The organism is Streptomyces sp. NPDC058470, assembly GCF_042721055.1.
Lineage (GTDB): Bacteria > Actinomycetota > Actinomycetes > Streptomycetales > Streptomycetaceae > Streptomyces.
On sequence record NZ_JBHXMF010000012.1, the window covers coordinates 41,556 to 98,330 of the forward strand.

A 56,775-nucleotide genomic window follows, 5' to 3' on the forward strand; every position below is an offset into this window, starting at 1 on the left:
CGGGTCCGGGCCGGGTGGGGATCCCGTGGTTACGACGGCTCCGGGCCGGGTGGGGATCTGGTGGTTTCGCCGGGTCCGGGCCGGGTGGGGATCCCGTGGTTACGACGGCTCCGGGCCGGGTGGGGGACCTGGTGGTTACGTCGGGTCCAGGCCGTGGCTGCGTAGCCATGGCAGAGGGTCGATCGCCGAGCCGCCTGCCGGGCGGACCTCGAAGTGCAGGTGCGGGCCGGTGGAGTTGCCGGAGTTCCCGGAGTTCGCGATCGGGTCGCCGGCCTTCACGGTCGTACCGGACGCGACCTGATAGCTGGAGAGGTGGCAGTACCACGTCTCCGTGCCGTCCATCGCGGTCACGATCATCATGTTGCCGTACGCGCTGTTCCACTGCGTCCGGACGGTGCCGTCGGTCGCGGCCATCACCGTCGTACCGTACGGCACCGGGAAGTCGATGCCGGTGTGGATCGACATCCAGTTGACGCCCGCCTGGCCGAAGTAGGCACTGAGCCCGTGCTGCGCCACCGGCAGCGCGAACTTCGGACGCAGCCGCTCCTTGGTCGCAGCCGCCTCCGCCGCCTTCTTCCGCTCGGCCTCCTGCTCGGCCTCGAGGTCGATACGTTCCTGCGTGCGGCTCGCCCGGTCGGCGAAGTCGTCCGCGCCCGCGGAGAGACTCTGAAGCTGAGTGTCCAGCTTGTTGTTCGCGGCGGACGGCTTCACCGCGGTCGCGTCGGACGCGCTGAGCGTCGTTTCTTTGGTCTCGTTCCCGTCGACGCTCACCACCGAAGCGGCGGCGATCCCCGCCACGCCCATCACACAGGCCGAGGGAACGGCCACGGTCAGCAGCGCGGAACGCTTCGCGGGGCTACGGCGACGGGAGCGGGCGGCGGACCGCGACACGGATCGCGGGGCCGGGGTCACTTCTTCCATGTCGTCGAGCAGTAGCGGCACCTCGGGCTCGTCACCCTCGTCGCGCCTGTCGGTCGGCCTCTCGAACTCGTCCTCCGTGGCGGCGGGTTGCTCGTACCGGACCTGCTCGAAGGTCGTGGTCGCCTGCTGGTCGAGGGGTTCGGGCTCGGGCTGACGCTCGTAGGGCTCGTGCTGAGCGTGTTCGTGTTCGTACGCGTCCTGGCCACCGGCGGAGTTCCACTGCGTGGCGTCGTACGCGCCCGTTTCCTGGGTGGGTGCGCTCCACTGCTGGGTCAGGTCGGCCGACTGCTCGGGGTGGAGCCAGGCGTTCGCGTCCCACTGGCCCGAGGTGTCCGGGTTGGGGTGCTGCGCGGGAACGTCGGCGAGCTGCTGGTAACCGGCCGCCCACGTCGTCGTTTCGTAGCTGCCGCTGTCGTAGGCGGCCTGGTGCTGCGCCGCGTACGGGTCGTAGTTCAGCGTCTGGTGGCTGCCGGTGCCCAGTGTCTGGTGGCCGTCGGTGCTCCACTGCGTGGCGTCGTACGAACCCGTGCCGTCGCCCGGCATGTTGCCGAAGAGGGGGTCGGTCGCGAAGCTCGTCGTCTCGAAGGCCGGCGTTTCGAAGTGCCCGGTCGCATAGGTGGCGTTGGAGCCCGTTTCACAACCGGTGGCGGGGTAACTGTCGTACGTGGTGAAGTCGCCGTACTGGGCTTCCTGCCCGCCGTACGACGCGTAAGGCGTCGAAGCGACATCGGAAGCCGGGGCCGGGGGAGTAGCAATCCCCGACGGAGGACGGTCGTTCACCAACTTCTCTTTCGCCGACAACAGGGGCTGGCAGAGCAGTGCGGTGACTGTACCCGGCAGTACGCGGGCGCGACAATCTTCCGCAGGTTTCCCCCTCGTAGGAAACGGGCATTCGGCGGTGTTTCGGGGAACTGTGGGCACGGCTTTGGCCTGGCGTTCGATCGACGTTCGATTGTGGACGGCTGTCTGGTTGCTGTCAGGCCGCTCTCGCCGACTGTCGGCGCCTCTTTGCTCGCGCGCGGCTCGCTCTGGTCTCGCGCTCGGCTCACTCTCGTCTCGCTCTACGGGGTGACTGTCACGCCCTCGTCAGGCGACTGTGAGACCGCCACCGCTCTGGACGGCGACCTGGGCTGTCGGTTCCTCGGTGTCCAACGCCTGCCGTATACCCGTCGCGACGGCGGGATGCACGGGCAGGGCGAGATGCCCGACACCGCTCACCCGTACGTTCTGCGCGAGCAGGTCCGGGTGATCGACGCAGGCCGTCTCCAAGGGGTCCATCAGCTGGTCGAGGTCGCTCCAGAAGCTCACGAAACGCGTACGGCAGCCCGGCGCGGGCCTGCGCAGTTCCTCGATCACCTCGGAGCCCGGGCGCATCTGACGGACGATCGGGTGTGCGTTCATCAACGGGGCCACGCGGGTGCCCGAGTGCGGTGTGCCGAGCGTGACGAGGGTGCGTACGTGCGTGTCACCGCCGAGGCGCTGCACGTAGTAACGCGCGATCAGTCCGCCGAGGCTGTGCCCGACGATGTCCACGCGGTCCTGGCCCGTGCGCTCGCAGATCTCCTCTATGTGCCGGCCGAGCAGCTCCGCGGCGGGGCGGATGTCGCATGTCAGCGGCGAGTAGTTGAGCGACTCGATGTGCTGCCTGCCGTGTTGGGCGAGGTTGCGGCGCAACAGGACGAAGACCGAGCGGTTGTCGATGAAGCCGTGCAGGAGGACGACCGGGGGCTTGGCCTCCGTGGGCAGTCTCGTGGTGTCCGGTGAGGGGAGCGCGGGAGTGGCGCGGCGCTCCTGGGCCATCCCCGACGGGTAGAGGAGGAGGTGTCCGGCGAGGATCGCGATCTCCAGGGCTGTCGCCTTCAGGAGAACCATCGAGAGTCCTGCCAGCTTGCTCGGAAAAAGGCGCTGGCAGAGGGGAAGAAAGGGCAACGCTGCCCTGGTGACCTTCATGGCCGACCTCCTGTCGGCACGCGGAGGACGGCTCTGTCCCCCGTGTGCACTCGTGGAGAGTCGCGTATGCCGGTGGTGGCTCGGTCGACGTCGGCTGCTTGCCGGGTCGAGCCGGACCGATCCCCGGTCGACGCCGGGCCGGGATCGGCCCGGCTCGGCGGTCGTTCGGCCGGTGTCGGTGGTGTCGCGACGGTACGTCTGTGGCGCGTGGGGCGCCGGTCGACGCGACGGGGTCCGTTCCGTCGGGGGTGACGCGGGTTCCTGTCGTCGCCGACTGTGCGACGGTGGGCTCCTCCGGTATGCGGCGGCCCCTCGGTCCTCGTCGTCCTCGTACGGGTCTGGCTCCCCGCTGTCGTGCCATCGCCGATGTGCCCCACCACTGCGGTGTCCCGCTGACGACGCCGTGGTGCGGCCACCTGATAGCGGCTCTCCTTGCGCAGGCTCCGGCTGTGGTCCATGCGCCGCGGGTCCATGCGGTGCCTGTGCCGCAGGAACCCGGAGCGGTGCGCGGCGAACTTGTCCCACCGTGTGATTTCCCCCTCGGTATCCACCGCGAAACTGCCGGTTGCGGGATGCTGGGGATAACGTTCGTTCACTTCGTCGGGCTGGGTGTGGTGCGGAGGCCTGTGCCGTAGGCGCGCGCGAGTGTGTGCGTGGCGCGTGTGTGGTGTGTGTCTGGTGGTGCGCGCATGGTGCGTCGAGCGACGGAATGTGCGATATCTGTCGGTGTGTGTTAGTGCAGGTTGGCGTAGTCGGTTCATGGAGGCAGTGATGGGTGTGGCAGCCGGTCCGATCCGCGTGGTGGTGGCCAAGCCGGGGCTCGACGGCCACGATCGAGGGGCCAAGGTGATCGCGCGTGCGCTGCGTGACGCCGGTATGGAGGTCATCTATACCGGGCTCCATCAGACTCCCGAGCAGATCGTCGACACCGCGATCCAGGAGGACGCCGACGCGATCGGTCTCTCGATCCTGTCCGGCGCCCACAACACGCTGTTCTCGGCCGTCATCGACCTCCTCAAGGAGCGCGACGCGGAGGACATCAAGGTCTTCGGCGGCGGGATCATTCCCGAGGCGGACATTGGTCCGCTCAAGGAGAAGGGGGTCGCGGAGATCTTCACTCCGGGGGCGACCACCGGGTCGATCGTGGACTGGGTGCGGGCGAATGTTCGGCAGCCGGCCGGGGCGTAGGGCTGGCGGGGGCGCCTTGTGCGGGTGGGTGCTGTTCGGTGCGTGTGCCGGTGGGTACGCGCTGTTCGGTGCCGGTGGGTGTGCCGTCCGGTGCGTTTGCCGTCTGGTGGGTGGGTCGGGGGCGTGCCGGTACGTCCCGCCCGTCGCCGACGGATCAGACGTTGGGCAACGGTGCGGGGGTCCGGTGACGCGGGCGTACGCGACGGGCATTTGGACGTACCGGCACGCCCCCTTCCGCCGTTGTTCGGCTGCGGGTCGTGGGGCGGCGGCAATGCTTTTCGGCTCCGGCCCGGCGGTCCTTGAGCTCTTCAGCCCTGGCGGGGCTGAAGAGATCTCTAGGCTGTCCGGCGTTTGAGGACGAGCCCTTGGGGCGAAGGGGGCCTGGGGCGGAGACCCAGGTACGGGGTGGGTAGGGGCGGAGGGGGCGAGGGAACTGCTTTACGTCGGGTCGGGTGGGGTGAGTTCCTTGGTCATCGTGGCGCGTAGGCGGAGGGTGGTGACGAGGCGTTGGAAAGCCTCGGACCAGTAGCTGCCGGCGCCGGGGGCGGCGTGTTCCGGCTCGTCGGGGACGCCCGTGAGTGCTTCGAGTCGTACGGCCTCCGCGGGGTCGAGGCACCGCTCGGCCAGCCCCATGACCCCACTGAAACTCCAGGGGTAACTCCCCGCGTCCCGCGCGATGTCGAGCGCGTCGACCACCGCCCTCCCCAACTGCCCCGCCCAGGGCACCGCACACATCCCGAGCAACTGAAACGCCTCGGACAACCCGTGCGTGCCGATGAACCCGGCCACCCACTCGGCCCGCTCGGCGGAGCCCAACGTACCGAGGAGTTTCGACCGCTCCGCCAGGGACACCGCTCCCGGTCCCCCGGCCTCGGGGGCGGAGGGCGCCCCGAGGAGCGCCCTGGACCACCCCGGATCCCGCTGCCGTACCGCCGCCCGGCACCACGCGGCATGCAGCTCTCCCTGCCAGTCGTCCGCCACGGGCAGGGCGACGATGTCCTCCGGCGTACGTCCGCCCAGTCGTCGCGGCCAGGTCGCGAGCGGCGCCGCCTCGACCAACTGGCCCAGCCACCAGGACCGTTCACCTCGCCCGGCGGGAGCCTTCGGCACCACACCGTCCCGCTCCATGCCCGGGTCGCACTCGTGCGGTGCCTCGACCACGATGGTGGGGGTGCCCCGGGTGCGGTCGACGGCCACGCAGGAACCCGCTCGGGCCGCCATCCGCGCGGCGAGCGCCGATTCCGGCAGTGCGGACAGCAACTCCGCCGCCGTCGCACGTACGTTGCGGCTCCGGTCGGCGAGTGCCTGTTCCAGGAAAGGCTCGTCGGCCGCGCCCAGCTTCGACCGCAGTGAGTCGAGGAACATCAGCCGGTCCTCGGCCCGCTCGGTTGCCCATGTCGTGGTGAGCAGCTCGCGGGCGGCCGCCGGCTGCCGGGTCCGTATCGCCGTGAGCAGCGCGACCCGCTCGGCGAACAGACCTTCCTGCCAGAGCAGTTGTATGCTCCCCCGCTCTTGGCTCCCTTCGAGCGGGGGGACACCCATGGGCTCAGCGGGGCCCGGGAGCGCCGTACCGCCGCCTGGCATGGAGCGCAGTGCGAAGCGCCAGTCCGGGTTCAGCCGTGCCAGCCACAGGGCGCGCGGCCCCGCGAAGGTCAGCGCGGCCGGGCGTAGATCCGTACGGCCCCGGGCCGCGTCCAGGAGAGCGGGCAGGGCTTGCGGGGGTGCCGCGAAGCCGCGCGCATTGGCCAGGGCGAGCCACTGCGGCAGCAGTTCCATGAGGTCCGGTGCCGTCCCTCTGCGGCCGCCGCCCCCGGTGCCGGGCCGGTCCGTCAGCAGCAGCGTGAGTCTGTGTGCGGCAGCGGGTGGCAGGGGCGGGCGTGGATCCGGCGCCGCCTGCTCGGGTCGGGCCGCTGCCCGCGCCGGCCGCACCCCGGCCCGCCGCCGCAAGGTCTCCACGGCGGCCGCGTCCAGCAAAGCCATCGGTGCGTCCTGTCCCGGCCCGCACCCTGGAGGCGTACGCCGATCGGTTCCGAGCAGCGCCACCGTGACGAGGTCCTCCCAGGAGCCCCCGACGGGCGCGCCCGCTGGAGCAGAGGTCGTGTTCATGAGCGTCGGCATCCTTTCCGTACGGAGGTGGTCAGCACAGCGACACCGCCTCTCCTGGGCCCTCCGGCCAGGCCGTCAGCGGAGTGAAGCCGTGGTGGCCGCACTCGCCGAAGACGGTGACGGGTGCGCCGCCGGAGAGAGCGGCGAGGCGCCACAGGCCGGGGAGGGAGTGGCGTGCCGGGGTGATGGGCAGGGCCAGGTCACCGTCGGCATCGGCCAGTTGCCAGCGGGGTGCGATCCCGGTTGTGTCGCCGTCCGGGGTCGGTATGACCCGGTTCAGGGTGACGGGGTAGGAGTCGAGCCAGGGATCGGCCCGCAGGGCATCGCCGTAGCGGGACGCTGCCTGGGGTGTGGAGACTCCCGGTGGCCGTGTGGTGGTGGGGGTCGGTGGTGTGAACTGTTCGCCGAGGGCTGCTCGTAGCTGCCCGGCGCCGGCATAGGCGGAAAGCTCCGCCTCGAAGGCCAGCCCGACGGGCAGAGCCAGTTCCGGTGCGCGGCCGGCGGCTCCGTAGGAGAGGAGCAGCGCAGTGCGGTCGGACTCCGATCCGTGCAGCCAGATCCTGCGTGTGGTGAGACGGCTGTCCGCCGTGTCGTACTGCGCCAGGACCAGCCAGTGGTCACGCACCGGCGGGCCGTCCGCCGAACCGGGCAGCCCGATCCGGGAACGGACCGTCATGGCAAGACCGTCCGGCAGACGCTCGCGCCGCAGCCAGCCCTGATCGAGGAGGTGCAGCAGCGCGCACTCCTCCAGGAGCCGCACCGGCCAGCCCGGCCCGGACGACGGGATCGCCCCCAACTCCCGCACGCGCGCGGCCAGTCCAGGTGCCTGCGCGTCGACCATCCGGGCCGCCGTCTCCTCCCACTGCCCGTACCCGGCCTGCTCGGCTCCGGCGAGGCCGCCCCGCAGCAGATCCGCCAGCCGCTGCTCCAACTCCGCCGCGCCCGCCGTGATCCGCTCGGCCCGCCGCTCCGCCCGGCGCCGCGCACCCTCCGGATCACCCGACGAGGCCGTCCCAGATTCCCCGCCCGTCGTCGTCGCCCTCCCCGCCGCGCGCTGTTGTCTCCCGGCTATCCACTGCTCCGCCCAGTCCGGCGCATGCCCCCGCGGCACCGTGCCCTCCTCGCCCGCCCAGAGCAGCAGCAGCCCGAGTGCGTGCTTGCACGGGAACTTGCGGCTGGGGCAACTGCACTTGTACGCGAGCCCGGTGGAGTCCGCGATATCGATGACCGTCTGATACGGCTTGCTGCCACTTCCCGCGCACAGTCCCCATACCGTCCCCTCGTCAGAACTGCCTGCCTCCGACCACGGCCCGGTCGCGCCGAGCTTGCTTCCCGCTTTGCGTGACGCTGCGTCAGGCGCCAGTGCCAGCACCTGATCCGCAGTCCAGCGCACCCCCTGCTGAGTCATGTCATCGAAGGTAGGTCCCACCACTGACAATCGACTCTCGCGAGGGCGTTTGTGCAGGTCAGATCGCATTGTCAGTGGCGTGGTGCACGGTGGAACCAGTCCGAACCGGGCCGATCGAACCAACCGATCGAACCGGCCGAGCTGGAGGGGGACCTAGCCATGTCTGTGTCCGTTGAGCCGAGTGAGTCGACGTCCGTCAATCCGCCCGCGGGGGCGGCCCCGCACAACGCGGGCGAGGTGTTGCGGCCGCACGCCGAGGACGCCTTCGCGGCCGAACTCGCCGCGCTGGCCGCGCAGGACGACCGGCCCCGCCCGGCCCGCTGGCGGCTCTCGCCGTGGGCCGTGGCCACCTATCTGCAAGGTGGCACGCTGCCGGACGGCACAGTGATCACACCCAAATATGTGGGACCGCGCCGCATCGTCGAGGTTGCTGTCACCACGCTCGCCACCGACCGTGCGCTGCTTCTGCTCGGAGTGCCCGGCACCGCGAAGACCTGGGTGTCCGAGCACCTGGCCGCGGCGGTCAGCGGCGACTCCACGCTGCTGGTACAGGGCACGGCCGGCACACCCGAGGAGGCGATCCGCTACGGCTGGAACTACGCGGAGTTGCTCGCACACGGGCCGAGCCGGGCCGCCCTGGTGCCGAGCCCGGTCATGCGCGCCATGGCGGAGGGGATGACGGCGCGGATCGAGGAGCTGACCCGTATCCCCGCCGACGTGCAGGACACACTCATCACGATCCTTTCGGAGAAGACGCTCCCGATACCGGAGTTGGGCTCGGAAGTGCAGGCCGTCCGCGGCTTCAACGTGATCGCCACGGCCAACGACCGCGACCGGGGGGTCAACGAGCTGTCGAGCGCACTGCGCCGCCGATTCAACACGGTGGTGCTGCCGCTGCCGGAGAGCGCCGACGCCGAGGTGGACATCGTCTCGCGCCGTGTCGACCAGCTCGGCCGCTCCCTCGACCTGCCCGCAGCGCCCGACGGCATCGACGAGATCCGCCGCGTCGTGACCGTCTTCCGCGAGCTGCGCGACGGAGTCACGGCCGACGGGCGTACGAAACTGAAGTCACCCAGCGGCACGCTGTCCACCGCCGAGGCGATCTCCGTCGTCACCAGCGGGCTTGCGCTGGCAGCCCACTTCGGCGACGGCGTTCTGCGGGCGAGTGACGTCGCCGCCGGCATCCTCGGCGCCGTCGTCCGCGACCCGGCGGCCGACCGCGTCATCTGGCAGGAGTACCTGGAAGCGGTAGTCCGCGAGCGGGACGGCTGGAAGGACTTCTACCGAGCCTGCCGGGAGGTGAGCGTATGAGCGAAGTCCGGGGGGAGAGCGCCGGGCACGTCGACACTGAGGGGGATCTTGTGACGGGCGTCGACAGACCGCCATCCGGGAGAGGGGTACCCGGCTACGGGCCACTGCTGCTCGGCGTACGGCATCACGGGCCGGGGTCCGCGCGGGCCGTGCGGGCCGCACTGGAGGCAGCGGCTCCGCGGGTCGTGCTGATCGAGGGGCCACCGGAGGCCGACGATCTCATCCCGCTCGCGGCCGACCAGGGCATGCGTCCCCCGGTCGCCCTCCTCGCCCACGTCGTGGACGAGCCCGGTCGCTCGGCCTTCTGGCCACTGGCCGAGTTCTCCCCGGAGTGGGTGGCCATCCGATGGGCGCTGGATCACGGGGTTCCGGCCCGGTTCATCGACCTTCCCGCAACCCACACGCTGGCCTGGGGGCATGAAGAGGACTCCTCGGAGGAGGGGGAGGAGGTCGCCTCGGAAGCCGTCCGTGTCGACCCCCTCGCCGTGCTGGCCGAGACCGCCGGTTATGACGATCCCGAGCGGTGGTGGGAGGACGTGGTCGAGCACCGGGGCGGGGCGGGAGGCGATCCGTTCGCGCCGTTCGCCGCGCTCGGCGAGGCGATGGGGGCGCTGCGCGAGGCGTACGGGGTCGGTGGGCACGAGCGGGATCTGCTGCGCGAGGCCCACATGCGGCTCCAGATGCGTTCCGCGCAGCGGGAGTTCGGGGACGAGGTGGCCGTGGTGTGCGGGGCCTGGCATGTCCCCGCACTGCGGCAGAGGACCACCGTCGGCGCCGACCGGGCGTTGCTCAAGGGGCTGCCCAAGGCCAAGGCCGACATGACCTGGGTTCCGTGGACGCACCGCCGGCTTTCCCGGGTCAGCGGGTACGGGGCGGGTATCGACTCGCCGGGTTGGTACGGGCATCTGTTCGGCGCCCCCGACCGCCCGGTCGAGCGCTGGATGACGAAGGTCGCCCGGCTGTTGCGCGACGAGGACCGGATGGTCTCGTCCGCGCACGTCATCGAGGCGGTGCGGCTGGCCGACACGCTCGCCGCGATGCGCGGCCGCCCGCTGCCCGGGCTGACCGAGACCACCGATGCCGTACGAGCCGTGATGTGCGAGGGCTCGGAGGTGCCGCTGGCGCTCGTGCGGGACCGGCTCGTGGTCGGGGACGTGATGGGGGAGGTGCCGGAATCCGCGCCTGCGGTGCCGTTGCAGCGCGACCTCGCGCGGCTTCAGCGGAGTCTGCGGCTCAAACCGGAGGCGGCGGAGCGGGAGTTGGAGCTCGACCTGCGCAAGGAGACCGACGCCGGGCGGAGCAGACTCCTGCACCGGCTGCGGCTGCTGGCCATCGGCTGGGGCGAGCCCGTCGCGTCGCGCGGCAGCACCGGAACCTTCCGTGAGACCTGGCGGTTGCGCTGGGAGCCCGAGCTGTCCGTGCGGGTCGCCGAGGCCGGGGTGTGGGGGACGACCGTGCTGTCCGCCGCGACCGCCAAGGCCGACGCGGACGCCATCGGCGCGGTCTCCCTGGCCGACGTCACAGCACTGGCCGAGTGCTGTCTCCTCGCCGAACTCCCGGACGCACTGCCCGTGGTCATGCGAGTCCTCGCCGACCGGGCGGCCCTCGACGCCGATGTCGGACACCTCGCCCAGGCGCTGCCCGCACTGGTCCGTTCCCTGCGGTACGGCGATGTACGCGGCACCGACACACACGCCCTCAACGATGTCGCGGCGGGCCTCGCCGAGCGGATCTTCGTAGGACTCCCGCCGGCCTGCGCGGCTCTCGACCCCGACGCCGCCGAGGAGATGCGGCGCCATGTGGACGCGGTGCAGGGGGCGGTGGGGCTGCTGGCGGGGGCGGGCAGCGTCGCGTCATCTGACGCCGCCGTGTCACCTGACGCCGCCGTGTCGCCTGACCCTGGCGTGTCGCGTGACCCAGGCGTGTCATCCGACGTCAGACCCTCGTTCGACGGCAGGCCGTCATCCGGGGGCATACGCCGCCGCTGGCACTCCGTGCTTCGGGTGCTGGCAGGGCGGGACACCGTGTCAGGGGTGATCCGCGGGCGGGCCGTACGACTGCTGCTGGACGAGGGCGAGTTGGCGCAGGACGAGGCCGCCCGGCTCATGGGGCTCGTGCTGTCGCCGGGGACGACGCCGGGGGACGCCGCCGCGTGGATCGAGGGGTTCGTCGGGGGTGGCTCCGGGGGCGGAATGCTGCTCCTGCACGACGAGCGGCTGCTCGGGCTGGTGGACGCGTGGCTGACCGGGGTGCCGGCGGAGGCGTTCACCGATGTGCTGCCTCTGCTGCGGCGGACGTTCTCGGCGTACGAGGTCGGAGTGCGCAGGACCTTGGGCGAGCTGATCCGGCGTGGTCCAGGGGCAAGGGGCAGCGCCACGGTCGCGGCCTCCGGGATACCCGGGTTCGCTCCCGAGCTCGACCCCGAGCGCGCGGACGCCGTACTGCCGGTGCTGCGGCTGCTGCTCGGGCTGGACGAAGGCGACGGCGGGGGCGACGACGGCGACGGCTCAGCCGGCGACCGGGTGAGTGACGACAACTACCTTGTGGAGGTGGCCCGATGACCGCATCGGTGGACGCGACCGACGGGGTCGCCGCGACCGCCGCGACCGCCGTGGCCGGCGTGGCCGGTGTGACCGACACGACCGGAGCTGCGGGCGAGCGGCTGCGGCGCTGGCGGCTCGTGCTGGGGGGCGACGAGGCTGACGGCACCGGATGTGCTCTCACCGGGCAGGATGCCGCGATGGACGGGGCGCTCGGCGCGTTGTACGGGAAAGGGGGCAAGGGGCAGCCGGGGCGGGACCGTTCGGCGGGGCTCGGGGCGTCCGCACCGTCCGTAGCGCGCTGGCTCGGGGACATCCGGACGTACTTCCCGTCGTCCGTCGTCCAGATCATGCAGCGGGACGCCATGGACAGGCTCGGGCTGTCCGCCCTTCTGCTGGAGCCCGAGATGCTGGAGGCGGTGGAGGCCGACGTCCACCTCGTGGGCACCCTCCTCTCCCTCAACAAGGCGATGCCGGAGACGACCAAGGAGACCGCGCGGGCCGTCGTAGGGAAGGTGGTCGAGGACCTGGAGAAGCGGCTCGCCACCCGTACGCGGGCCACGCTCACCGGCGCCCTCGACCGCAGCGCCCGGATCAGCAGGCCCCGCCACCACGACATCGACTGGAACCGCACCATCGCGGCGAACCTGAAGCACTATCTGCCCGAGTACCGCACGATCGTGCCCGAGCGGCTGATCGGCTACGGGCGGGCGTCGCAGTCCGTGAAGAAAGAGGTCATCCTCTGTATCGACCAGTCGGGGTCGATGGCGGCCTCCGTGGTCTATGCCTCCGTCTTCGGCGCCGTCCTCGCGTCCATGCGGTCCATCGCCACCCGGCTCGTCGTCTTCGACACGGCTGTCGTCGACCTCACCGACCAACTCGACGACCCGGTCGATGTCCTCTTCGGCACGCAACTCGGTGGGGGTACGGACATCAACAGGGCGCTCGCGTACTGCCAGTCGCAGATCACCCGGCCCGCCGACACGGTCGTCGTGCTCATCAGCGACCTCTACGAAGGGGGGATACGGAACGAGATGCTCAAGCGGGTCGCGGCGATGAAGGCGTCGGGGGTGCAGTTCGTGACGCTGCTCGCGCTGTCCGACGAGGGGGCACCGGCGTACGACCGTGAGCACGCGGCGGCCCTCGCGGCGCTGGACGCACCGGCGTTCGCCTGCACACCCGATCTGTTTCCCGAGGTGATGGCGGCGGCTGTCGAGAAGCGGCCGTTGCCAATACCGGACACCAGGTGAGGAGTTGAGAGTCACAGGAGTGTGAATCCAGGAGTGTGAATCCAGGAGAGCGAATCCAGGAGCGCGAATCCAGGAGCGCGAATCCAGGAGTGTGAATTGTGGAGTGTGAATTGTGGAGAGTGAATTGTGGAGAGTGAATCTCAGGAGTGTGAATTCGGGAGGGTGGCTTCAGGCATGAGTCGGCCGGGTGTGAACACCCTTCGGTAAGAGGGGGCTTGTGTGGCCTTGGGAGCCTCGTGCGAGGATCGATGCGTCTTCGCGCCCTTCGCACGGAAGAGCCCCCCTGCGCACCACGTGCCCCTCGGCAATCCGACCAGCAATCCGACCAGCAATCCGACCGGCAATCCGACCGGCAATCCGACCGGCTTACCGGACCGCCGGTCGGCCGTCGGCAACGGCGGGTCGCGGCACGGTGACGCGCATGCCGTCACTGCTCACCACCGGATGCCGCTGCGGCTCGTGCCCGGCGCGTCCGCTTCCGCGGCTGTGACCGTGGTCGAGGCCCGGGACAGGTACCGGGACATTCCCGTTTTCCCCGGCTAGACAGCCAGCCCTCTCCTGCTCAGCCCCGTTTATGACGAGCGGTACAGGTCTGCCCGCTGTCCGGGCCCTCCGATTCGGTCACCAGGTGGAGGCAGCGGCCGCCGCCGGGGGACGGAGCGCTCCCTCTCTCCGCTCTCCACCCTCCTTCCCCTCTCGTACGGCGGCTTCCGGCGGCTTACGGCGGCTTACGGCGACCTGCGGCGAAGGCGTCGTACGGAGGGACTGACTCCGCGGGTCGATGAACCCGGACGGCCGAAGCCTTCGGCCCGTCCGGAGCGGAAGTCCGTGGAAGGGCCGGTTGGTCCCCATTGGGGTGGGGACCAACGGCCCTGCGCCCCCTCCGGGGCTGTTCAGAGGGCCTCACCGGGCAAACCCCAGCCCGGTGAGGCCCTGCCCCGCCCCGCTCTGTGACAGGTATCACCGCTCAGGTGTGACCTGCGATTTAGGGACCCGCGTCCGGCGGCGATAACCTGCGAGACGGACATGCCGCGCGCTCGGACACCGTGTGCGCCACCCTTGTGACAGCGGACGTCACGTTGCCCTTCGCGGCACGCCCACGGAGACAGCAGACCGCAGAGCGGCGAGATCACTGATAGGGACGGACGCGCGTGGACCTGTTCGAGTACCAGGCGAGGGACCTCTTCGCCAAGCACGGTGTACCGGTGCTGGCCGGTGAAGTCATCGACACGCCTGAGGCAGCCCGCGAGGCGACCGAGCGTCTTGGCGGCAAGTCCGTCATCAAGGCACAGGTGAAGGTCGGTGGCCGAGGCAAGGCCGGCGGCGTCAAGCTCGCCGCCACCCCGGACGAGGCCGTCGCCCGGGCGACGGACATCCTCGGCATGGACATCAAGGGCCACACGGTCCACAAGGTGATGATCGCCGAGACCGCGCCCGAGATCGTCGAGGAGTACTACGTCTCGTACCTCCTCGACCGCACCAACCGCACCTTCCTCGCCATGGCGTCCGTCCAGGGCGGCGTGGAGATCGAGGTCGTCGCGGAGGAGAACCCCGAGGCCCTCGCGAAGGTCCCGGTCGACGCCAACGAGGGCGTGAGCATCGAGAAGGCCCGCGAGATCGTCGCCCAGGCGAAGTTCCCGGCCGAGGTCGCGGAGCAGGTCGCCGAGATCCTCGTGACCCTGTGGGACACCTTCATCAAGGAGGATGCCCTCCTGGTCGAGGTCAACCCGCTGGCCAAGGTCGCCTCCGGCAAGGTCATCGCTCTCGACGGCAAGGTGTCCCTGGACGAGAACGCGGAGTTCCGCCAGCCGGACCACGCCGCGCTCGAGGACAAGGAGTCGGCCAACCCGCTCGAGGCCGCCGCCAAGGCGAAGAACCTCAACTACGTCAAGCTCGACGGCGAGGTCGGCATCATCGGCAACGGCGCGGGTCTGGTCATGTCGACCCTCGACGTCGTCGCGTACGCCGGTGAGAACCACGGCGGCGTGAAGCCGGCCAACTTCCTCGACATCGGCGGCGGCGCGTCCGCGGCCGTGATGGCGAACGGCCTGGAGATCATCCTCGGCGACCCGGACGTCAAGTCCGTCTTCGTCAACGTCTTCGGTGGCATCACCGCCTGTGACGAGGTCGCCAACGGCATCGTCCAGGCCCTCCAGCTGCTCAAGGACAAGGGCGAGGAAGTCACCAAGCCCCTCGTCGTGCGCCTCGACGGCAACAACGCCGAGCTGGGTCGCAAGATCCTGTCGGACGCCAACCACCCGCTCGTGCAGCGCGTGGACACCATGGACGGCGCGGCCGACAAGGCCGCCGAGCTCGCGGCTGCGAAGTAAGGGACGAGGGAAACAACCGCCATGGCTATCTTCCTCAACAAGGACAGCAAGGTCATCGTCCAGGGCATGACCGGTGCCACGGGCATGAAGCACACCAAGCTCATGCTGGCCGACGGCACGAACATCGTCGGCGGCGTCAACCCGCGCAAGGCGGGCACGTCGGTCGACATCGACGGCACCGAGATCGCGGTGTTCGGCACGGTCGCCGAGGCGATCGAGAAGACGGGCGCGAACGTATCCGTCCTCTTCGTACCGCCGGCCTTCGCCAAGGCCGCCGTCGTCGAGGCCATCGACGCCGAGATCCCCCTCGCGGTCGTCATCACCGAGGGCATCGCCGTCCACGACTCCGCGGCCTTCTGGGCGTACGCGAAGTCGAAGGGCAACAAGACCCGCATCATCGGCCCGAACTGCCCCGGTCTCATCACCCCGGGCCAGTCGAACGCCGGCATCATCCCGGGCGACATCACGAAGCCGGGCCGCATCGGTCTGGTCTCGAAGTCCGGCACGCTGACGTACCAGATGATGTACGAGCTCCGTGACATCGGCTTCTCGTCGGCGGTGGGTATCGGTGGCGACCCCGTCATCGGCACCACCCACATCGACGCTCTGGCTGCCTTCGAGGCCGACCCCGACACCGACCTGATCGTGATGATCGGTGAGATCGGTGGCGACGCCGAGGAGCGTGCCGCGGACTACATCGCGAAGAACGTGACGAAGCCGGTCGTCGGTTACGTCGCGGGCTTCACCGCGCCCGAGGGCAAGACCATGGGCCACGCCGGCGCCATCGTCTCCGGCTCCTCCGGCACCGCCGCCGCGAAGAAGGAGGCCCTCGAGGCCGCCGGCGTCAAGGTCGGCAAGACGCCGACCGAGACGGCGAAGCTGGCCCGCGCCATTCTCGGCAATTAGGTACAGCCTCAACGGCTGAGTTTCCCCGGCCGAACGCACGGACGGGCCCGCACCCCCTCACCGGGGTGCGGGCCCGTCCGCGTACTCGCCGGGCCTGCCGTAACCCGTACCCGCCGGGCCTCCGGTAACCCGTACCCGCCGGGCCTCCGGTAACCCGCAGTCGCCGGGCCTCCGGTAACCCGCACCCGGCAGGCCTGCGGCAACCCGCACTCAGCGGCCTCCAGTAACCCGTTCTCAGCGGGTCTCCGGCACCAGCCTCTCCGGGCCGCTCACCGTCTGGGACTTGAGGAAGGCGTGCAGTTCCAGCTGCTCGTCGGAGAGCGGGCCCGGGGCGGCGCGGGGTGGCAGACCGCGGACTTGCGCGCCGGGGGCCATGGGGGGCTCGTAGTGGTCGGCGGCCGTGTGCAGGGTCAGCGAGGTGGCGCCGACGAGCAGCACCGTGAAGGCGATGGCGGCGCGCGTCCAGATGCGGGCACGGTGTTCGCTGCCGTAGCGGACGGAACGCGGTTTCGCCGCGCGCAGCCGCTCCGTGGTGGCGAGTACGGTCAGCCGCCGGTGCAGTTCGTCGGGCGCGGCCAGCTCCGGCAGCCGCGCGGCGACGGCCTCACGCGCGTGCAGCAGCCGGTTGGCCGTCGCGGGTGTGCTCGCCTCCGTCTCGGCCGCGGTGTCCGGCAGGTCGAGGCCGATCCCGTCGTACAGCAGCAGTGTCCGCCGGTACATCGGCGGCAGCTTCAGGAATACGTCGAGCAGCGCGCGGTCCGCCGGATCGGCCGGGGGCGCCTCCGGGTGCCGGTGCCTGGGGCGCAGCCGGTGCCAGGGGGAGAGCGCGTGTTCGTACGCCGTTGCGCGCACCCACCCGGCCGGATCCCGGTCCACGGCCACCTCGGGCCAGCGGTGCCAGGCCAGTTGGAAGGCCCGCTCCACGGACTCGCGCGCCAGCTCGCGCCGGCCGGTGAGCAGGTAGGTCTGCCGTACGAGGGCGGGGGTGCAGAACGCGTAGAGGGCGTCGAAGGCCTGAGGGGGCGTCAGGGGAGGGGGCGGGGGAGGCGGGGGGTCGGGTTCACTCTCACTCTCGCTCTCGCCTTGACTCTCGCCTCCGCGCTCGGGTGCGGCTTCGACCTCGGTGACCGGCTCCTGACGGGTGGTCACGTCGCTCCCGGTCCCGGTCCCGGTCCCGGTTCCGGCCTCGTCCTCGACGTCGGCGGGCGTGGCCTGATCCGGCGCGGTCAGCAGTCTCGCGTACGCTCCCCGTTTGCGGCCCCGCGGCGCCGTACGGCCGGATTCCCACGAGCGCACCGTCTCGCGGGTGACGCCCAATCTGGCCGCAACGTCGGCCTGGCTCAGCGACTTGGCCTCGCGCAGGCGGCGGCGTTCCTTGGGGGATGGCAGCGGGGGCGCGGGGCTCTGTGTCAGCTCGGACTCCACAGCGCGCCCCTTCGTACGAAAAAGTACATAACCGTATATTGAGCGACACATCCAAGGTTCGCCTGTTACGACGAGAAAGCGCGTGTCGTTGGGAGCATGACGGGCGTGACCCAAATGACCGACCGCAGGCTGTCGTTGTCGCCCTTGCTCACCCGGATGCGCGAGCGACCCCCCGGACTGGCCGCCAGCCTCCTGGGTGGTGCCCTCGCGGCGGGGCTCGGACTGGGCTCGTTCGCCGTCCTCGTCATCGCGCTGTGGATCAGCTCCCCGTACCCCGACAGCGGACCGGGCGGCGCGCTGCACGTGGCCGCGGCCCTCTGGCTGCTGGCCCACGGCGTCGAACTCGTCCGCACCGACACGCTCTCCGGAACGCCCATGCCGGTGGGTGTCACACCGCTGCTCCTCGTCGTGCTGCCGGTGTGGTTGCTGCACCGGGCGGGTCGTGACGCGGCTGATGAGGAGTCAGAAGCCGTGCCCCGTACGGCGTGGGCGGGTGTCGTCGCCGGCTATCTGTCCGTCGGCGGGGCCGCAGCGCTGTACGCCTCGGGCGGGGAGCTGCGGCCCTCCTGGGTGTGGACCGCCGTATGCCTGCCGCTGCTTGCCGCGGGCGCGGCGGGGGCGGGGGTGTGGACGGCGTACGGGCATCCGCGTGAGCCCGTGCCCGGGTGGGTGCGCCGGGTTCTTGACGGCCTGCCCACGGGCGTACGCCGCCACGTCGATGCCCACGCGTTCGCGCCCGACGGTCGTCGCTTCCTCGGCGGCGTGGCGCGGGCCGCCGGAGCCGGGGTGGCGGTGCTGGTCGGGGGAGGGGCGTTGCTCGTGGCCGTGTCGTTGGTGTGGCACGGGGGCGCGGCCCGCGGTTCCTTCCTTCAGCTCACCGAGGTGTGGTCGGGGCGGTTCGCCGTACTGCTGTTGTGCGTGGCGCTGGTGCCGAACGCCGCCGTATGGGGGGCGTCGTACGGGCTCGGGCCCGGGGTGGTCCTGGGGGCGGGGCAGGTGGCGGGGCCGTTGTCCTCGGCGGCGCCCGGTCCGCTGCTGCCGGCCTTTCCGCTGTTGGCCGCGGTGCCGGGGGCGGGGGCGCCGTCGGGCTGGGTGAGCTTGGCGAGCGGGGTGGTGCCGGTGGCCGCGGGGGTGACGGTGGCGTGGTTCGTGGTGGCTTCGGCGGTGCCGGGGAGTGGGGGCGGGAGCGCGGTGGTGTGGTCCCGGGGGCGGGTCGTTTGCGGTGTGGTGGTCGCGGGTGGGTTGTGCGGGGGTGTGTTTGCGCTGCTGGCCGGGATGGCCGGGGGAGCGCTCGGGGTGGCGGGGCTGGCCCATTTCGGGCCGGTGTGGTGGCAGGTGGGGGGTGCCGTGGTGGTGTGGGTGGTTGGGGTGGGGGTTCCTGTGGTGGTGGGGGTGCGGGGGTGGCGGGTTCGGGTGAAGCGGGTGCCTCGGGTGCGGGTGCCGAGGTTGTGGTTGGCGTCGTGGGGCTCGCGGAGCTCGCGGGGCGAGGGGGTGGTGGAGTCTCCGGGGGAGGTGCTGGACCAGGCCGAGGGCCCGGCGCAGGCGCAGGCGCAGGCTCAGGTCCAGGTCCAGGTCCAGGTCCAGGGCTCCGGCTTTGACGAGCCGTATGACCTTCTGCCGTCCGACAGCGTGGGGTCTCCGTGGCACGAGGACGTGGCTCGTGAGGCCCGCTGGGCGGCGCTCAAGGAGGCGTCCGCTCCTGTGGAGTCGGGGGAGCCGGGGGAGCGGGGAGAGCCGGGGTGAGGGTGGAGTTTTTCGCCCCCTCCGCCCCTACCCGTCCCGTACCTGGGGGCTGCCGCCCCCAGACCCCCGCTGTCGGCCTGAACGGCCTCGTCCTCAAACGCCGGACGGGCTGGAGATAGCCCCTCCGGCGTTTGAGAAGGGGAGCATGGGGCGCTCACCCCTGTGCAGCCAGCCCGCCACATCCGCCCCGCATCTACCCCTGCGTCCCCAGGATCCCCCGCAGATTCTTCGGCAGAAGGTCGTTGCAGGACTGCTTTGCGACGTTGGTCAGGGCGTCGTTGGTGCAGGCGTAGTAGTCGCTGTAGACGAGCTGGGCGGCGAAGCCGGCGGCGACCATGGCGATGGCCAGGGACGCGGTGACCAGGCCACTCACCGCGGCGGACTTCTGGGGGCGGGCGTTCGCCTGTTCGGGCGCCGGGCTGTCCGGGTCCGGGGTGCGGGGCTTGGCGCGCAGGGCGCTGATGCTCCAGTAGAGGGCGAGCGCGCCGAGCAGCAAGGCGACGTACGGCCAGTTGAAGAGGGCGAAGAAGAAGGCCCACATACCGGAGAGCAGCGCGTACCGTGCGCGGCGCTGGGCCGGGTCCGTCGGGTCCCAGCGCGTACCGGTGCCCGGACCACTGCCGGGCCCTTCCGGACTGTCCTGGCCTTGACCCTGGCCTTGACCCTGGCCTTGCCCCTGCGGCGTACCGGGGCGGTCGCCGAAACCGCGGCCGCTGGACGGTCCGGGCTGGCGGTCGCTCCACTGGCTGCCCCAGGGGGACGGCCCCGCGGGCCCGCCGGACTCACCGTGCTCGCCCGAATCCTCCGAACCCTCCGAGCCCGTCGAACCCTCCGAGCCCTGCCCGTTCGCCGGCCGCCGCGGTTGCCACGGCCGGTCGGGCGTCCCCTCCGGTGGCGGTGCGAACGGATTGTCGTCCGAGCCCGAGGAGGTCGAGCCCGAGGAGCTTGAGCCCGAGGAGGTCGAGCCGGGGGAGGCTGAGCCCGAAGAGCCTGAGCCCGAAGAGCCTGAGCCCGAAGAGCCTGAGCCCGAGGAGCCTGAGCCCGCGGAGCCTGAACCCGAGGAGCCTGAACCCGAGGAGCCTGAACCCGAAGAGGTCGAGCCGGGGGAGGCTGAGCCCGAGGAGGTCGAGCCGGGGGAGCTTGAGCCCGAAGAGCCTGAACCCGAGGAGGTCGAGCCAGGGGAGCCTGAACCCGAGGAGCCTGAACCCGAAGAGGTCGAGCCCGCAGGAGGCGTGTCCTGGCCCTGTCCGCCCGAGACTCCGTTCCCGTCGGCCGAGCCCCGTTCACCCGCAGGGCCGGAGTCGGGCGTGTCCCCGCCTTCCCGTGGCGGCACAGGCGAAGGGCGCCGCTCGCGCAGCAGGAGCGGAGGGAGTCGGAGACTGCGGTCCGGCATCAGGTGTGCGTCTTCCCCTTGGTGGTGATGGCGGGCTCGTGCCCCGTGCGCAAGTGCCCGGGACCGGGGTCCCGGGACTTCGTAACAGCAGGGCCGGAGCCCAAGCACGCGTGCCCGGAACAACCGCCCCGGACCCACACGTACCCACCTCAGATCAACGCCCCACGTGCGCAAGGCGTTCCCCGCGCCGGACGGTGGTCCCAGATGGATCCTCCCCAGACGCTACCTTCCGGCCACGCCCCCGTCCCGTGGGGGCCGCCCGGTGTGCCGGTATCGTTGCTGACGGTCGGCCGCTTCGTAGGCTTCCCCGTATCCCGGGGCGCGATGCATTCGTACGAATGTACATACGCATGTGCAAGCGTGAATGTGTGCGTGTGAACGCATGGAACGAGCCTGGACGTGCCGGCCGCGCAAACGCTCCCCCGAGAAAGGGCCCCACCGTGGCCGCCAAGCCCGTGGCCAAGCGCCTTGTCGTGCTGGTCTCCGGATCAGGTACGAATCTGCAGGCACTGCTCGACGCCATCGCGGAGGCGGGGGCAGAGGCGTACGGGGCCGAGATCGTGGCCGTCGGCGCCGACCGGGACGGTATCGAGGGGCTCGCGCGAGCTGAGCGGGCCGGGCTGCCGACCTTCGTGAGCCGTGTCAAGGACCACGACACCCGTGACGAGTGGGACGCGGCGCTCGCCGAGGCGACCGCCGCCCACGAGCCCGACCTCGTGGTCTCCGCCGGGTTCATGAAGATCGTGGGGAAGGAGTTCCTCGCACGGTTCGGCGGACGGTTCGTCAACACGCACCCGGCCCTGCTGCCCAGTTTTCCCGGTGCCCACGGTGTCCGCGACGCACTCGCGTACGGAGCCCGGGTCACCGGATGCACCGTCCACTTCGTCGACGACGGCGTCGACACCGGCCCGATCATCGCTCAGGGCGTGGTCGAGATCCGGGACGAGGACGACGAGAGCGCTCTGCACGAGCGCATCAAGGAAGTCGAGCGAAGGCTGCTCGTCGATGTCGTGGGGCGGCTCGCCCGCAACGGCTATCGCATTGAGGGACGAAAGGTAGTTATCCAGTGACCGCCACCGCCGAGAGCAACAAGCGGGCCATCCGACGCGCGCTTGTCAGCGTGTACGACAAGACCGGCCTCGAAGACCTGGCGCGCGGGCTGCACGAGGCCGGTGTCGAGCTCGTCTCCACCGGCTCGACCGCGTCGAAGATCGCCGCCGCGGGCGTTCCCGTCACCAAGGTCGAGGAGCTGACCGGCTTCCCCGAGTGCCTGGACGGCCGCGTCAAGACCCTGCACCCGAAGGTCCACGCGGGCATCCTCGCCGACCTGCGCCTCCCCGACCACCGGCGCCAACTCGAAGAGCTCGGCGTCGAGCCGTTCGACCTCGTCGTCGTCAACCTCTACCCGTTCCGCGAGACCGTCGCCTCGGGCGCGACGCCCGACGAGTGCGTCGAGCAGATCGACATCGGCGGGCCTTCGATGGTCCGTGCCGCCGCCAAGAACCACCCGTCCGTGGCCGTCGTCACCAGCCCCGCCCGGTACGGCGACGTCCTCGGCGCCGTGAAGAACGGCGGCTTCGACCTCACCACCCGCAAGCGGCTCGCGGCCGAAGCCTTCCAGCACACGGCCGCGTACGACGTGGCGGTGGCGAGCTGGTTCGCAGCCGACTACGCGGCCGCCGACGACAGCGGCTTCCCCGACTTCCTCGGTCACACCTACGAGCGCAAGAACACCCTGCGCTACGGCGAGAACCCGCACCAGGGCGCGGCCCTCTACGTCGACGGCACGGGCGGTCTCGCCGAGGCCGAGCAGCTGCACGGCAAGGAGATGTCGTACAACAACTTCACCGACACGGACGCCGCGCGCCGTGCCGCGTACGACCACGCCGAGCCCTGTGTCGCGATCATCAAGCACGCCAACCCCTGCGGAATCGCGGTCGGTTCGGATGTCGCCGAGGCGCACCGCAAGGCGCACGCGTGTGACCCGATGTCCGCGTTCGGCGGGGTGATCGCCGTCAACCGGCCGGTCAGCAAGGAGCTGGCGGAGCAGGTCGCGGAGATCTTCACCGAGGTCATCGTCGCGCCCGGCTACGAGGACGGCGCACTTGAGGCGCTGGCCAAGAAGAAGAACATCCGGGTGCTCAAGGCCCTCGGCGGCCCGTCCAACCCCGTCGAGGTCAAGCCCATCGACGGCGGCGCGCTGCTCCAGGTCACCGACCGTCTCCAGGCGGACGGCGACGATCCGGCGAACTGGACCCTGGCGACCGGCGAGGCGCTCGGCGAGGCCGAACTCGCCGAACTGGCCTTCGCGTGGAAGGCCTGCCGGGCGGTCAAGTCCAACGCCATCCTGCTCGCCAAGGACGGCGCCTCGGTCGGCGTCGGCATGGGGCAGGTCAACCGCGTCGACTCCTGCAAGCTGGCCATCGAGCGGGCCGGGGCCGAGCGGGCACGGGGTTCGTTCGCCGCGTCGGATGCCTACTTCCCGTTCCCGGACAACATCGATGTCCTGAGCGCCGCCGGTGTGAAGGCGATTGTCCAGCCCGGCGGTTCGATCCGCGACGAGCTGGTGGTCGAGGCGGCGAAGAAGGCGGGCGTGACCATGTACTTCACGGGGACGCGGCACTTCTTCCACTGATCGAGTCGCTGATCGAGACACTGATCGAGACACGATCGAGTCGCTGATCGAGACACGATCGAGTCGCTGATCGAGACACGATCGAGAAGTACGGCTGATCCAAGCGTATGGCGGCCTCCGGCCCTCCCCGAGGGACCGGAGGCCGCCGTGTACGTCGGTCAGCAGGTGGCCAGGCCGGGGATTGGCTCGTAGTTGTTGCCGCCCGACACCTTGTTGGCGGGGAACCAGCCCCAGCCGCCGTCGGAGTAGGCGTCGTCGCCCTGCGTCCACAGCCACCAGTTGTTCTTGGCATCCCCGACCGGCGCGTTCTCGCCGTACTGGACCTGGCAGACGAACCAGTTGTCGCCGGAGTAGAGGTAACCGGTGTCGGTTTCGTACACGCCGACCACGTCGCCCTGGTAGTTGTGGCAGTAACGCGCGGTGTACGTCTTGCCGAACGCCTGCTTCTGGCCCGCGTTCCCCCAGCAGCCGTCCGCCGCCGCCGCGCTGCCCGGCGTCAGGGCGAGCGCGCCCGCCGCCAGTACCGCCGCCGCGCCGAGCGATGCGAGTGTGCGCTTCATGGTGTGTCCCTCCGGTCGTGCCACCCCCGTTGGTGGACGTGACCACAGTGGCGGCGCGGGGCCGCGAGGGGTACCTCGGATGTCCGAGGGTCACTTCTTCCCCTGTGGGGTGTACTCCTTCAGGTAGTGAGCGACGCGGTCGGCGTACGTGCGGTAATTCGGGGGAACTCCGCCCGCGTCGTTCACTTTCTTGTACGAGGTCCGGTACGCGGCGGCGACCAGGACCCTCCGGTCGCCCGGCAGGCCCGAGTCCAGGCGTGGCGAGATCCAGCACAGGTACCGGCCCATCGCCGGGATGGACTCGGCGGGCGGGAAAGGCGGTTGGGGGACCTCCGCCTCGGGGGTGCCGTCGGCGTTCATCCACCAGCGCAGCACGCTCGGGGTCCAACGCGCGATGCCGTACTCGTTGTTGGCGGGGTCGGCCAGGGCCGGGTCGAAGTCGCTCTCCACCTTCAGCATGGCGGCGATCAGGGACGGCGTGACGTCTGCGCGCGCGCAGTCGTGCGCCGTCTCGACGATCAGCAGGCGGTAGGCGGGCGGGATGCCCCGGTCGGTACGGAGATCGGCGGCGCCGTACGCGGCGGCGGCGACGTTCGTGGTCCCGCCGGTTCCCTGCGCGCCCTGGCTGTCGTCGTCGGCCCAGGTACTGATGCCGTAGCCGAGTGCCGCGACGGCGATGGTGGCGAGGGCCGTCCCGCCGAGCACCAGCACCGAGCGACGCCCGCGACGCGCGAACAGGCGGGGCAGCCGCGACGCCCGCCCGCTCGTGCCGGCCGCCGCTTCCACGCGGCGCAGCAGCGTCTCCCCGGTGACCCGTTCCTGGTGCGTACGAGCCAGACAGTCCCGCACGATCTCCCGCCAGGCGTCCGGGAGTTGAGGAGAAAGGCGCAACTCGTCCGTGCCGCGTGCGTAGGCGACCGCCGCGTCCCGGCGGGCCGAGGAAGTGCCGCCGGGCAGCGGGTAGGAGTCGGTGAGCACGAGGTGGGCGAGGACGCCGAAGGCCCAGATGTCCGCCGACGGCCTGATCCGGCGGCCGCGTTCGCCGATCTCCGCCCACAGGAGCTCGGGCGGGGTGTAGTCGGGTGTGGAGAAGGCGGGCGTGTACGCGTGCGTGCCCTCCATCTCGGCGGCCATGTTGAAGTCGGCGAGCCGGGCCGAACCGTCCTTCATCAGCAGCACATTGGCCGGTTTCAGATCCCCGTGCACCCAGCCCGCCCGGTGCAGCTGGGCCAGCCCCTCGCAGATCTGCGCGAGCAGACCCGGACCGTCGGCGGGGCGCGACGTCCGCGACAGCAGCGAGGCCAGCGAGTCCTCCGCCTTCTCCAGTACGAGGACGGTGGCGCCGTCGATTCCGGGGTGGGCCGGGTCGTCGACCGTCAGGGTCTCGTAGAGGCGGATGAGGTGGGGTGCGGAACGCAGTCGGCTGAGCAACTCCAGCTCCCGTTCGGCCAGTTCGCGCAGGTGAGTGAGCTGGCGGGGCGTGTGGGTGCCGGTGGAGAGGAACTTGAGCGCGGCCGTGTCGGGGAGTCCCGTCCGCGATTCGGTGCGGCGCGCCTCGTACACGCTCCCGAACGCCCCCGTCGCGATCGGCTCCCGTACCTCCCAACTCCCCACGCGGTAGCCCTTGGGCACTGACACCGCGTACGGATCGCTCATCGGACACCTCCTGGCACAGGAGCCGTCAGGAGGGTGAGATCGGACTCGAGGACGAGGTCGAAGCGGAGGGCCAGGGAGACGAGGGACTCCTTCTTGCCGTTGAGGCGGGGGCCGGCGTCCGCGGTGTCGGGGCCGGGCTTGAGGCGAAGCTTGACGGCCAGGTAGTCGATGTTCCACTGGACGTTGGCGCGGCTGACCGAGGGCCAGAGGGGGCGCAGCCGGTCCACGATCTGGTCGACGGTGGGGATCGGGGCGTGGGGTTCCCCGCGCAGCCGCGGTTCGCACAGGGCGGCGAGGACCGCGAAGTAGCGCTTGGTGCGGTCCACGGAGAAGGCAGGCGTGGTGGTCGCGCCGTCGAGGGCGCCGGGCGAGCGGAGATAGTCGTGGCGGGGCGCCCACACCTCGAGGGGCAGCAGGTCACCCGCCGCGGGCAGCACGATCCGGGAGAACTCGAAGGGGACGGGAGCGTCCAGGCGCCCCGGGCCGACCTTGATGTGCTCGCCCGCGCCCTCCGGGTTCTCGACGACGTACGTCTGGTGTGCGGAGAGGTTGCTGAGTACCCAGAAGGCGCCCTGCGCGGCGATCTCGCCCGCCCGGCGCGAGACGCCCTCGTGCGGGATCGCCAGAGCGTTGTCGCGCGCGGAACGCCCGAAACTCAGCCGTTCGCCGGGCGCGAGCCGGAACTGGGCCGCGCTCCGGTCGGGTCTGTGCTCGTCCTCCGTGGTCGGCGGAGGTACCACGATGATGCTGTACAAGATGCGACTGCCCGGGCCTGGCATCTGCCGCAGACAGGGTAGGTCGACACACCAGGGCCGTGTCTCCCCCTGTGCACGGTGAGACACGGCCCTTGGAGCGATTGGCGCGAACTGTTCAGCGGTGTCCGAGTGTTCCGGAGCCGCCGGTGCCCGCGCGGACGCGTTGGTTACTGGGTGCGGATCACGATCGACGAGCAGACCTTGTCGGCGAACGTCTGCTTCTTGGCGTCCCACGCCGGCCACAGCCAGCCCAGGTAGCACGCCAGGCTGTCGAGGAAGTGGGCGAGCCGACGGACGAACGCCATGCCGACGCCGAGCGGCTGGCCGTCGATCTCGCGCACCAGACGGATACCGAGCGCCTTCTTGCCGACGGTCTGGCCGGTGCGGCCCTCCTGGATCAGCTGCCAGATCGCGAGGCCGAGGACGGCGAGGGCGCCGAGGGACACCAGCGCCGGGGCGTCCTTGCCGACGATCACCAGGATGTAGGGGACCGCGAACACGAGCCCGTCGACCAGAGTGCCGAGGAAGCGCTGGCCCCAGTTCGCGTACGGCGGCTGGGCACCGTAGCCGGGCTGCTGCGGGTAGCCGTAACCGGGCTGTCCGCCCTGCTGCGGGTAGCCGTAACCCTGCTGCGGCGGGACGCCGGGGGGTGTCTGCGGGGCGCCGTAGCCGGGCTGGCCCTGCTGGGGGTAGCCGTAGCCGGGCTGGCCCTGCTGCGGGTCCTGCGGCTGGCCGTAGGGGTTGGGTGAGCCGTAACTCATGACGATTTTCCTCCAGGCAAAAGGCGGGGACGGCGCGGATGGCATGGAGGAACGTCACGATATGAGCGGTATGCCCCCCAACACGGACCGCGATGGTGCACCGCACATCGTTCTGTGACAGGCCAGTTCTTGTCCAGCCGATAAGCACATACGTTGTGCAGCTGCAATCTTCGTGATCTTCCCGGCCGGTCCCGCTCCGCCCGATTGGAACCAGGACACGGTCATCCGGGAGGATGGGGTCATGACCGCCCAGATTCTCGATGGCAAGGCCACCGCAGCCGCGATCAAGTCCGACCTGACCGTCCGTGTGGCGGCCCTGAAGGAGAAGGGCGTCACGCCCGGCCTGGGGACCGTCCTGGTCGGGGACGACCCAGGCAGCCAGAAGTACGTCGCCGGCAAGCACCGCGACTGCGCGCAGGTGGGCATCGCCTCCATCCAGCGCGAACTGCCCGCCACCGCCACGCAGGAGGAGATCGAGGCGGTGGTACGCGAGTTGAACGAGGACCCCGACTGCACGGGGTACATCGTCCAGCTGCCGCTCCCCAAGGGCATCGACGAGAACCGCATCCTGGAGCTGATGGACCCGGACAAGGACGCGGACGGCCTGCACCCGATGAACCTCGGCCGCCTTGTGCTGAACGAGCCGGCCCCGCTGCCCTGCACCCCCAACGGTGTCCTCACCCTGCTGCGCCGGTACGGCGTCGAGATCAAGGGCGCCGAGGTCGTGGTCGTCGGCCGTGGCGTGACCATCGGGCGCCCGATGCCGCTGCTGCTCACCCGGCGCACCGAGAACGCGACGGTGACGCAGTGCCACACCGGCACGCGTGACCTCTCCTCGCACCTCAAGCGCGCCGACATCATCGTCGCCGCGGCGGGCTCCGCTCATCTCGTCCGCGCCGAGGACGTGAAGCCGGGTGCCGCCGTACTCGACGTCGGTGTCTCGCGCAGCGCCGAGGGCAAGATCGTCGGCGACGTCCACCCGGACGTCGCCGAGGTCGCCGCCTGGATCTCCCCGAACCCCGGCGGCGTCGGCCCGATGACCCGCGCCCAGCTGCTCGTCAACGTGGTGGAAGCGGCGGAGCGAAGTGTCGGCTGAGGGCGCCAACTCCGGGAAGACGGACGAGCAGGCCGGTGAGAAGTCCGGCGGTTCCGCCGCTGTGTCGCAGGCGCTGAGCAACGGCGCCGAACCGGCTGTACGGGCCACGCCGGGCGCCAACGGTCGGTCTGCGGCGGATGCCGAGAACGCTGAGTCGGGTGGGTCGGACTCACGCAGCGATACCGATGGCGACGGCGGCGAGCCGGTAGGTGTCGACCCGGTGAGCGCGCCGGATGCCGAGGGGGTCCCCCGGCGCACCACACGGCGCTTTCCGCTGTTCACGCGGGACACCGCGCGGCCCGAGGGCGGCGGCCGGGCAGCGCCCAGGGACGCCCCGGCGCCCGCACGCCAGTGGCCGATCCTCCTGGTGCTCTCGCTGGTCGCGCTCGGCCTGCTGCTGACGGCTTTCGACGTCTTCCGGTACGGCACGATCCTGATCGGTGTCGCACTCCTTGGCGGCGCTGCCCTGCGCTGGACCCTGCCCGACGTGGGCATGCTCGCGGTCCGCTCCCGCTTCACGGACCTGGTCACGTACGGAGTGCTCGGTGTGGCCATCGTGCTGCTCGCGCTGATGGCACAGCCCCATCCGTGGCTGGTGATCCCGTTCCTGGACGACACGCTGCACTTCACGGTCCGCTGAGGGGAGCCTGGGGTTCTCCCGCGTCGGCGGACACGGCCCGCGTCGGCGGACACGGCCCGCGTCGGCGGACACGGCCCGCCTCGGCGGACGCAGCCGCGGCCCGTCCTCTCCCCCGAGCAAGGACGGGCCGCGACCGGGCGAGTGTTCCGCCCAGGGGCAACACTTGTCCACGGGAACAGACTGTTCAACACCTGTCAGCCCCCTGTGGCACGGAAGTGACCATTCCGCTACGGTGTCCGCGCCCCGCAACGGAAGTCGGGCGCCCTGCAACGGAAGCCGTGCCCGGGCGGCCACGGACGCGGCAACTCCCTTTGTATACAGGGCAGTTCGTGACCCTGGGGTGAGCTGACCCCTCCCGGGGCGCCTGAGGTGGCAACTGTGTTCCCGTTGTGTCGATGTCTTGACAAGTTCAAGGATTTACCCTGATCCAGCCCAACAGCCGGGATAACGTGGGCAATCGGGACGGTCCGGGACGTCCTGTGTGGAAGTTGGTGGTTCGACCGGTCGTACGACAATGCCGATGGGACACTGGATCGCAGAACAACGGGCGTGCAACGGTGCATGCCTCCGCCCGAACGCTCCCGTGCGCCCCTATCCCGGGAACTGAGATCCTTACCGAACACATCCCTGTGGGTAGTCAGAACAGGGACTCGGCGGAGGGGCGCCGTGTACGGGGGAACAGCGATTGACGTACGGGGAACAACCAGCCACGTACGGGGGGAAAGAAGTAGGGGGGAGACGCAATGCCTCGTTGGAGGGCCTTGCCGGATGAACTCGATCCGCAGGTCAGAGAGTTCGCCAGCCAGTTGCGCCGGCTCGTCGACCGGAGCGGCCTGAGCATCGCCGCCGTGGCCGACCGCACCGGTTACAGCAAGACGTCCTGGGAGCGTTACCTCAACGGCCGGCTTCTCGCGCCCAAGGGCGCGATCGTCGCCCTGGCCGAGGTGACCGGAACCAATCCCATGCACCTGACCACCATGTGGGAGCTCGCCGAGCGCGCCTGGAGCCGTTCGGAAATGCGCCACGACATGACCATGGAGGCGATCCGGATCTCCCAGGCGCGCGCCGCGCTCGGGGAGTTCGGCGCGCCCCCGGCGAACGGGAGCAACGCCAGGCAGACCCGCAAGGGCGGCAGCGCCACCGCGACACCCGGGATCGCCGGGCCCGCGGGGGTGTCCCCGACGGTGCCGCCGCAGCCGACGGCCGCGGACGTGGAGGACTCCTCCCGCGGGGGCTCCGCGCGCGGGGCTTCGTCGTACGGAGCGTCTTCGCAGGGAGTTTCCTCGCACGGTGCTTCTTCGTACGGGGGTGGCTCGTCCGGGGGTGGCTCGTCCGGTGGTTCCGGGCGGGGCGGCGGCTGGGGGGTCGTCGCCACGCCGCCGTCCGGAGGCGGCGGGCAGTTCGGGCCTGCGGGTCCGGCCGGTCCGTCCAGTGCTGTGGGGTCGACCGGTCCCGGCGGTCCTGGCGGCGGTCCGCCCAGGGATGCCCGGCCCTCCGACGGTGGCCGGGGTTCGCCCGACGGGGCGCGGCGCAAGCGGCGGCTCACCATGTTCCTCGCCGGGGTCGTCGGCGCGCTCGTCGTGGTCGCCGCGGCCGTCTTCCTGACCAGCAACGGCGACAAGAAGGACGAGAGCACGCCCGAGGCACCCACGAGTTCCGCCGCCCCCGCTCCCGACCTGCCGGCCGGCGTGAAGTGCAGCGGCGCGGACTGCGCCGGCGCGGACCCGGAGAACATGGGCTGCGGCGGTGAGCTGGCGACGACCGCCACCAGCATCACCGTCGGTACGACCCTCGTCGAGGTCCGCTACAGCAAGACCTGCTCCGCCGCCTGGGCCCGCATCACCCAGGCCGTCGTGGGCGACACGGTCGAGGTGTCCGCCGGCACGGGCGCCGAGGCCAAGCAGACCGGCTTGGTCGAAGCGGACACCGACGCCTACACGCCGATGGTGGCCGTGAAGGACGCGGGCGACGCGAAGGCGTGCGCGACGCTGGCGTCGGGGAAGACGGGCTGCACGCAGTAGCCAGCTTCCGCCCGTCCGGCGTTCGAGGACGAGGCGGTGCCATCCGGATCCCCCACTCACCCGTGGGAGGCTCCACTCTTCAGCCCGGGTCAGGCAGTCTTCAGCCCGTCCGGGGTTTGAGGACGAGCGCGTTCAGCGCGATAAAGGGGGGTCTGGGGGCGCAGCCCCCAGGTACGGGACGGGCAGGGGCGGAGGGGGCGAAAAAACCTCCCCCCAACCCGGAATGCCGGCCCCCATCCGGGGCAGGCGCACCGGTACCCCCACGGGATCCGGTGCCGCCCGGGAGGAAAAACCTCTCCTGGACGCTCCCCGGTACCCCATCGGCGGTCGCCGAGCCCACTCTCCCGGGCCCGGCGGCCGCCTCCCCACGGCGTTCTGTGGGCTGGGCCACACGGACCCGGACACTCGGGCTCCCGGATGCGCGATAGCCTGACGGCGGATCTCTCTTGACGCCAAGAGATCGATCATCGGTGCCGACGCCAAGAGGCATTCACCGGTACCTCTGATCGATCGAAGCGGCGGACGCAGGGGAGCTCCTGCACCCCGGGGCAGGGACGCCCCACCGCCAGCTGTCATACGGAGAACGCCATGACCCGCACTCCCGTGAACGTCACCGTCACCGGCGCGGCCGGCCAGATCGGTTACGCCCTGCTCTTCCGCATCGCCTCCGGCCAGCTGCTCGGCGCGGACGTGCCGGTCAAGCTGCGCCTCCTGGAGATCACCCCGGCGCTCAAGGCCGCCGAGGGCACCGCGATGGAACTCGACGACTCGGCCTTCCCGCTCCTCGCCGGGATCGACATCACGGACGACCCGAACGTCGCCTTCGCCGGTGCCAACGTCGGTCTCCTCGTCGGCGCCCGCCCCCGCACCAAGGGCATGGAGCGCGCCGACCTCCTCGAGGCCAACGGCGGCATCTTCAAGCCGCAGGGCAAGGCCATCAACGACAACGCCGCCGACGACATCAAGATCCTCGTCGTGGGCAACCCGGCGAACACCAACGCGCTCATCGCGCAGGCCGCCGCCCCGGACGTACCGGCCGAGCGCTTCACCGCGATGACCCGTCTGGACCACAACCGCGCGCTCACGCAGCTCGCGAAGAAGACGGGCTCGACGGTCAACGACATCAAGCGGCTGACCATCTGGGGCAACCACTCGGCCACCCAGTACCCCGACATCTTCCACGCCACGGTCGGCGGCAAGAACGCCGCCGAGGTCGTCAGCGACGAGAAGTGGCTCGCCGAGGACTTCATCCCGACGGTCGCCAAGCGCGGCGCCGCCATCATCGAGGCCCGCGGTTCCTCGTCGGCCGCCTCCGCCGCCAACGCCGCCATCGACCACGTGTACACGTGGGTCAACGGCACGGCGGACGGCGACTGGACCTCCATGGGCATCCCGTCGGACGGTTCCTACGGCGTCCCCGAGGGCCTCATCTCCTCCTTCCCGGTCACCACGAAGGACGGCGTGTACGAGATCGTCCAGGGCCTGGACATCAACGAGTTCTCCCGCGCCCGCATCGACGCGTCGGTCCAGGAACTGACGGAGGAGCGCGAGGCGGTCCGCGCCCTCGGCCTCATCTGAGCCATCCGCAGGCCGTTCACCACGGCTCTGTCACGGGCTTGCACGGGCCCCGTTCCGGTTACGGCCGGAACGGGGCCCGTGCCACGTCACGCACGACCGCCTCCAGCGGGCGGGTGCCTACTCCAGCCCCCGCTTCCCCGGCGCCCAGAACGGCTTGGTGATGACGGAGCGTCGGTCCCAGCCCAACTCCCGTACGAGCACCTGCCGGACCTGCTGCACGGTACGGGCCTCGCCGGCGACGTAGGCGATCCCGCCCGGCTCGGGGCCGAGCCGCTGTACCGCGGCGGGGAGCGAAGTCTCGCCCCTGGTCAGCCAGTTGAGCCGGTCGGAGTGCGGCAACGGCAGCCGGTCCTCGGCCGTCTCCGTCTCCACGCAACCGGACACGCGCGCACTCTCGGGCAGCGCGGCCAGTATCGTGCCGAAGGCGACGGAGGCCGTCTCCTCGCCGACGAAGACATGATGGCCGGCGTCGGGGCGGAGGGTGAACGACCCCTCGGGCCTGCCCAGTCGGACCTGTGCGCCGACCTCGACGTCATGACCCCAGCGCGCTCCGGGCCCCGCCCCCGCGTGGTCCAGCACGCACAACTCGACGGCGCCGGAGGGGTCGTAGCGCCACACCGAGTACGTACGGCGGGTCAGTCCGGAGCCGACCAGGACGCGTACCTGCTGTCCGGGGCGCACGTCGAGTCCGGTGAGGGCGTCGCCCTCGATGCGGAGCCGGCGCATACGGGCGCTGATCGGTCCGGCCTCGGTGACGGTGCCGCGGAGCATCAGCAGGTCGAGGACGGGGTTCAGGAGGGCGGGCACGGGTGGCTCCTCAACGGGGCGGTGAGTAAGGGGAGTTGATCGTCACGGGCGGGGTGAACGCGATAGTACGCGTCTCTGGCCGGACGCGATGGTGCGTGTGCCGGTCCGGTCCCGGTATCCGGCGACCACGAGTGCCGTCGCCGCCAGCACCACCAGGGCCACCGTGCGCAGCGCCGGGCCCATGCCGTGGGCGAGGTCGGGACGGGCGGCCAGGATCGTGCCCGTGACCGCCACACCGAGGGCCGCACCGAGTTCACGGGCGCAACGCCGACACCGGCGAGCTGGCCTTCTACCGGTGCTGGGCACCGACCCCGACATTCCTCGCCGTACTGATCAAAGGCGCCGGGAGGAGGTGGAGCATCGAGGACTCGTTCCAATCCGGAAAGGGCCTGACAGGGCTCGATGAACACCAGGTCCGCCGCTACCCGTCGTGGGCGCGGTGGACCGTGCTGGTCACGCTCGCCCACGCCGTGCTTGCCATCGCCGCGGCCGAGCAGCCCGACCTGCCCGACGACACCGGCCTCATCCCACTGACCCGCAACGAGATCGCGCACCTGGCCGCCATCGCCCCGCTCGCGAGGCTCTACCCGCCAGGACACCACCACCGCTGGTCGATCTGGCGACGACGCCACCAGCACCGCGCCAAACAATGCCACTACCAGCGGCGATGGGTGTCCGATAGGTCGTAGGTCCCAGCGTTATTGCCCTACCACGAACACCGGCTCGACGTTCAGCTCGCTGATCCGCCAACCGTCGGGCGTCCGGACGGCCTTGTTGCGGGCCAGCCCGTAGCGCCGCGAGGTCGGCACGAGACTGTCTGCGTGGCCGGACAGTGCGGTGATGTAGGCGCGGATCGTTGCGGTGCCGCCGTCGACTTCGATCAGCACGCTGCTGAACCGGTGGAGCAGGCGGGTGTGGTCCTTGTTGCCGGCCTCGATCTGTGCGATGAGGACGTCGCGGCCGGACCCGGTCCCGTTGCGGGTCGTGCCGGTGGCGTCCTGCGTCAGAACGGTGTGCAGGTCGTCGAAGCGGTGTTCGTCCAGGGCTCGGCCCAAATGCAGCAGCAGGTCGTGCAGTTCGGCCCGGTCGGCCAGGGTTTGCAGGTCGTAGTTCATGAGGTGTCCTTTCGGGGCTGGTGGATGAAAGGAACCATGCGGGCCCAGCGGGGGGCGCGCATCACTTCTGCCCCGTTCTTGCGCAAAGTCGCAACGGTGTCCGTTCCGCGTTGTCGCCGCTCGGTTTGCTGGGGCAGGATGCGGATTAACGGGGTGGGACGTGAGGAGGTGGCCGGCGATGTCTGAGGCGGCGTGGCTGAAGTCGCTGCGGGCCGGGCCCGGTGTGTGCCCGCTGTTCGGGGCCGATGCCGTGGTGGCCCGGTTCGCCGAGGTCGTCTCCGTCGAACGCAGCGAGCGGCTGGTCATGGTTCCCGCGTCGTCCGGGCGTCCGGTGCTGGGGACGCTCCCGGTTCCGCCGGATGTGCGGACGCGCTGGCTGGGGTCGGCTCCGTCGGGCCATGACGTGCGCCTGATCGCGGCCGGCGCCGAACATCGGATCCTGCCGATCCTGCCGGCCAAGATGGTCATCATCGACCGGGTGATCGTCATGACGCCCATCGACCCGGAGGATCCGCTGAAGGGGGTCTGGCAGATCACCGCCAAGCCGCTGGTGCGCGCCCTGGTCGAGATTTACCGGCGTCTGTGGGGGCAGGCGGCCGAGCCGGTGCGGTGGCCCGCGGGGCTGTCGGCCAGGGAGCGCGCCGTGGTGACGCTGCTCGCCGAGGGCTGCACCGACCAGACGGTGGCCGAGCAGCTGGGCCTGAGCCGGCGCACCATCACCTACACGGTCGCGGACCTGATGGAGAGGTACGGGGCGCGCAGCCGGTTCCATCTGGCGCTGCTTCTGGCCGGTGCCGACGCCGGCGATTTGTTCGACACGACCGGGGTCTTCGCTGGGGCACTCAACCACCGCAGGATCTTGAGTTGACGTCACAATCACCATGATCAGTGGTGGTCGCTTCGTCTCTTCAGCCACCCCAGTTGCACCAGTAACGATCTACGGCTGGAGTACTAGGTCCTGTCGTCACCTTCCCGCCGCGAGGCAGACGGGAAGGTGACGACAGGCCTAGGACCCGCCTGGCCGGTCATGCCGTAGCGGCGGGGGTCCCAGCCGCTTCTCGAACCAGTGGTCCGCGTAGACGTGGTCGACATAGGCCGGGATCTCCGCGTAGCCGCTCGCCCGGTACATCGCCTGCGCCTCCGTGAGCACCGCGTGCGTGTCCAGTCGTACGACGGTGAAGTCGTGCTCCACGGCGGCCCGTTCCAGCTCCGTCAGGATGCGGCGGGCCAGGCCCAGGCGGCGGGCGTCGGGGTGGACCCAGACGTGCCGGATCTCGCCCGTGCCCGGCTCCAGGGTTCGGAGTGCCCCGCAGCCCGTCGGCCGCCCCTCCTCGTACGCGACGAAGAACGCGCCCGCGTCACCGGTGACCTCCTGCGGCCGTACGAGATCGGTCCTGTCGAATCCCTCCGGGAAGCGGGCGTCGAGGTCGGCCGCGTAGGCGTCAAGGCAGGCCCGGGCGTCCTCGGTGGCGCCGTCGACCAGGGTGATCGTGATGCCGGCCAGTCGGAGCAGGCGTTGCGTGGTCGCCAACGCCCCGGCCAGTTCGGTGCGTTGGGGCGCGGTGAGGGAGGTGAGGAGGCCGGCGGCGAGTGTGTCGGCGCGGCGGTTCTGCTCCCTGACCTCGGCGCGGCCCGCCGGGGTCAACTCGATCAGGCGCAGGCGGGTGTCGTGCGCAGGCGCGGTCAGCCGGACCAGGCCCTGCGCCTCCAGGGACTTCGCCATCCGGCTCAGGTAGCCCGCGTCCAGGGCGAGCCGGCCGCGCAGTTCCCGCAGCGAGGCGCCGTCGCCGATCTCGAAGAGGAGGCGGGCCTCGCCGAGAGGGCGGTCCTGGCCGAGGTAGTGGTCGTCCAGTGCGCCGATGCGGCGGGTGAAGTAGCGGTTGAAGTGGCGAAAGGCGGCGACCTCGGCGGGCGACACCGGCTCCGTGCTCCTCACTGGCTTCATAGTTCTTTGACTTTAGTCAAAGAAGTCGAGGTAGTCCATGGAGTCGAAGGGGTTCGTGGAGCCGAGGAGATCCACCGTTGTGCGGCGCGAGTCACAGTGTCACCCTCTTGACATTCCGCTTTCCCGGGCAACCCTCATCCCCCTATGCTGATTCTTCGTCAATTAACTGCTGAGGCAGGGTTGTTCAGCAGGGCCAGTTCCACGCATCGGGGGAGTCGCGTGAGTACCGCTTACGTGCCGCAACAGCCACAGCCGACCGCCGCCACCGGGGCCCCATCAGGACTGCCGCCCACCCCGCCACACGCCAGCGAAGCCACCCGGCTGCTGTGCGCGGGCACCTATCTGGACCCGGGGTACCGCGACCGGGTCATCGACGAACTCCACCTCAACGAGCAGCGGCTCGTGGCCCCTTCGCTCGGCTTCGACGCCGCCCGCGTCCTCGCGCACGCGCTGCGGGCCCGCCGCCAGGAGTTGCTGTGGGCCGGGGCGATCCTTGGCCTGTGGGTGGTGGGCTCGGTGCTCAGTGGCGGTCTGCTGGCCATGTTCCTGGTGCCCAGCCTCTACCTCGCGATCGGCGGCTGGGTCAGGGGCCGGGCCGCGCGCCCGCCGCTGTACCGGCTGGTGCCCGCCTTCCTGCTCCGCTGGTGGGGCCGCTTCCTGTTCGCGTTCCTGCTGGTCGTCACCGTGGTGGTGGCTTTCGGCACCGGCTCGGACGACTCGTCCTCGGACGGCTCGACCTACGGGTCCGACGACTTGTACGGCTCATCCGGCTCATCTGGCTCGTCCGGTCTCTACGGCGACAGCTCCTCCTCCGACCTCCTGGTCCCCAGCACCGACGGCCTCGACAGCCTGATCAAGCCCTGGCAGGCCTGGTTCACCCTCGCCCTCTTCGCGCTGATCGCACTGTGCCTGGCCGCCGAACGAGGCCAGTTCGCCCGGGCGTTGGCCGCCGAACTGTCCCCGCAGCGCTTCCCGGACGCCATGAGCGACCCCGCCGAGCAGGCCGAGGGGCAGCGCTTCCAGCGGCTCAAGAACCGGGTCAGGATCGAACAGCACGCGCCGCTGGTGATGTACCACGAGGCGCGCCCGTTCTGCGGCGCCGGCGTGCCGTACGAGACCTGGGTGCTCGCCGTCGAGCTCCGGCCCGACACCGAGAAGGAGCAGCGGCCGATCAGCAACCGCACGGTCCTGGAGACGATCCGCCCCCTGCTGGCCCAGCTGCGACTGCCCGCCGACTACGCCGCTCACCTGGGGCGCGACCGGCTGCGGTGGCTGGAGATCGACGAGTGCGTGTTCCTGCCCGCGGAGGGGCTGTTGCGGCGCGAGGAGGCGCCGTACCACCCGCAGGCCTTCGAGGACCACCGGGCGCGCGCGGTCGAGGAGGGCGCCGAGAAGCGGCGGCACTTCCTGCGCATCCGCGTCGGCGGCTGGGAGGAGGAGCTGGTCGTCACGGTCTTCGTACGCATCCACACCCAGGGCCGCATGCTCACCCTGGAGATCGCCCCGCACGTCCTGCTGCCGGTCCGCGAGGACTTCAAGAACGCGGACCGCACCGCCCACCGCTTCCGGCACAACAACGTGCTCGGCAAGGCCGCTTGGGCCGTCGCCCGGGTGCCCGGCTCCGTCATCGGCTCCCTGGTCGTCCTCGGCCGCGGCCTGGTCTACGGCTGGCGGCTGCTGACCGGCGGGTACGCGGGCGCGCTGCCCGATGGACCGGCCCTGTCCGTAAGGGAGTTGGGGTCGGCGCCGGCCGGATCCACGTTTCAGGAGATGGACGCCGAGCGGTATCTGCGCAATGTGCAGGACCGGGTCGCCAACGGGGTGCGCAACGCGCTCGCCGAAGCCGGCTATCTGACCGGGGAGTTCGTCCAGAAGGTCACGAACATCAGCAACCACACCACGACGAACTTCGAGAAGGTGGAGAACAGCACCTTCGCCGTCGGGAAGCACGCGTCCGCCGCGTCCACCCACAACGACACCAACGCGAACTCGAACCCGGCGAAGGGACCCTCCACCGATGGCAACGGATGAGCCGAACGTCAGTTTCGGAGACGTCTCCCACAGCACCTTCGCCGTCGGCGACCACGCGCAGGCCGTCAGCCACCACGGCACGGCACCACGGCGCGACGAGGCGGCCGAGGAACTGCTGAAGGCCGTACGCGAACTGCGCGCCGATCTGAGCCGGGTGCGCGGTACGGATCGGACGGCGGCACTGGACTCTGCGCTCGCCGACACGGAGGACGAGATCACCCGCACCGGCCAGGCGGCCCCGACACGCCGTGAGCGCCTGCGGGAACTGCTCGCCGACTCGCAGGCCCTGCTGAGCGTGCTCGCGTCGGCGGGGGCCGTGGCCGGCCTGGTGGGACTGTGAGCGGGTCGGCGAGAGGGACACGATGAGCGGGGGACCGCGTTACTGGAACGAGGAGACCCAGCGCTGGGAGGACGGCGAGGGTACGGGGGCGGCTCCCGTACCCTCGGTGACGCCTCCGCCACCACCGCGGCCGGACTTCGCACCGGAGCGGACCGCTGTGGACGTGCCGGGCGACACCCCAGCGCCGCCCACCCCGCCGCCGGGCCCGGCGCCCTGGCCCGCCGACTCAAGTGCCTGGCAGGTGCCGAGCGGCACGGACGCGGAGCTCGCACCCGCCGAGTCGAGCACCTGGCACGTCCCGAGCGGCACCGACACGGATCCCGCCGTCCGGCCCTCGCCCGAGCCGATTACCACGGTCGGCGTGCCCGCCGCGCCACGCCGCCCCACGTTCAGTCGGCGGCTCGTCTGGTCCGTGGTCGTGGGTGCCGCCGTGCTCGGTGCCGCCGTGAGTCTGGTGCTCATCCTGGTGACCGACCCGGGGGACGACGACGGCAAGGGCGGCAGCGCGGTCGCCGCCTCGTCGTCGGCGCCCGGCCCCTCCGAACCGACGGACGCGTCACCGCAACCGTCAGTGTCACCGTCCCCGTCGATCGATTCCGAGACCGCGTCCCCGTCCGCCTCCGCCCCCGGACTCCCCATCGGCTACCAGTCGTACGAGGACCCCGAAGGCTTCCGGATCGCCTACCCGGACGGCTGGACCCGCTCCACGGTGGCATCGTCGTACGGCATCGACGTGGTCAACTACCGCAGCGCGGACGAAGAACACCGCCTGCAGGTGTATCAGGTGGCGGAGGGCTCCCCGGCCGCGTCGTTCGACCTCTACCTCTCCGACGAGACGCCCAAGGCGGCCGGCTTCCGCCGGCTTGCCCTGCAGACCCTCGACGACGGCACCTTCACGGGTTCACGCCTGGAGTACACGGCCGACTCCCTCAGGGGCGAGCCCGACATCGGCACCTGGCACGTCTACGACGAGCGTTTCGTCGCCTCCGACGGCTTCATCTACGCCATCGCCGCCTACGGCCCCGACGCGGACGGCCGCGCCGACGAACTGGAGCTGCTCACCACGGCGCTGACCTGGTTCTGCCCGCAGGCCGCAAGCTGCGACGCCACCTCCGTGGACTGACGCGGGGCCCTACTACCTGTGCTGCCCCGCCCTGTAATGACCCGGAACGAGTCGGCACGCCACCCCGAACCGGTTCCACGCGTTGATCACCGTGATCGCGGCGATCAGTTGAGCCAGCGCGCTCTCCTCGAAGTGCTCGGCGGCCCGCTCGTACACGGCGTCCGGCACAAAGCCGTCCGTCAGGACGGTCACCGCCTCGGTCAGTTCGATCGCCGCGAGCTCCTTCTCCGTGTAGAAGTGCGGTGACTCCTCCCACGCGCTGAGCTGCACGATGCGCTCGACGCTCTCACCGGCCGCGAGCGCGTCCTTGGTGTGCATGTCGAGACAGAACGCGCAGTGGTTGAGCTGCGAGGCGCGGATCTTCACGAGCTCCAGAAGTACGGGATCCACGCCCTGCCGGGACGCGGCGTCGAGCCTGACCATGGCCTTGTATACGTCGGGGGCGAGCTGGGCCCAGGGGAGGCGGGGGGTGGGCTCGGGGGCGTACGCCGTGGTCTTGTCGTTGTCCGTCGGCACGGTTCGCGGCGTCTGGGTCTGCGTGGTCGGGGTGTGCGTCGTCATGCTTATGGACCCTACGAGCGGAGTAGCCCAGAGGTATGGTCCATTTCTATGGCAGAAGCATGGGCCACTTTGGGGGTCGACCTGCATGTCGAGCCGACCGGGCCCGGTGTCCGCAGAGGTCTGACGGACGCCCTGCGCGAGGCGGTCCGCAGCGGCAGGCTCGCCCCCGGAATCCGCCTCCCCTCCTCCCGCTCGCTCGCCGCCGACCTGGGCATCGCCCGCAACACGGTCGCCGACGCATACGCCGCGCTCGTCGCCGAGGGCTGGCTCACCGCACGCCAGGGCTCGGGCACCCGGGTGGCGGAGAGAGCGGTTCCGCGACCGGCGCCGGAATCGGCGCCCCGCACCCGTGAGCCGGGCCACCCCACGTACGACCTGGTCCCCGGCAGCCCCGACCTCGCCTCCTTCCCGCGCGCCGAGTGGCTCAGGGCCGCCCGCCGCGCCCTGACCGCGGCACCGCACGAGGCCCTCGGCTACGGCGACGCGCGCGGCCGCCCCGAACTGCGCACCGCCCTCGCGGGCTACCTCTCCCGCGCCCGAGGCGTACGGGCCGACGCGGACCACATCGTCATCTGCTCCGGTTTCGCGGACGCTCTGACGCTGCTCGGCGCGGTCCTGCACGGGCGGGGCCTGCGCTCGCTCGCCGTGGAGTCGTACGGCCTCGACGTGCACTGGAACCTGCTGCACCGCTCGGGCCTGCGCACCATCCCCCTGCCGCTCGACGAACTCGGCACCCGCACCGACGAGTTGACGGGCGTACGGGCCCTGCTGCTGACCGCCTCGCACCAGTTCCCGATGGGAGTCCCGCTCCACCCCGACCGCCGGGCAGAGACCGTGGACTGGGCCCGCCGCACCGGAGGGCTGATCCTGGAGGACGACTACGACGGCGAGTTCCGCTACGACCGCCAGCCGGTCGGCGCCCTGCAAGGCCTCGACCCCGACCACGTGGTCTACCTGGGCACCGCCAGCAAGTCTCTCGCCCCCGGTCTGCGCCTGGGCTGGCTCGTCCTGCCGTCGTCGCTCGCGGGAGAGGTCTCGGCACTGAAGGGCGGCGGCGGTTGGTCCACCGGCGTGCTCGACCAACTGACCCTCGCCGAGTTCATCACCTCCGGCACCTACGACCGCCACGTCCGTGCCGCCCGCCTCCGCTACCGCCGTCGCCGCGACGCCCTGGTCTCCGCCCTGGCCACCCGCGCCCCCGCGGTCCACGCCACCGGCATCGCGGCCGGCCTGCACGCGGTCCTCCAACTCCCGCCCGGCACCGAGCAGTCGGTCCTGCGAGCGGCAGCCTGGCAGGGCCTCGCCGTGCACGGCCTGTCCCGCTACCGCCATCCGCACGCCGTCACCGATCCGCTCGACGCGCTGGTGGTGGGTTACGGCACGCCGCCGGACCACGCGTGGTCGGGGGCGCTGGATGCGCTGTGCGGTGCGCTGGAGGGCCACTCCTAGCCCGTCCGGCGTTTGAGGACGAGCGCGTTCAGCGCGATACGGGGTCCCGGGGCGGAGCCCCCGAGTACGGGACGGACAGCGGCGGAGGGGGCGAAAAACCCCTACGTCCCCCCATCCACCGGCGCCTCCCCGAACCGCGCCAGCACCAACGCCCCCACCACCGCGACCGCGAACCCCAGCACGGCCAGCCACGCCAACCCCTCCCGCGTACGATCCCCCAGCCACACCACCCCCACCAGCGCGGGCCCGACGGTCTCCCCCACGACCATCCCGGCGGTGGCCACGGTCACCGACCCCCGCTGCAAGGCCGACGTGAGAAGCAGAAACGCCGCACCTCCGCCGACGAGAAGCGCGTACGTCGCCGGGTTGCGTAGGAGGTATCCGACGGCGAGTTCGTCGATCAGCCGCACCGCCACCTCGACCACCCCGAACCCCAACCCGGCCCCCAACCCCAGCACAAGCGCCCGCCCCCGCCCGGGCAACCGCCCGCCCACCGCCCCCAGCAGCAGCACGGCCACCGCGGTCCCCACCATCGCGTACCTCAACGTGTCGGACCCCGCCCGGTCCCCCTCGGCCCCCGACGCCAGCCCCAGCATCGCGAGCCCGGCGCACACCACTCCCACCGCACCCCACTCGACCCGGCTGAGCCGCACCCGCAGCAGCCGCGCCGCGACCACCGCCGTCACCGCCAGGCTCGCGGCGAGCGCCGCACCCACCGTGTAGATGGGCAGGGATCGCAGCGCCGCGATCTGCAGCAGAAACCCGGCGCCGTCGAGCGCGAGCCCCACGAGATACCGCCACTGCCGCAACGCCCGCAGGAGCAGCGCGGCATCCACCCCGGACCCGCTGCCGGAGCCGCTGCCGGAGCCGCCGCCGGACCCGCCGCCGCCGGACCCGCCGCCGCCGGAGCCGCCGCTGTCCGAGCCACCGCTGCCTGAGCCGCCGTCGCCGGCTGCCGCCGCCCGCGCGGCCATCGCCTGCAACACCGTCGCCGTACCGAAGCAGACGGCCGCACCAAGGGCACAGGTCATTCCAAAGAGCACGCAGTGACTGTAATGAAGCGGAGGCGTGTGGCCGTCGTCCTCCTTGGTCTCGGCCGGGTGGGCCCGGGCTCATCTGGCACCGGCCGGGTGGGCCCGGAAGAAGTCGGTCAGTTCTGCGACTGCGGGGCCCACGTGTCGCTCCTTGTCGTGGAGATCGACATGACTGGCGCCGTCGATCCAGTGGAGTTCCTTGGGGCCACGGCCGCTCTGGAACGCCTCGACGCTCATCCAGGGGTCACCACTTGGCGTCCCACGACCATCAGCAGGGGGCGCGGCACGATCAGCTCGACGAAGCGGAAGGCGTCGAAGGACACCATGCGGTCGATGCTTGACCAGGTGAGGAACTTCGCCGAGCGCGGATGCCGAGCGCGGTCGGTGCAGTAGTCCTCGAAGCCCTCGAAGCCCTCGAAGCCGTGCCGGCCGCCCAGAGCGCGGGCCTGCTCGGCGGTGTCGGGGAACAGCTGGAAACTCGGGACGCCCTCGCCGCGTGCTTCGGCGGTAGGGGCGGTAGGGACGGCAGGTGTGGTGCATGCAGCTGCAAGGCGGAGGCGGGAGTCGACGCGATGGGGGTCCCCCCGCTTGAGCGAAGCCGAGAGTGGGGGAGTCGGCGAGTGACGACAACGCGGCTGGGGGTCCCCCACTCCCTTAAGGCAGTGGGGGAGTGCGTGCCACCCCCCGCGTCTGCGGCACGATTGGCCGGACAGGTCCTAGCCCAGTCCTAGCCCAGTCCTAGCCCAGTCCTAGCCCTACGTCTCGACCGTGAGCACCGCGTCGAGCTGGGCGAGCCCCCAGTCCAGGTCCTCCTTGCTGATGACCAGCGGCGGGGCGATCCGGATGGTGACCCCGTGGGTGTCCTTGACCAGAACACCCCGGTCCATCAGCTTCTCGGAGATCTCCCGGCCCGTTCCGTACGCCGGGGCGATGTCGACACCCGCCCACAGCCCGCGCCCGCGCACCTGCGTCACCTGGCCCGTGCCCGTCAACAGCCCCAGCTCGTGGTGCAGATGATCGCCCAGCTCGGCGGCCCGCCGTTGGTACTCGCCCGACCGCAGCATCGCGATCACCTCAAGGGCCACCGCACAGGCCAGCGGGTTCCCCCCGAACGTCGACCCGTGCTCACCCGGCCGGAACACCCCGAGCACCTCGGCCGAGGACACCACCGCCGACACCGGCACGACCCCGCCCCCGAGCGCCTTGCCCAGCACATACACATCGGGGACGACCCCTTCGTGCTCACAGGCGAAGGTCCGGCCCGTCCGACCCAGCCCCGACTGGATCTCGTCCGCGATGAACAGGACGTTCCGCTCACGCGTCACCTCGCGCACCCCCTGGAGGTAGCCCTCCGGCGGCACCAGCACCCCCGCCTCCCCCTGGATCGGCTCCAGCAGCACGGCGACGGTCTCCTCAGTGACCGCCGCTCGCAACGCCGGCAGATCCCCGTACGGCACGACATCGAAGCCCGGCGTGTACGGCCCGAAGTCCGCCCGCGCCTCCACGTCCGTGGAGAAGCTGATGAGCGTCGTCGTACGGCCGTGGAAGTTGTCGCTCGCCACCACGATCCTCGCCCTGCCGTCCGGGACACCCTTGACTCGGTACCCCCACTTCCGGGCCGTCTTCACCGCCGTCTCCACCGCCTCCGCTCCCGTGTTCATCGGCAGCACCATCTCCATGCCGCACAGCTCCGCCAGCTGCGCGCAGAACTCGGCGAACCGGTCGTGGTAGAACGCCCGTGACGTCAGCGTCACCCGCTCCAGCTGCGCCCTCGCCGCGTCGATCAGCCGCCGGTTGCCATGGCCGAAATTCAGGGCCGAGTATCCGGCCAACATGTCGAGATAGCGGCGCCCCTCGACATCCGTCATCCAAGCCCCGTCCGCCGTCGCCACGACAACCGGCAGGGGCTGGTAGTTGTGCGCACAGTGCGCGTCCGCCGAGGCGATGTACGCCCGCGTGGTCTCCGTAGCGCTCACGGGATCCTCCGTTTCCTACCGCACAGGGGAAGGCGAGTGGGATCGGCTTCCGGCCCATTCCTATCGTCCCTCTCGTCGCCCGCATGATGGACTCGGAAGCCTCGCGATCCGGCGTGCCCGGTAGGGTGACCGGCGGGCCGTGACTGGCGCGCTGGGATGGGAACGACCATCGGGGAGCGGCTCGCAGACCGAGTGCCGTGCGCCTGGGCCGAACCGTGAATCGTGAATGCCCTACGCCACGCCGTCCGGAGGCCGCCATGTCACAACAGCCCCTTTCCACCGAGTCCACCGCCTTCCGCAGCGCCCTCGAAGTGATCCGGGCCGTGGAGCCCCGCGTCGCCGACGCGATCAGCCAGGAAGTCGCCGACCAGCGCGACATGCTCAAGCTGATCGCCTCCGAGAACTACGCCTCCCCGGCCACCCTCCTGGCCATGGGCAACTGGTTCAGCGACAAGTACGCCGAGGGCACCGTCGGCCGCCGCTTCTACGCCGGCTGTCGCAACGTCGACACCGTCGAGGCCCTCGCCGCCGAGCACGCCCGCGAACTCTTCGGCGCCGAGCACGCCTACGCCCAGCCGCACTCCGGCATCGACGCCAACCTCGTCGCCTTCTGGGCCGTCCTCGCCCAGCGCGTCGAAGCCCCCGCGCTCGCCAAGGCGGGCGTCCGCAACGTCAACGACCTCACCGAGGCCGACTGGGCCCAGCTCCGACGCGACCTCGGCAACCAGCGCATGCTCGGCATGTCCCTGGACGCCGGCGGCCACCTCACCCACGGCTTCCGCCCGAACATCTCCGGCAAGATGTTCGACCAGCGCTCCTACGGCACCGACCCCGCCACCGGCCTCATCGACTACGAGGCACTGCGCACCTCCGCCCGTGAGTTCAAGCCCCTGATCATCGTCGCCGGCTACTCCGCCTACCCCCGCCTGGTGAACTTCCGCATCATGCGGGAGATCGCGGACGAGGTCGGCGCCACGCTGATGGTCGACATGGCCCACTTCGCCGGCCTCGTCGCCGGCAAGGTCCTCACCGGTGACTTCGACCCCATCCCGCATGCCCAGATCGTCACCACCACCACGCACAAGTCACTGCGTGGCCCGCGCGGCGGCATGGTGCTGTGCGACGAGACCCTCGCCGAGCAGGTCGACCGCGGCTGCCCGATGGTCCTCGGTGGCCCCCTCCCGCATGTCATGGCCGCCAAGGCCGTCGCGCTCGCCGAGGCCCGCCGCCCCGACTTCCGCGACTACGCCCAGGCCGTCGTCGACAACGCCCGCGCCCTCGCCGAGGGCCTGATGCGCCGTGGCGCCACCCTGGTCACCGGCGGCACCGACAACCACCTCAACCTGATCGACGTCGCCTCCTCCTACGGCCTCACCGGCCGCCAGGCCGAGACCGCCCTGCTCGACTCGGGCATCGTCACCAACCGCAACTCCATCCCCGCCGACCCGAACGGTGCCTGGTACACCTCCGGTATCCGCATCGGCACGCCCGCGCTGACCACGCGTGGTCTGGGCGCGGTGGAAATGGATGAGATCGCAGGTCTCATCGACCGCGTCCTCGCCGCCGCCGAGCCCGGCACCACCGCCAAGGGCAAGCCGTCCAAGGCCCAGCACGTCCTGGACCCGAAGATCTCCGACGAGATCTCCCACCGCGCCACCGACCTGCTCACCGGCTTCCCCCTCTATCCGGAGATCGACCTCGGCTGACTCTTCGTGGCCGGGGCCCGTGCTTTATGGGTCTCGTCGGCTTCACGGCTTCACGGCTTGATCGAGTCTCGTGGCGCCCGCGAGGGTCACGAGCGTCGCGGCGTTCGTGAACATCGCGGGCGCCACGAGACTCACAAGTCGATTAGCTCCTGTCGCGGTCCCGGCTCCCGCTTCGTCCGCCGTCGGGCCACCGGGACCAGCGGACGCAGCACCAGCACCATCGCAGCTCCGGCCGCGGCTCCCGGTATGGCCCACCACCAGTCGGTACCGTCGCCCGGCGTTGCGGTGGCCGTCACAACGGACTGGTCGGCGGGCCCGGAGGCGGGGGATGCGGCGTCCTCCGTCTCCCAAGGCGCCGGATAGATCGCCCCGGAGCCCGCACCTGACGACTTGCCCAGCACGCCGAGCGACTTGAACAGCGCCCGCACCTCGTCCGGCTGCTCGGCCTTGTGCCAGTAGCCGTTCGTGGACTGCGGCACGTCGTTGGCCGTGTGTATCCAGACGTCTCCGCCTCCTGCGGTGTCCGGATACACACGGTCGACCCGCCACGGCGACACGTCATGGACCAGCCACGTGACATTGATCTGACGGCCGTCGCCCACGCCCAGCCCGGGCGGCTCCTCGCGTGAACCGCTGGTCGGGTCGCCGAGCAGGCCCTGCAACTCGCCGTATTCCTCGTCCGAGTAGTACAGCGCGGCCGTCTCCTCGCTCTCCGGCGAGACCACCAGCACACTCGTCGGACCGCCCGCCGCCGCAACCGGTGCGCTCAGCAACACCACGGCGACTGCCATCGCCAACGCCCCGAACGCCCCCAGCACCGTGACCAGTTCACGAATCCTGCGCATCCCAACCCCCCCAAGCAACCAGTCGATCCAGGTGCGGCGCCGCCCGCCCGCACACTGCGTGTCACTTCTGGTACACCGCTCGACGCGTCCGGGTTCCCATTCCGCCCGGACCTGTTTTGGACCAGCTCCAGGGCCAGCTCCGGTTGCCAGCTTCGGGGTCGGCTCCGGGGCCACCTCCGGGACCAGTTCCGGCTCCCGGGCTAAGTCCCGGGCTCGTCGGCGGACCGGTCGGTGGACCGGTCGGTCGGCTGGTTGACGGACCTGGCGATCTCCACCGCCCGTGACTTGGACGCCACGCCCTCCAGCCGCAGGGTCATGTCACCCCCGTGCGTCCAGAGCAGAGTCGGTCCTGCGGTCCGCTGTGAGCGGGTGAACCGGTCGCCGTGCTCGTCCACCAGCCAGAGCTCCAGGAGATGAGGCTCGGGGAACCACAGCGCCTGATTCGCATAGTCCGTGCTCGCGCCCAACGGCACCCACTCAGGCTGCTCCGACACCATCTTGGTGAACGTCGGGTCCAGTTGCGCCGCGAACTCGTCCAGCCGGATCGTGTGCCCCTGCTCGCGCCAGCACAGGGTGACCAGGAAACGCCCCTTCGGCTCACGCGTCACCACCACCGCTCCCGGTGTCCCCAGAGCAGGGGGCACGAGTGGTGCGAAGCCCGCTTGCCGTCCGGCCTCGGTGAGTGTCAGCGAGGTGCCCTCGCAGTCGGGCACCTTCGCTCCGTGAGAGGGCACCGCCGACGGGTCGTACCGCACCTCGACCCCGCCGAAGCCGAACCAGTCCACCACCGCGGCCCGCACCGGCGGCGTGAGCACGAGGACCGTGAGCAGTCCGCACAGCCCCGCCGTCAGCGCACGCCAGCGCGTCCGGGCCCAGCGGCGCATCCCGCGGAGCCGCTCGCCGCGGCTGGGAGGCTCGGCTGCCGGGACAGGGACAGGGACAGGGACAGGGACAGGGACAGGGACCGGGACCGGTACCTGGGCAGGGGCCGGGACGGTAATGGGGACCGCGACCGTTAGCCGCTCGGCGAGTATCTGCTCCAGCACCCGCTCGACCATCGACTCGCTTCCGGCCGCCCCCGGCTGATCCAGCGAGCGCCCGAGCGCCCGCAGCTCCTCGGGCAGCCGAGAGAAGCCCTCCTGCCCGCGGTCACGGTCATGCCCGCGTTCGCCCTCACGGTCATGCCCGCGCTCACGGTCATGCCCAGGCTCACCCCCCTGCCCACGCGCACGCCGACCCCGGTCGCCGGAGGACGATTCCGCGCCCCCAGGCTCGTACGGCTCACTCATGCTCATCACCTCCCTCCACGGACTCCCGGTGATTGCCGGGCTCGAAGTCCGGCAGTAGCCGCTCCAGCTTCCGCAGGGCGCGGTTGAGCCGTGACTTCACCGTGCCGCGGGGCCAGCCAAGGGCCTGGGCCGTCTCCGACTCGTCCATCTCCAGGAGATAGCGGTAGGTGACGACGAGCCGATGGTCCTCGCTCAAGCGGTCCAGGGCGGCCAAGAGTGCCGCGCGGCGCTCTATCTCCAGCGCCGCGACCAAAGGGTCCGCCGCATCCGGTATCAGCGGCTCCGCCTCCACGAGCGCGGCCTCGCGGCCAGCCAGTGTCCGCTGGCGCACCGCCGTCCTTACTGTGTTCCTCGTCTCATTGGCGACGATCGACAGCAGCCACGGCTTGAACGCCGCGCCGTCCCGAAAGCGCCCCAGCGAGCAGTACGCCTTGATGAAGGCCTGTTGCACCACGTCCTCCGCGTCCGCACCCGCCCCCAGCGCCTTGGCAGCCCTGATCGCGATGCCCGTATGGGCGCGCACCAGCTCCGCGTACGCCTCCGGCTCCCCGGCGCGTACCCGTGCGATCACCGCGGCCTCGTCGACGACGATGCGGCCCCCCTCCCGCGTCCTCACACTCTTGCTACACCGCCCGAGCCCAATCGGTTCCCACCTGTTCCCGAGCAATGAGAGTCACCTGAGAGAATGGCCCCATGGCCTCTGATCGTCCCCGCGTGCTCTCCGGAATCCAGCCCACCGCAGGCTCGTTCCACCTCGGCAACTACCTTGGCGCCGTCCGCCAGTGGGTGGCTCTGCAGGAGTCCCATGACGCGTTCTACATGGTCGTCGACCTGCACGCGATCACCCTTCCGCAGGACCCCGCGGACCTGCGCGCCAACACCCGGCTGGCCGCCGCGCAGCTGCTCGCAGCGGGGCTCGACGCGGACCGTTGCACGCTCTTCGTCCAGAGCCACGTCCCCGAGCACACCCAGCTCGCCTGGATCATGAACTGCCTCACCGGTTTCGGCGAGGCGAGCCGTATGACCCAGTTCAAGGACAAGTCCGCGAAGCAGGGTGCCGACCGGGCTTCCGTCGGCCTCTTCACGTACCCGATCCTCCAGGTCGCGGACATTTTGCTGTACCAGGCCAACGAGGTCCCCGTCGGGGAGGACCAGCGCCAGCACATCGAGCTCACCCGGGACCTCGCCGAGCGCTTCAACGGCCGCTTCGGCGAGACGTTCACCGTTCCGAGGCCGTACATCCTCAAGGAGACGGCGAAGATCTTCGATCTCCAGGACCCGTCCATCAAGATGAGCAAGTCGGCGTCCACTCCGAAGGGCCTCATCAACCTCCTCGACGACCCGAAGACGACGGCCAAGAAGGTCAGAAGCGCGGTCACCGACACGGACACCGTCGTCAGGTATGACGCGGGGCAGAAGCCGGGTATCAGCAACCTGCTGACCATCTACTCGACCCTCACGGGAACCGGTATCGCCGAACTGGAGGAGAAGTACGACGGCAAGGGCTACGGTGCGCTGAAGACGGACCTCGCCGAGGTCATGGTCGACTTCGTGACGCCCTTCCGGGAGCGCACCCAGCAGTATCTGGACGACCCTGAGACGCTCGACTCGATCCTGGCCAAGGGTGCCGAGAAGGCGCGTGCCGTCGCCGCCGAGACGCTCTCCCAGGCGTACGACAGGGTCGGCTTCCTGCCCGCCAAGCACTGACAGCGGGTACGGAGGGGGTGCGGCAGGGGCACCGGGGCTATACCGGCTGGGCCGTCATGGTCGACAAGTCCGCCAGGGATGTCAGGGCGACAGGGCGACAGGGCGACAGCAAGGCCGTAAGCCAGTACGAGACGAGTGCAACACCCGCACGACAGCCGGGATCGGGCCGCACCGTCGTACAGTCGATAGCCGTACCAGCCAAGCGGTCACGCCTGCCCGCGAGGAACCGAGAAGAACCGATACGACGACAGGAGACGACGTGGGGACCGTAACGATCGGTGTGTCGATCGCGGTCCCGGAGCCTCACGGCAGCCTGCTCCAGGAGCGGCGTGCGGGCTTCGGTGACCTCGCGGCTTCCGGCATCCCCACGCACGTCACCCTGCTGCCGCCGACGGAGGTCGACGACTCGGCGCTGCACGCGATCGAGGCGCACCTCGTCGAGGTCGCCGCCGCCGGGCGCCCCTTCCCGATGCGGCTCTCCGGGACCGGCACCTTCCGCCCGCTGTCGCCCGTCGTGTTCGTGCGCGTCGTCGAGGGTGCCGAGTCCTGCACCTGGCTGCAGAAGCAGGTCAGGGATGCCTCCGGGCCCGTGGCACGCGAACTGCAGTTCCCCTACCATCCGCACGTCACCGTGGCACACGGAGTCGACGACGAGGCGATGGACAGGGCGTACGGGGAGCTCGCCGGGTACGTGGCCGCGTGGCCGTGCACCGGGTTCGCGCTCTACGAGCAGGGCGCGGACGGGGTCTGGCGCCAGCTGCGGGAGTTCGTCTTCGGCGGCGCGGTGGTGCCTCCGCAGGCCTGTGCGCCCGCTGAGCGCGACACCACACTGCCCGCGCACTGACGGAGTCGGTCGCGGACCCGCATTCGCTGCCGTGGGCGTGGGCGTGGGCGTGGGCGTGGGCGTTCCTGTGTTCGGTCTGCGCGTCTCGTACCGCCGACACGGGCTCCTGCTCGTGCGCTTTTGGGGTACCCGCACATTGGGTTTCCGAGGTGAGGGCAGAGTCAGATCATGGACTGGCTGAAAAAGCTTCCCGGCGTGGGACCGTTGGTCGTTCGCCTGATGGCCACGCACGCGTGGCGGTCGTACGAGCGTCTCGACCGGGTGAAGTGGACGCGGCTCGCCGCGGCGATGACCTTCATCAGCTTCGTCGCGCTCTTCCCGCTGCTCACCGTCGCCGCCGCGATCGCCGCCGCCACGTTGAGCAGTGAGCAGCAACAGGATCTCCAGGACAAGATCGCCGAGCAGGTGCCGGGCATCTCCGACCAGCTCGACATCAGCTCGCTGGTCCAGAACGCCGGCACGGTCGGTGTCATCGCCGGCGCCATCCTGCTGTTCACCGGCATCGGCTGGGTCGGTCAGATGCGGGACTGCCTGCGGGCGGTGTGGGAGCTGCCGGACCCGGAGGAGAACCCGGTCCTGGTCAAGCTCAAGGACGCGGGCATACTCATCGGGCTCGGCGGCGCCATGCTCGTCACCATCGCCGCCTCCACCGTCGCGTCCACGGCGGTCGGCTGGACGGCCCGCCAGATCGGTATCGACGAGAACGGCTGGGGCGGTGGTCTGCTCCACATCGCCGCGTTCGCCGTCGCCGTACTCGCCGACTTCCTGCTCCTGCTGTACCTCCTCACGCTGCTGCCCGGCGTCGAGCCGCCGCGCCGTCGGCTCCTCGTCGGCGCGCTGATCGGCGCCAGCGGGTTCGAACTGCTCAAGCTGCTGCTCAGCGGCTACATCAGCGAAGTGGCGTCGAAGAGCATGTACGGCGCGTTCGGGGTGCCGATCGCGCTGCTGCTGTGGATCAACTTCACCGCGAAGCTGCTGCTGTTCTGCGCCGCCTGGACGGCGACGCAGAGCGAGGAGGACATGGTCGAGGAGGTCGAGGAGGTCGAGGAGGTCGAGGAGGCCGAAGACGCCGAAGTCAGCGACGGCGGCGCATCAGATCCGGCAGCGGCCAGCGGCGGTTGACGAGGAAGCTGCCGGCCGCGATCAGTACGAGGAGGCCGCCCGCGACGGCCAGGGCGATCCCTACGCCGCTCGAACCGCGCTCTGCCCCGGCGGACGCGGCCACCGGCTTTGAGGACGCGGTGTCGGTACCTGGCGTGGTCGCGTTCGCGCTCGGCTGCGCGCTGGTGTCGACGCCCTGGGGCGGCACCAGCTCGCCCACCGGCTCGACCTTGCCCGCCGCCTGGAAACCCCAGTCCAGGAGCGCGGCCGCCTCCTTGTAGACCTCGTTGTGCTCGGCCTTCTCCGGATTCATCACCGTGACGAGCAGCACCTTGCCGTTGCGCTCGGCGACGCCGGTGAAGGTGGCCCCCGCGTTCGTGGTGTTGCCGTTCTTCACACCTGCGATGCCTTGGTACTGCGAAATGTCGCTGTCACCCGTGAGCAGGCGGTTGGTGTTCTGGATCTCGAAGGAACCGCGGGTTGTCTTGCCCTTTTTGTCTTTCGTCGTTTCGCCCGGGAACTTCGCCGACACCGTAGAGGCGTACTCGCGGAAGTCCGCCTTCTGCAGCCCGGAGCGGGCGAACAGCGTCAGGTCGTACGCCGAGGACACCTGGCCCTTCGCGTCGTAGCCGTCCGGACTGACCACCTGCGTGTCGAGGGCCTGGAGTTCCTCCGCGTGCGCCTGCATGTCGTTGACCGTCTTGTCGACGCCGTCGTTCATGGCGGACAGGACGTGTACGGCGTCGTTGCCGGAGCGAAGGAAGACGCCGAGCCACAGATCGTGGACCGTGTACGTCTCGTCCTCCTTTATCCCCACCATGCTCGATCCCGCGCCGATGCCTGCCAGGTCGGAGAGCACGACCTTGTGCTCCGTGGTCTTCGGGAACTTCGGCAGCAGTGTGTCGGCGAACAGCATCTTCAGAGTGCTCGCCGGGGGCAGCCGCCAGTGCGCGTTATGGGCGGCCAGGACCTCGCCGGACTCGGCGTCGGAGACGATCCAGGAGCGGGCGCTGATGTCCTTCGGCAGTACGGGGGCGCCGGTGCCGAGGTTCACCTGCGTCCCGGCCTTGCCGAGCTGTTCGCCGCCCACCGTCGACATGTTCGCCGGGGGTGAGGCCGAGGGGGTTGGGGACGGGCCTGCGTCCGCGAGCGCGAACGCGGGCGCGGCGAGGGAGAGGGACAGCAGGGTCGCGGAAGTGACCAGCAAGGGCCGCAGGGCGGTCTTACTGCTGGCGGACGGGGTCGAGTTGGTGGCGGGCACGGTCGAGAAATTACATGGCTCCGGCCGGGAAGTCCCATTCCCCTCCCCACCCCGGCGCCGGAGCCCGGTCGGTGACGGCGATACTGAACCCATGAAGCTCACCCGCCCCGTCTCCTGGTTCCTGGTCGCCTTCGGGGTGTGGAGCTGGGTCATCTGGATCACTTTCATCAAGAATCTGTTCAAGGACGGCAGCGGGCTCGCGTTTGAGGACGGAAGTCCTACCGCGTACTTCTGGGTGCACCTGACGCTCGCCGTCGTTTCCTTTGTCTTGGGGACGGTTGTCGGGGGGATCGGGTTGCGCGGGGTTCGCGCCTTGCGCCAGATGTCGTCGGACCAGGCGTCGCCACACCAGACGCCATAACGGGGGTACGACACCGTGGTCGTTGTCTTTGTGCTCATTCTGGTGGCCGTGGTGGCCGCGCTCGGAGCACTGCACTGGTACGAGTGGCGCCGCCTGGTGCACGATACGACCCGCGCAGCGGGGCCGGCCCGGCGCCTGGGCGCCGTCGTGTTCGTCGCCGGGCCCGTGCTGATGGTCACGGCTCTCGTCGCCGAGCGCAGCGGTGCGCCGTTCTGGCTCCAGCAGACGCTGGCCTGGCCCGGGTTCCTGTGGCTGGCGCTGTTCATGTATCTCGCCCTGAGCCTGCTGGTGGGGGAGGTCGTACGGCCGTTGCTGCGGCGGTTCCTGTCGCGGCGGGAGGCCGCCGCGCCTGGTGCGACTGCCTCGCCCGCGGTTGTCGTCGGGTCGGGGCCGCACCGGAGCATCCGTCCTCGGTCAGGCGCGGAATCGGCTGCTCCGGAAGCTGACGGTGTTGACGCGCCAGCCGCTGCGGGCGGACGTTCCGGTACGTCCCCTTCGGCCGGTTCTGCGCCTGCGGGTGGTGGCGCCGGGCCGTCTCGGCGGCTTTTCGTCTCCCGCGTGGTCGGGGGTGCCGCGGCTGCTGCCGCCGTCGGAACTGTCGGGTACGGGACGTACGGCGTCCTGCGTGGGCCCTCCGTCAAGCGGGTGACCGTGCCGCTGGCCAGGCTGCCGCGCTCCGCGCACGGGTTCCGGATCGCGGTGGTGAGCGATATCCACCTGGGGCCGGTTCTGGGCCGGGGCTTCGCGCAGAAGGTCGTCGACACCATCAACGCGACCCAGCCCGACCTCATCGCCGTCGTCGGCGACCTGGTCGACGGCAGCGTGAAGGACCTCGGGCCCGCCGCGGCACCCCTCGGCCAGCTCAGGGCCAGGCACGGGGCGTTCTTCGTCACGGGCAACCACGAGTACTTCTCCGGTGCCGAGCAGTGGGTCGAGGAGGTACGGCGGCTCGGGCTGCGCCCGTTGGAGAACGCGCGCGTGGAGCTGCCCGCCTTCGACCTCGCCGGGGTGAACGACGTGGCGGGCGAGAGCGAGGGGCAGGGTCCCGACTTCGCCAAGGCGCTCGGCGACCGGGACACGTCACGGGCCAGCGTCCTGCTTGCCCACCAGCCGGTCCAGATCCACGACGCCGTCCGGCATGGCGTCGACCTCCAGCTCTCCGGCCACACCCACGGCGGGCAGTTGTGGCCCGGCAACTTCGTCGCGGACCTGGCGAATCCGACCCTGGCGGGGCTGGAGCGGTACGGAGACACGCAGTTGTACGTCAGCCGGGGTGCGGGCGCCTGGGGGCCGCCGACGCGGGTGGGGGCCCCGTCGGACATCACGGTGGTCGAACTGGCTTCACTGCAGGCCTGACAGCTTGGGGAGGGGGAGGGGGAGGGGAAGGGCAGGGGAAGGGGAGGGTGTCGGCGGGAGCAGGTCGCGCCAGCTGTTCGCCTGTGCCGTGGTATCCCTTTGCTGCCGTGTGTGTCGGCATCCCGGGCGCCTGTGCCGGGGCAGTGGTCTCCGCCGGTTGGTCTGCTTCCGTCGGTGACGTCGGCTTCCGGGACATGAAATAAGTAAGTGGGCGTGCCCTGGCTTTGAATGGTCTGGCGTCGGCGGACGTATTGGTCAGGGTGCGGCGCCGACACCGGGCCGCCTTGACGGGTGGGCTTTAGGAGGAACGGTGACGGATCTCGCGCAGCGAGAAGTGGCTCTGCGGATCTACCCGCCAACTCTGGGCGTCGTGGTCCAAGCGGCCGTTCTGGTTCTGCTGGGGGCGACAGTGGGACTCGGCGTAGCCGGTTGGCTCGTGGGGCTGGGGTATTCCGTTGTTACGTGGGTCTTGCTCTCGCGCGCGCTGCAACAGCCCGATGTTCACCAGTGGGGACCTGCTGACAGCGTCACCTTTGGCAGGCTGATCCTGACCGGGGGTGTGGCGGCTCTTGTCGCCGACTCCGTTGGTGGAGACGCGTATCGGCCGGTGCTGATCGGATTGGCCGCACTTTCCCTGATTCTTGATGCCGCAGACGGTCAGGTAGCCCGCCGAACAGGCACTGCTTCGAGATTCGGTGCACGGTTCGACATGGAGGCGGACTCCGTCCTGGCCATTGTCCTGAGCGTCTTTATCGCGACGTCTCTCGGTTGGTGGGCCGCTGCGATCGGGCTTTTCCGCTACACCTTCGTGTTGGCATCATGGGCGATGCCCTGGCTGTGTGCCCCGCTGCTGCCTCGAATGTCACGGAAGGTTGTGGCAGCTTCCCAAGGTGTTGTGTTGGTTGTCGTCAGTGCGGGGCTCCTCCCTCTGGAAATGGCGCAGGTTTGCGTTGCGCTCTCAGTTGGCACGCTGGTCTGGTCGTTCGGCATCGATGTGGCGTATTTGTGGCGGCAGTCGGCGCGGAAGCGGCTGACGAGACTGCGTACGGCTGACCTTGAGTTTGTGTTGCGGTAGTAGTTGGTGGCAAAGCCCCTCGACTTGTCTCTGTGAGGTCTGCGCGGGGGTGTGGTCCGGCCGGTCAAGTCGCGGAGCTGCCGTGGTGTTTTGCCTGGTGGTGCCGGTCGGGGTGGTACGACCGTAAGAGCCGTTACGCGACTGCGCCTTGCTACGACAGGCAGTAGATGTCGCCGGAGTTTGCCTCGTGCGGAAGCGCCAGGATGTGAGCGGCCATCGTCTCGGACGAAACCCACTCATCGAAATTTAGGTTCATGCTCTCGCCCATGGACACGTTGAAGAGCCCGAACCCCAGTTCTGTCACGCGGTCCAGGCAGCGCTGCGCGACCGCACGTTCGATCGTCGTGAACTCGAATGACAGTGCAGGCAGTGGGCGGCTGAGTCCGGACAGTACTGAGGCTTCGAAGCCCTCGACATCTATCTTGGCGAATGCCGGCGTACCGTACGTTTTGATGAGACTGTCGAACGTGACGACCGGCACGTCCATCTCCGCGTCCCATACCTGGTCCTGCCAGCCACCTGCTCCGTCGGCGGCTTTTATGAATTCTGCTGATGCCGTGGAAACTGTGGGATTGAGTGAGTTTATGTAGAATTTCGTCGCTCCCTCGTGTGCGCCGCACACGGCTTCGACGGATATTACGTCCTCGTCACCTGCATAGATTTCTTGGATGGCGCG

Annotated in this window: 49 protein-coding genes, 1 pseudogene and 1 riboswitch (1 of these 51 cut by a window edge); of the genes and pseudogenes, 26 read left to right on the forward strand and 24 right to left on the reverse strand. The window is 70.5% G+C overall.

Going from position 1 to position 56,775, the window contains the following annotated elements; all coding sequences use genetic code 11:
- Positions 1-135: 135 nt before the first annotated feature.
- Positions 136-1,701, reverse strand: a complete 1,566-nt coding sequence (locus ACFWP7_RS11255) for a peptidoglycan DD-metalloendopeptidase family protein (RefSeq protein ID WP_384379572.1) — start codon at positions 1,699-1,701, stop codon at positions 136-138.
- A 306-nt stretch (positions 1,702-2,007) separates the two neighbouring features.
- Complete coding sequence (locus ACFWP7_RS11260; RefSeq protein ID WP_384379575.1) at positions 2,008-2,871, reverse strand: esterase/lipase family protein; 864 nt, start codon at positions 2,869-2,871, stop codon at positions 2,008-2,010.
- A 771-nt stretch (positions 2,872-3,642) separates the two neighbouring features.
- Here ACFWP7_RS11260 and ACFWP7_RS11265 point away from each other — a divergent pair.
- Entirely contained in the window at positions 3,643-4,059 is a 417-nt protein-coding gene (locus tag ACFWP7_RS11265) for a cobalamin B12-binding domain-containing protein (protein WP_384379578.1), read from the forward strand.
- Positions 4,060-4,497: 438 nt separating this feature from the next.
- Here the strand turns inward: ACFWP7_RS11265 and ACFWP7_RS11270 are convergent, their stop codons facing one another.
- Both ACFWP7_RS11270 and ACFWP7_RS11275 read right to left on the reverse strand, forming a co-directional pair.
- Positions 4,498-6,165, reverse strand: a complete 1,668-nt coding sequence (locus ACFWP7_RS11270; protein WP_384379581.1) for a DUF5691 domain-containing protein — start codon at positions 6,163-6,165, stop codon at positions 4,498-4,500.
- Positions 6,166-6,196: 31 nt separating this feature from the next.
- Complete coding sequence (locus ACFWP7_RS11275) at positions 6,197-7,573, reverse strand: SWIM zinc finger family protein (protein ID WP_384379584.1); 1,377 nt, start codon at positions 7,571-7,573, stop codon at positions 6,197-6,199.
- Positions 7,574-7,732: 159 nt separating this feature from the next.
- Between ACFWP7_RS11275 and ACFWP7_RS11280 the strand changes: the two genes are divergently transcribed.
- The 5 genes from ACFWP7_RS11280 to sucD all read left to right on the forward strand — a co-directional run bounded on the left by ACFWP7_RS11280 (position 7,733) and on the right by sucD (position 15,910).
- Positions 7,733-8,884, forward strand: coding sequence for an AAA family ATPase (locus ACFWP7_RS11280; protein ID WP_384379587.1), 1,152 nt, complete (start codon positions 7,733-7,735; stop codon positions 8,882-8,884).
- On the forward strand, positions 8,881-11,445 hold the full coding sequence (locus ACFWP7_RS11285; RefSeq protein ID WP_384379590.1) for a DUF5682 family protein: 2,565 nt from the start codon (positions 8,881-8,883) through the stop codon (positions 11,443-11,445). Before ACFWP7_RS11280 ends, ACFWP7_RS11285 begins: the two co-directional genes overlap by 4 nt.
- Positions 11,442-12,674 carry a VWA domain-containing protein gene (locus ACFWP7_RS11290; protein ID WP_384379593.1) on the forward strand — a complete coding sequence of 411 codons (1,233 nt, stop codon included), beginning with the start codon at positions 11,442-11,444 and terminating at the stop codon, positions 12,672-12,674. The genes ACFWP7_RS11285 and ACFWP7_RS11290 overlap by 4 nt, the downstream gene beginning before the upstream one ends.
- Before the next feature lie 1,151 nt (positions 12,675-13,825).
- Entirely contained in the window at positions 13,826-15,004 is a 1,179-nt protein-coding gene (gene sucC, locus ACFWP7_RS11295; protein WP_384379596.1) for an ADP-forming succinate--CoA ligase subunit beta, read from the forward strand.
- Between the two features lie 21 nt (positions 15,005-15,025).
- Positions 15,026-15,910, forward strand: coding sequence for a succinate--CoA ligase subunit alpha (gene sucD / locus ACFWP7_RS11300; protein ID WP_384379599.1), 885 nt, complete (start codon positions 15,026-15,028; stop codon positions 15,908-15,910).
- Between the two features lie 234 nt (positions 15,911-16,144).
- On the opposite strand, the gene ACFWP7_RS11305 is transcribed toward sucD, so the two are convergent.
- Positions 16,145-17,323: a helix-turn-helix domain-containing protein gene (locus tag ACFWP7_RS11305; protein WP_384379858.1), complete on the reverse strand. Its 1,179-nt coding sequence runs from the start codon at positions 17,321-17,323 to the stop codon at positions 16,145-16,147.
- 108 nt (positions 17,324-17,431) lie between these two features.
- Here ACFWP7_RS11305 and ACFWP7_RS11310 point away from each other — a divergent pair, with 108 nt between their 5' ends.
- Positions 17,432-19,078 (forward strand): DUF6350 family protein, encoded by a 1,647-nt coding sequence (locus ACFWP7_RS11310; protein ID WP_384379602.1) that lies wholly within the window; start codon positions 17,432-17,434, stop codon positions 19,076-19,078.
- A gap of 193 nt (positions 19,079-19,271) precedes the next feature.
- Here ACFWP7_RS11310 and ACFWP7_RS11315 read toward each other — a convergent pair whose 3' ends face one another.
- Positions 19,272-20,411 (reverse strand): hypothetical protein, encoded by a 1,140-nt coding sequence (locus ACFWP7_RS11315; protein WP_384379605.1) that lies wholly within the window; start codon positions 20,409-20,411, stop codon positions 19,272-19,274.
- Positions 20,412-20,911: 500 nt separating this feature from the next.
- On the opposite strand from ACFWP7_RS11315, the gene purN reads away from it, so the two are divergent.
- Both purN and purH read left to right on the forward strand, forming a co-directional pair.
- Entirely contained in the window at positions 20,912-21,541 is a 630-nt protein-coding gene (purN, locus tag ACFWP7_RS11320) for a phosphoribosylglycinamide formyltransferase (RefSeq protein ID WP_384379608.1), read from the forward strand.
- Positions 21,538-23,106 (forward strand): bifunctional phosphoribosylaminoimidazolecarboxamide formyltransferase/IMP cyclohydrolase, encoded by a 1,569-nt coding sequence (purH, locus tag ACFWP7_RS11325; protein ID WP_384379611.1) that lies wholly within the window; start codon positions 21,538-21,540, stop codon positions 23,104-23,106. The genes purN and purH overlap by 4 nt, the downstream gene beginning before the upstream one ends.
- Positions 23,107-23,264: 158 nt before the next feature.
- Here the strand turns inward: purH and ACFWP7_RS11330 are convergent, their stop codons facing one another.
- The 4 genes from ACFWP7_RS11330 to ACFWP7_RS11345 form a co-directional block, all read right to left on the reverse strand.
- A complete protein-coding gene (locus ACFWP7_RS11330) occupies positions 23,265-23,666 on the reverse strand; it encodes a hypothetical protein (protein WP_384379614.1) in 402 nt (133 codons plus the stop codon).
- A 90-nt stretch (positions 23,667-23,756) separates the two neighbouring features.
- A complete protein-coding gene (locus ACFWP7_RS11335; RefSeq protein ID WP_384379617.1) occupies positions 23,757-25,322 on the reverse strand; it encodes a protein kinase in 1,566 nt (521 codons plus the stop codon).
- Positions 25,319-26,077: an FHA domain-containing protein gene (locus ACFWP7_RS11340; RefSeq protein ID WP_384379620.1), complete on the reverse strand. Its 759-nt coding sequence runs from the start codon at positions 26,075-26,077 to the stop codon at positions 25,319-25,321. The genes ACFWP7_RS11335 and ACFWP7_RS11340 overlap by 4 nt, the downstream gene beginning before the upstream one ends.
- Before the next feature lie 167 nt (positions 26,078-26,244).
- Positions 26,245-26,838 (reverse strand): RDD family protein, encoded by a 594-nt coding sequence (locus ACFWP7_RS11345; RefSeq protein ID WP_384379623.1) that lies wholly within the window; start codon positions 26,836-26,838, stop codon positions 26,245-26,247.
- Between the two features lie 241 nt (positions 26,839-27,079).
- Here ACFWP7_RS11345 and ACFWP7_RS11350 point away from each other — a divergent pair, with 241 nt between their 5' ends.
- The 4 genes from ACFWP7_RS11350 (at position 27,080) to ACFWP7_RS11365 (ending at position 32,173) form a co-directional block, all read left to right on the forward strand.
- Entirely contained in the window at positions 27,080-27,934 is an 855-nt protein-coding gene (locus ACFWP7_RS11350) for a bifunctional methylenetetrahydrofolate dehydrogenase/methenyltetrahydrofolate cyclohydrolase (protein ID WP_384379626.1), read from the forward strand.
- Entirely contained in the window at positions 27,924-28,574 is a 651-nt protein-coding gene (locus ACFWP7_RS11355) for a DUF3017 domain-containing protein (protein ID WP_384379629.1), read from the forward strand. Before ACFWP7_RS11350 ends, ACFWP7_RS11355 begins: the two co-directional genes overlap by 11 nt.
- A gap of 743 nt (positions 28,575-29,317) precedes the next feature.
- A complete protein-coding gene (locus ACFWP7_RS11360; RefSeq protein ID WP_384379632.1) occupies positions 29,318-30,595 on the forward strand; it encodes an XRE family transcriptional regulator in 1,278 nt (425 codons plus the stop codon).
- Positions 30,596-31,183: 588 nt separating this feature from the next.
- Positions 31,184-32,173, forward strand: coding sequence for a malate dehydrogenase (locus ACFWP7_RS11365; protein WP_384379636.1), 990 nt, complete (start codon positions 31,184-31,186; stop codon positions 32,171-32,173).
- Between the two features lie 117 nt (positions 32,174-32,290).
- On the opposite strand, the gene ACFWP7_RS11370 is transcribed toward ACFWP7_RS11365, so the two are convergent.
- Positions 32,291-32,980 (reverse strand): siderophore-interacting protein, encoded by a 690-nt coding sequence (locus ACFWP7_RS11370; protein WP_384379639.1) that lies wholly within the window; start codon positions 32,978-32,980, stop codon positions 32,291-32,293.
- Between the two features lie 42 nt (positions 32,981-33,022).
- Positions 33,023-33,241 (reverse strand): annotated as a pseudogene (locus ACFWP7_RS11375) (MFS transporter); the annotation flags it as partial.
- 209 nt (positions 33,242-33,450) lie between these two features.
- Between ACFWP7_RS11375 and ACFWP7_RS11380 the strand changes: the two are divergent.
- A complete protein-coding gene (locus tag ACFWP7_RS11380) occupies positions 33,451-33,669 on the forward strand; it encodes a hypothetical protein (protein WP_384379642.1) in 219 nt (72 codons plus the stop codon).
- Between the two features lie 9 nt (positions 33,670-33,678).
- Here ACFWP7_RS11380 and ACFWP7_RS11385 read toward each other — a convergent pair whose 3' ends face one another.
- Complete coding sequence (locus ACFWP7_RS11385) at positions 33,679-34,095, reverse strand: nuclear transport factor 2 family protein (RefSeq protein WP_384379644.1); 417 nt, start codon at positions 34,093-34,095, stop codon at positions 33,679-33,681.
- Positions 34,096-34,273: 178 nt separating this feature from the next.
- On the opposite strand from ACFWP7_RS11385, the gene ACFWP7_RS11390 reads away from it, so the two are divergent.
- A complete protein-coding gene (locus tag ACFWP7_RS11390) occupies positions 34,274-34,963 on the forward strand; it encodes a LuxR C-terminal-related transcriptional regulator (RefSeq protein ID WP_384379647.1) in 690 nt (229 codons plus the stop codon).
- Positions 34,964-35,101: 138 nt separating this feature from the next.
- Here the strand turns inward: ACFWP7_RS11390 and ACFWP7_RS11395 are convergent, their stop codons facing one another.
- Entirely contained in the window at positions 35,102-36,040 is a 939-nt protein-coding gene (locus ACFWP7_RS11395; RefSeq protein ID WP_384379650.1) for a GNAT family N-acetyltransferase, read from the reverse strand.
- Positions 36,041-36,259: 219 nt separating this feature from the next.
- On the opposite strand from ACFWP7_RS11395, the gene ACFWP7_RS11400 reads away from it, so the two are divergent.
- From ACFWP7_RS11400 to ACFWP7_RS11410, 3 genes are read left to right on the forward strand one after another with little or no spacing between them, the layout of a single operon-like run.
- Positions 36,260-38,071 (forward strand): hypothetical protein, encoded by a 1,812-nt coding sequence (locus tag ACFWP7_RS11400; protein WP_384379653.1) that lies wholly within the window; start codon positions 36,260-36,262, stop codon positions 38,069-38,071.
- Positions 38,058-38,411, forward strand: coding sequence for a hypothetical protein (locus ACFWP7_RS11405; protein ID WP_384379656.1), 354 nt, complete (start codon positions 38,058-38,060; stop codon positions 38,409-38,411). The genes ACFWP7_RS11400 and ACFWP7_RS11405 overlap by 14 nt, the downstream gene beginning before the upstream one ends.
- A gap of 22 nt (positions 38,412-38,433) precedes the next feature.
- Entirely contained in the window at positions 38,434-39,534 is a 1,101-nt protein-coding gene (locus tag ACFWP7_RS11410) for a hypothetical protein (protein WP_384379659.1), read from the forward strand.
- A 12-nt stretch (positions 39,535-39,546) separates the two neighbouring features.
- Here the strand turns inward: ACFWP7_RS11410 and ACFWP7_RS11415 are convergent, their stop codons facing one another.
- Positions 39,547-40,095, reverse strand: a complete 549-nt coding sequence (locus ACFWP7_RS11415; RefSeq protein ID WP_384379662.1) for a carboxymuconolactone decarboxylase family protein — start codon at positions 40,093-40,095, stop codon at positions 39,547-39,549.
- Between the two features lie 48 nt (positions 40,096-40,143).
- Between ACFWP7_RS11415 and ACFWP7_RS11420 the strand changes: the two genes are divergently transcribed.
- Entirely contained in the window at positions 40,144-41,544 is a 1,401-nt protein-coding gene (locus tag ACFWP7_RS11420; RefSeq protein ID WP_384379665.1) for a PLP-dependent aminotransferase family protein, read from the forward strand.
- A 101-nt stretch (positions 41,545-41,645) separates the two neighbouring features.
- Here ACFWP7_RS11420 and ACFWP7_RS11425 read toward each other — a convergent pair whose 3' ends face one another.
- The 4 genes from ACFWP7_RS11425 to rocD form a co-directional block, all read right to left on the reverse strand.
- Positions 41,646-42,575, reverse strand: coding sequence for a hypothetical protein (locus ACFWP7_RS11425; RefSeq protein ID WP_384379861.1), 930 nt, complete (start codon positions 42,573-42,575; stop codon positions 41,646-41,648).
- 81 nt (positions 42,576-42,656) lie between these two features.
- Positions 42,657-42,815: a hypothetical protein gene (locus tag ACFWP7_RS11430; RefSeq protein WP_384379668.1), complete on the reverse strand. Its 159-nt coding sequence runs from the start codon at positions 42,813-42,815 to the stop codon at positions 42,657-42,659.
- Positions 42,812-43,228, reverse strand: coding sequence for a hypothetical protein (locus ACFWP7_RS11435; protein ID WP_384379671.1), 417 nt, complete (start codon positions 43,226-43,228; stop codon positions 42,812-42,814). Before ACFWP7_RS11435 ends, ACFWP7_RS11430 begins: the two co-directional genes overlap by 4 nt.
- Before the next feature lie 105 nt (positions 43,229-43,333).
- On the reverse strand, positions 43,334-44,554 hold the full coding sequence (rocD, locus tag ACFWP7_RS11440) for an ornithine--oxo-acid transaminase (RefSeq protein WP_384379674.1): 1,221 nt from the start codon (positions 44,552-44,554) through the stop codon (positions 43,334-43,336).
- Between the two features lie 129 nt (positions 44,555-44,683).
- Positions 44,684-44,770: riboswitch (ZMP/ZTP riboswitch) on the forward strand.
- A 41-nt stretch (positions 44,771-44,811) separates the two neighbouring features.
- Here rocD and ACFWP7_RS11445 point away from each other — a divergent pair.
- The gene (locus ACFWP7_RS11445; RefSeq protein ID WP_384379677.1) at positions 44,812-46,260 is read left to right on the forward strand and encodes a glycine hydroxymethyltransferase; all 1,449 of its coding nucleotides are present in this window, start codon (positions 44,812-44,814) and stop codon (positions 46,258-46,260) included.
- A 131-nt stretch (positions 46,261-46,391) separates the two neighbouring features.
- On the opposite strand, the gene ACFWP7_RS11450 is transcribed toward ACFWP7_RS11445, so the two are convergent.
- The 3 genes from ACFWP7_RS11450 to ACFWP7_RS11460 all read right to left on the reverse strand — a co-directional run bounded on the left by ACFWP7_RS11450 (position 46,392) and on the right by ACFWP7_RS11460 (position 49,010).
- The gene (locus tag ACFWP7_RS11450; protein ID WP_384379680.1) at positions 46,392-47,105 is read right to left on the reverse strand and encodes a hypothetical protein; all 714 of its coding nucleotides are present in this window, start codon (positions 47,103-47,105) and stop codon (positions 46,392-46,394) included.
- A 200-nt stretch (positions 47,106-47,305) separates the two neighbouring features.
- The gene (locus ACFWP7_RS11455) at positions 47,306-48,394 is read right to left on the reverse strand and encodes a hypothetical protein (RefSeq protein ID WP_384379683.1); all 1,089 of its coding nucleotides are present in this window, start codon (positions 48,392-48,394) and stop codon (positions 47,306-47,308) included.
- Complete coding sequence (locus tag ACFWP7_RS11460) at positions 48,387-49,010, reverse strand: RNA polymerase sigma factor (RefSeq protein ID WP_384379686.1); 624 nt, start codon at positions 49,008-49,010, stop codon at positions 48,387-48,389. The genes ACFWP7_RS11455 and ACFWP7_RS11460 overlap by 8 nt, the downstream gene beginning before the upstream one ends.
- Before the next feature lie 77 nt (positions 49,011-49,087).
- On the opposite strand from ACFWP7_RS11460, the gene trpS reads away from it, so the two are divergent.
- The 3 genes from trpS to ACFWP7_RS11475 all read left to right on the forward strand — a co-directional run bounded on the left by trpS (position 49,088) and on the right by ACFWP7_RS11475 (position 52,067).
- The gene (gene trpS, locus ACFWP7_RS11465) at positions 49,088-50,101 is read left to right on the forward strand and encodes a tryptophan--tRNA ligase (protein WP_384379689.1); all 1,014 of its coding nucleotides are present in this window, start codon (positions 49,088-49,090) and stop codon (positions 50,099-50,101) included.
- 259 nt (positions 50,102-50,360) lie between these two features.
- The gene (locus ACFWP7_RS11470) at positions 50,361-50,945 is read left to right on the forward strand and encodes a 2'-5' RNA ligase family protein (protein ID WP_384379692.1); all 585 of its coding nucleotides are present in this window, start codon (positions 50,361-50,363) and stop codon (positions 50,943-50,945) included.
- A gap of 168 nt (positions 50,946-51,113) precedes the next feature.
- Positions 51,114-52,067 carry a YihY/virulence factor BrkB family protein gene (locus tag ACFWP7_RS11475; protein ID WP_384379695.1) on the forward strand — a complete coding sequence of 318 codons (954 nt, stop codon included), beginning with the start codon at positions 51,114-51,116 and terminating at the stop codon, positions 52,065-52,067.
- On the opposite strand, the gene ACFWP7_RS11480 is transcribed toward ACFWP7_RS11475, so the two are convergent.
- Positions 52,021-53,307, reverse strand: coding sequence for a D-alanyl-D-alanine carboxypeptidase family protein (locus ACFWP7_RS11480; RefSeq protein WP_384379696.1), 1,287 nt, complete (start codon positions 53,305-53,307; stop codon positions 52,021-52,023). The two genes, ACFWP7_RS11475 and ACFWP7_RS11480, sit on opposite strands and share 47 nt — an antisense overlap.
- Positions 53,308-53,398: 91 nt before the next feature.
- On the opposite strand from ACFWP7_RS11480, the gene ACFWP7_RS11485 reads away from it, so the two are divergent.
- The 3 genes from ACFWP7_RS11485 (at position 53,399) to ACFWP7_RS11495 (ending at position 56,099) form a co-directional block, all read left to right on the forward strand.
- Positions 53,399-53,668, forward strand: a complete 270-nt coding sequence (locus ACFWP7_RS11485) for an SCO4848 family membrane protein (protein ID WP_384379698.1) — start codon at positions 53,399-53,401, stop codon at positions 53,666-53,668.
- 15 nt (positions 53,669-53,683) lie between these two features.
- The gene (locus tag ACFWP7_RS11490) at positions 53,684-55,024 is read left to right on the forward strand and encodes a metallophosphoesterase (RefSeq protein WP_384379700.1); all 1,341 of its coding nucleotides are present in this window, start codon (positions 53,684-53,686) and stop codon (positions 55,022-55,024) included.
- 310 nt (positions 55,025-55,334) lie between these two features.
- Positions 55,335-56,099, forward strand: a complete 765-nt coding sequence (locus ACFWP7_RS11495; RefSeq protein ID WP_384379703.1) for a CDP-alcohol phosphatidyltransferase family protein — start codon at positions 55,335-55,337, stop codon at positions 56,097-56,099.
- Positions 56,100-56,250: 151 nt separating this feature from the next.
- Here ACFWP7_RS11495 and ACFWP7_RS11500 read toward each other — a convergent pair whose 3' ends face one another.
- Positions 56,251-56,775: the 3' portion of an FkbM family methyltransferase gene (locus ACFWP7_RS11500; RefSeq protein WP_384379706.1), read on the reverse strand. 246 nt of this gene lie beyond the right edge of the window; 525 of the gene's 771 nt are visible here — the last part of the coding sequence; its start codon lies beyond the right edge, outside the window — the gene reads right to left on this strand; its stop codon occupies positions 56,251-56,253.

Coding starts and splice junctions, on each gene's coding strand:
- ACFWP7_RS11395 (WP_384379650.1), bottom strand. CDS start 36,040: ATGAAGCCAGTGAGGAGCACGGAGCCGGTGTCGCCCGCCGAGGTCGCC.
- ACFWP7_RS11430 (WP_384379668.1), bottom strand. CDS start 42,815: ATGAGCGTCGAGGCGTTCCAGAGCGGCCGTGGCCCCAAGGAACTCCAC.
- ACFWP7_RS11275 (WP_384379584.1), bottom strand. CDS start 7,573: ATGACTCAGCAGGGGGTGCGCTGGACTGCGGATCAGGTGCTGGCACTG.
- ACFWP7_RS11415 (WP_384379662.1), bottom strand. CDS start 40,095: ATGACGACGCACACCCCGACCACGCAGACCCAGACGCCGCGAACCGTG.
- ACFWP7_RS11485 (WP_384379698.1), top strand. CDS start 53,399: ATGAAGCTCACCCGCCCCGTCTCCTGGTTCCTGGTCGCCTTCGGGGTG.
- ACFWP7_RS11410 (WP_384379659.1), top strand. CDS start 38,434: ATGAGCGGGGGACCGCGTTACTGGAACGAGGAGACCCAGCGCTGGGAG.
- ACFWP7_RS11420 (WP_384379665.1), top strand. CDS start 40,144: ATGGCAGAAGCATGGGCCACTTTGGGGGTCGACCTGCATGTCGAGCCG.
- sucD (WP_384379599.1), top strand. CDS start 15,026: ATGGCTATCTTCCTCAACAAGGACAGCAAGGTCATCGTCCAGGGCATG.
- ACFWP7_RS11260 (WP_384379575.1), bottom strand. CDS start 2,871: ATGAAGGTCACCAGGGCAGCGTTGCCCTTTCTTCCCCTCTGCCAGCGC.
- ACFWP7_RS11360 (WP_384379632.1), top strand. CDS start 29,318: ATGCCTCGTTGGAGGGCCTTGCCGGATGAACTCGATCCGCAGGTCAGA.
- ACFWP7_RS11445 (WP_384379677.1), top strand. CDS start 44,812: ATGTCACAACAGCCCCTTTCCACCGAGTCCACCGCCTTCCGCAGCGCC.
- ACFWP7_RS11450 (WP_384379680.1), bottom strand. CDS start 47,105: ATGCGCAGGATTCGTGAACTGGTCACGGTGCTGGGGGCGTTCGGGGCG.
- ACFWP7_RS11280 (WP_384379587.1), top strand. CDS start 7,733: ATGTCTGTGTCCGTTGAGCCGAGTGAGTCGACGTCCGTCAATCCGCCC.
- ACFWP7_RS11310 (WP_384379602.1), top strand. CDS start 17,432: ATGACGGGCGTGACCCAAATGACCGACCGCAGGCTGTCGTTGTCGCCC.
- ACFWP7_RS11455 (WP_384379683.1), bottom strand. CDS start 48,394: ATGAGTGAGCCGTACGAGCCTGGGGGCGCGGAATCGTCCTCCGGCGAC.
- ACFWP7_RS11350 (WP_384379626.1), top strand. CDS start 27,080: ATGACCGCCCAGATTCTCGATGGCAAGGCCACCGCAGCCGCGATCAAG.
- ACFWP7_RS11335 (WP_384379617.1), bottom strand. CDS start 25,322: ATGAGCGATCCGTACGCGGTGTCAGTGCCCAAGGGCTACCGCGTGGGG.
- ACFWP7_RS11390 (WP_384379647.1), top strand. CDS start 34,274: ATGTCTGAGGCGGCGTGGCTGAAGTCGCTGCGGGCCGGGCCCGGTGTG.
- ACFWP7_RS11330 (WP_384379614.1), bottom strand. CDS start 23,666: ATGAAGCGCACACTCGCATCGCTCGGCGCGGCGGCGGTACTGGCGGCG.
- ACFWP7_RS11425 (WP_384379861.1), bottom strand. CDS start 42,575: ATGACCTGTGCCCTTGGTGCGGCCGTCTGCTTCGGTACGGCGACGGTG.
- ACFWP7_RS11365 (WP_384379636.1), top strand. CDS start 31,184: ATGACCCGCACTCCCGTGAACGTCACCGTCACCGGCGCGGCCGGCCAG.
- ACFWP7_RS11270 (WP_384379581.1), bottom strand. CDS start 6,165: ATGAACACGACCTCTGCTCCAGCGGGCGCGCCCGTCGGGGGCTCCTGG.
- ACFWP7_RS11290 (WP_384379593.1), top strand. CDS start 11,442: ATGACCGCATCGGTGGACGCGACCGACGGGGTCGCCGCGACCGCCGCG.
- ACFWP7_RS11345 (WP_384379623.1), bottom strand. CDS start 26,838: ATGAGTTACGGCTCACCCAACCCCTACGGCCAGCCGCAGGACCCGCAG.
- trpS (WP_384379689.1), top strand. CDS start 49,088: ATGGCCTCTGATCGTCCCCGCGTGCTCTCCGGAATCCAGCCCACCGCA.
- ACFWP7_RS11265 (WP_384379578.1), top strand. CDS start 3,643: ATGGGTGTGGCAGCCGGTCCGATCCGCGTGGTGGTGGCCAAGCCGGGG.
- ACFWP7_RS11285 (WP_384379590.1), top strand. CDS start 8,881: ATGAGCGAAGTCCGGGGGGAGAGCGCCGGGCACGTCGACACTGAGGGG.
- ACFWP7_RS11385 (WP_384379644.1), bottom strand. CDS start 34,095: ATGAACTACGACCTGCAAACCCTGGCCGACCGGGCCGAACTGCACGAC.
- ACFWP7_RS11405 (WP_384379656.1), top strand. CDS start 38,058: ATGGCAACGGATGAGCCGAACGTCAGTTTCGGAGACGTCTCCCACAGC.
- ACFWP7_RS11475 (WP_384379695.1), top strand. CDS start 51,114: ATGGACTGGCTGAAAAAGCTTCCCGGCGTGGGACCGTTGGTCGTTCGC.